This is a genomic window from Pseudomonas psychrophila (genome assembly GCF_001043005.1).
Classification (GTDB): domain Bacteria; phylum Pseudomonadota; class Gammaproteobacteria; order Pseudomonadales; family Pseudomonadaceae; genus Aquipseudomonas; species Aquipseudomonas psychrophila.
Window position 1 is genome coordinate 57,305 of the sequence record NZ_JYKZ01000006.1, and the last position, 57,671, is coordinate 114,975.

The window sequence follows — 57,671 nt, forward strand, 5'->3', positions numbered from 1 at the left end:
GCCAATGTCCCGTGTTTATCGCAACCCTTCATTGCCTTCCCGCAGCCGCCTGGCCTTGGCCTTGCAAACCGTGTTACTGGGCGGCGCAATGCTGGCGGCCACGCAACCGTTCTCGCTGGCCAGCGCCGCCCCCATCAGTGCCCAACGCAGTTTCGACGTGCCAGCCAGTGATCTGGAAGCGTCGTTAAACCGCTTTGCCCAGCAGGCCAATATTTCCCTGCCTTATGATCCGAGCCTGGTCAGAAACAAGCAGGCGCCGGCACTCAAGGGGCGTTTCGATGTGGCGCAGGGCTTGCAGAACTTGCTAAAAGGCAGTGGCCTGACGGCCACTGAAGGCGCCAATGGCGTCTGGATACTGTATCCGTTGAGCTCGGACGGTGCGCAATTGCAACTGCAAGCCACTAGTGTCACAGGGCTGGGGTTAGGCGGCACCACAGAGGGCAGCAATTCCTACACAACCGGTGAAACCAGTACGGCGACCAAGCTGCCTCTTTCGCTGCGCGAAACACCGCAATCTGTCACGGTAATTACCCGCCAGCAGATGACCGATCAGGGGTTGGGGAGTATCGCTCAAGTACTGGCGCAAACCCCTGGTATCACCGTGATGCATGACGACAGCGAGCGGTACAACTTCTATTCCCGTGGTTTTACCCTGGACAACTTTCAGTACGACGGCGTACCGACCTCGGATTTCACCACCAACACCAATGGCCTGGGCATGCGTGACATGGCTATTTACGACCGTGTAGAGGTGGTGCGCGGCGCCACCGGTCTGATGAGTGGCGTGGGCAGCCCATCGGGCGCGGTGAATCTGGTGCGCAAACGTCCGACCAAGGAGTTTCAGGGGTATGCATCGGGCAGCGGCGGTTCGTGGGACCGTTATCGCACCGAACTGGACCTGTCCGGGCCGCTCACTGAAAACGGTGCGGTACGTGGTCGTATGGTTGCAGCTCGCGAAGAGGGTCGTTCTTTCATCGATCGCTACTCCTCTGACAAGGACGTGTTTTATGGCATCGCCGAAGCAGATTTGAGCGATGACACCACCGCTTATGCCGGTATCGACTATCAGCGGATTAACTCCAACGGCTCAAGTTTTGGCCAATTACCGCTGTATTACAGCGATGGCAGCCGAACCCATTTCAGCCGCTCGATGAATCCAGCAGCCAAGTGGGCCTATGCCGACAGCGAAAGCACCAAATACTTCGCAGGGGTTGAGCAACGTTTTGACAACGACTGGCTGCTTAAAGTCGAGGCCAGTCACTGGAAGGGCAATACCGAGCAGTTGCAGGGGAATCTGGTGGGGTGGGGACCTTTCCCCGATAAAGCCACGGGTCAAGCTCAATTCATGAGCGGTACCAAAACCTTCGAGATCAAGACCGATACCCTGGATGCCTATGCGACCGGGCCATTCGAGCTTTTGGGTCGGACCCATGAACTGGTGGTGGGGATGAATGTCAGCGATGGTCGTACGGACTATCTGGCAATGAATGCGGATGACCTGACCGTCAATTATGAGAACTGGAACAATGACGCGCCGCGTCCTACGGACTTGAGCCGGGGTCTGAAGCAAAAGTACAAGACCAAAGAGTCGGCGGCTTACGGAGCGTTGCGTTTCAAGCCTACAGATGATCTGTCGGTGATCCTGGGCACCCGAGTGGTGAACTACGATCGCAAGGGAACAATGACGTATAACGCGGCGCAAACTACTCCGACGACCGATAACAGCAAAAAAACCGGAAAAATGATCCCTTATGCAGGGATCGTCTATGACCTGAGCGAAAGCCACTCGGTCTATGCCAGCTATACCGACATCTTTACTCCCCAAAGCTACTTCGATCGCGACAACAAAGTGCTCGCCCCCGTGACCGGGCAAAGCTACGAAACAGGCTTGAAGTCGGAGTATTTTGGCGGTGCCCTGAACACCAGTTTTGCCCTGTTTCTGATCAAGCAGGACAACTACGCCGAATACGACGGTATGCGCGCCGATGGCCAGGATGCCTACAAAGCAGTCAGTGGCACCAAGACCAAAGGCTTTGAGGCTGAAATTTCCGGCGAAGTCATGAGCGGCTGGCAATTGCTGGCGGGTTACACCTACGCCCAGCCACGGGACAAGGAGGGCAAGCGGATCAACAGTAATCACCCCGAGCAATTGTTCAAACTGGCCACCAACTATCAGCTGTCCGGTGATCTTAAGGATCTGAACGTGGGCGGCAACCTGACGTGGCAAGGCTCGACCTACAGCGAGCTCGACTCATCGATCAAAGCTGATGCCAAGGAAGGCAGCTTCGCGGTGGTCGGCTTGATGGCCCGCTATGACATCACTCAAGACTTGAGTGCCTCGGTCAATCTGAACAACGTATTCGATCGTGAATACCTTAGCGGGTATGGCTTGTATTCAACCTATTACTACGGCGACCCGCGCAACCTGATGCTGGGCATGAAGTACCGTTTCTGACGACTGTTTCGTCTTGCAGGGGCGCGGCGTCGACCAGACTCAGCGCCACAAATTTGCGGACAAGGCCCAGCGATTTCATCGCCAGCGTGCCGTGTGTCACTTGTGCCTTTATCACTGGCAAGGGGCCTTAACCGGCGCGGCGAGCGTGACATCATCGCCGTGGACGATCTAACCGATGGCGACAAGTGCCGCAATCTCGCGGACTGCGATATCGCCGATTACGTTGGCAAGAGTGAATTCGTTCAGCGCTTTGCCAGCCATCAACTGGGCGAAGTGCGTGCGGTGTTGCATCAGGGCGCCTGCTCCAGCACGGTGGAAAATGACGGGCGGTTGATGATGGACAACCACTACCGTTACAGCTGCGATGTGCTGAGGACCGACCGCCCCTGAGCGTCGAAACTGCCATGCTGGAGGGTGTCATGCGCTACTGCGAATTCCCGCTGGGGCTCAAGCACAAGTATCAGGTTTACACCTGTGCGGACCTCACACAGTTACGCGAGGCGGGTTATTGCGAACCGATGATGGGATTGGAGGAGGGGGGCAACGGTATTGTGCAGGGCTTCTTGTGGGAGCGAGCCTGCTCGCTCCCACAGTTGAAAGGTTATTTACCTGACAGCAGCGCCTCAAGTTTTTCCTGGTCGCGAGCGAACTGACGAATGCCTTCAGCCAGTTTCTCGGTGGCCATTGCATCTTCGTTCGAGGCCCAGCGGAATTGCGCTTCGTTCAGTATCAGGCGCGGTTCGCCTGCGTGGCCAGGGACAAGTTTGCGTTCCAGCTGGCCGTCGTCCAGTGCCAGTTTTTCCAGCAGGTCGGGGCTGATGGTCAGGCGGTCGCAGCCGGCCAGTTGCTCGATCTGGTTGAGGTTGCGGAAGCTGGCGCCCATCACCACGGTGTTGTAGGCATTGGCTTTGTAGTAGTTGTAGATACGGGTTACGGACTGCACGCCCGGATCATCGGAGCCGGTGTAGTCAACGCCGGTGGACTTCTTGTACCAGTCGTAAATCCGACCTACGAACGGCGAGATCAGGAATACCCCGGCATCGGCACAGGCAGCGGCCTGGGCGAACGAGAACAACAGGGTCAGGTTGGTTTGAATGCCGTCCTTTTCCAGTTTCTCTGCCGCGCGGATGCCTTCCCAGGTCGAGGCGAGCTTGATCAGCACGCGGTCGCGGCCTACACCGGCCTTGTCGTAAAGCTCGATCAACTGGTGGGCTTTTTTCAGCAGGGCGGGTTCGTCAAACGACAGGCGGGCGTCGACTTCAGTCGAAATACGGCCCGGTATCACTTTCAAGATACCGCTACCTACCGATACCGCGAAATGATCGCAAGCCAGGCCCACATCACCTTTGGCGTGGCTGATGGCGTTTTTCAGCAGTTCGGCATAGCCGGGCATTGCTGCAGCCTTGAGCAGCAGCGACGGGTTGGTGGTTGCATCCACAGGTTTGAGACGGGTAATCGCGTCGAGGTCGCCGGTGTCTGCGACCACGGTGGTGAACTGCTTGAGTTGTTCCAGCTTGGAAGTCATGAGCGTCTCTGTCGAAAAGGTATTAATGGCGTACAGATTGATTGCGTCGGCGATCATTAGTTCGTTGAACGGTGAGTGGCAGAATGCCGCTGAACACCTTCTCAGTGCAACCAATCGTGCAGATTTAATCTGTCGCAGTGCCATTACCTTAACGTCAAATCTCCATCTTGCTCCACCCTGGCTTGCACGGCTCTGGCTCGCAGATCTGCACCGCATTGACGGTTTTGCCGGTGGCGAGTTCAACCCTGCGTGCCACCTCCGGGTCGTCGGCAAACGGGATCAGGCTGGCTTCGTCGATGTCTTTCTCGGTTTTGTGCTTCAAGCACCAGCTGACGGCGCAGTAAATACTGATCACAGCGCAGCTGTTGAGGGCTATTTCGAGCATGTGCAACGCTCCTTGCTGGAGGGCAAGCGCAAGCCTTGTGGCCTGCGCTGCAAAGGGATCAAGCAATCCGGGCGGCCAGTTCGGCCTGTTTGAGGTTGGCCACTCGCACCGTGCGCCATACGTTCCAGGCCATGAGCAACATGCCGCACAGGAAGAACAGCCCGCCCACCAGGCGTACGACAAAGCCCGGGTGACTGGCCTGTAAAGACTCGACAAACGAGTAGGTCAGGGTGCCGTCATCGTTGATCGCCCGCCACATCAGGCCCTGGGTGATGCCGTTGACCCACATCGAGGCGATGTAGAGCACGGTACCGATGGTAGCCAGCCAGAAGTGCAGGTTGATCAGCGCGATGCTGTGCATCTGCTCGCGGCCGAAGATTTTCGGGATCATGTGGTACAGCGCCCCGAAGGTAATCATCGCCACCCAGCCCAAAGCCCCGGCGTGTACGTGGCCGATGGTCCAGTCGGTGTAATGGGAGAGGGCGTTGACGGTCTTGATCGCCATCATCGGGCCCTCGAAGGTCGACATGCCGTAGAAGGCCAGCGACAGCACCAGAAAGCGCAGGATCGGGTCGGTACGCAACTTATGCCAGGCCCCCGACAGGGTCATCATGCCGTTGATCATGCCGCCCCAGCTCGGTGCCAGCAGGATGATCGACATTGCCATGCCCAGCGATTGCGCCCAGTCCGGCAAGGCGGTGTAGTGCAAGTGGTGAGGGCCTGCCCAGATATAGAGCGTGATCAGTGCCCAGAAATGGACGATGGACAGGCGATAAGAGTAAATCGGCTTGCCGACTTGCTTGGGTACGAAGTAGTACATCATTCCGAGAAAGCCGGTTGTCAGGAAGAAACCTACGGCGTTGTGCCCATACCACCACTGCACCATGGCATCGGTGGCGCCGGAGTAGACCGGATATGACTTGAACCAGTCCACAGGAATGGCCAGGTGATTGACCACATGGAGCATGGCAATCACCAGAATAAACGCGCCGAAAAACCAGTTGCCAACATAGATGTGCTTTGTTTTTCGTCGAACCACTGTGGTGAAGAAGACGATGGCGTAGGCCACCCAGACCACGGTCATCCAGACGGCGCCGGTGAACTCGATTTCGGCGTATTCCTTGGTCGTGGTGTAGCCCAGGGGCAGGGTGACCAGCATGATCACGATCACTGACTGCCAGCCCCAAAAAGTGAAGGCAGCGAGCTTGTCGGAGAACAGCCGCACGCCGCAGGTGCGCTGTACGGCGTAATAGCTGGCGGCAAATTGGGCGCTGCCGGCAAAACCGAAAATTACCAGGCTGGTGTGCAATGGACGCAGGCGGCCGAAGGTGGTCCAGGGCAGGTCGAGGTTCATTTGCGGCCAGGCCAGTTGTGAGGCGATCCATACGCCCATGGCCATGCCGACTACCCCCCACACCACAGTCATGATGGCGAATTGGCGGACGACCTTATAGTTATAGGCCTGCCCGTTTTGTGCTGTGCTCATGCTCAAGTCTTCCACGGTTCAAAGTCCTGCCAGGCCTCGTGGTCTGGCGCAGGGTGAACTTTAGGAAGCTTGAGTAAAACAAGACAGATTCAGAAAATCAGAATTTATGCGGATCAGATTATTTGTTTTGTTTAATGGGTTTTTTTCAAAACTGATCTGGTTTTTAAGGTTTTTTTGATATTGATTTTTAACTGAACTGTAGGGTGCAGCTCTCTGTTTAATGTTTGCTCCAGCACATTCATCGACGGATACAACCTGGTTCTGCGGCGATTCTCCAAGGCTTGGCTATACCTATATGGGCGCGTTCCTACGGTCGCCCCCCCACAGGAGTTACAGAATGAAGCTTGGTTTAATGATCGGTACGTTGTGCGTCGCCTCGATCGCGATGGTCGGTTGTGCGAGCAAGGTCCAGCAGCCGGACGAATACTCCGGTTTTCTAAAGGATTACAGCCACCTTAAAGAGGCCAAGTCGCCCTCTGGTGCTGAAGTGATGCGTTGGGTAGACCCAAACCTGAAGGTGAACGAGTACACAAGCGTGTACATCGAGCCGACTCAGCTGTACCCGGCACCCAAGCCGACGGAGAAAATCCCGCAAAGTACGTTGAACGGAATCACCAACTACTACGATCAGGCCCTTAAACGTGAACTGAGCAAATCATTGCCATTGGCCAGTGCCCCTGGTCCGGGTGTGATTGTGGTGCGGGCAGCCATCACCGCAGTCAGCAGCGAGACCGCGAGCCTGGCGCCTTATGAATATATTCCGGTAGCGCTGGTGGCAGCGGCGGTGAGCACGGCGTCGGGCATCCGCGATCAGGATACCGAACTGGCTACCGAAGCCGTCTTTATCGACGGGCAAAGCCAGGATGTGGTGGCCCAGGTCGTGCGCAAAGGCACTGGCAAGCCGTTGGCGAACAGCAGCCAGGCCATGAAGGCCGATGATGTGAAGAATGTCATCGATACCTGGGCTGCGGACTTGCACCAGTCGTATCTGAAACTGAAAAAGTAATTGCACCCGGTGGTGCCTCAGTGGGGGCGAGCACGCTCGCTACCACTGGCGTGTTCGTCAGTTTTGGCAGAAGTGCATGAAGGGTTGTGGGAATATTCTTTTTGTAATGAGAGGCGTGAGATTTTATGCTCAGGCCGTAGGTCGTCCGCCTGATTCATGTTTAACTTCGGCCTCTTCAAAAACTGTTAAGAAGGACATCGTTCATGGCTCAAGTGACGCTTAAAGGCAACCCTGTTCAAGTCAACGGCGAACTGCCTGCAGTAGGTTCCAAGGCGCCAGCGTTTTCGCTGGTTGCAGGTAATTTGTCCGACGTAACACTGGCGAGCTTTGCTGGTAAGCGTAAAGTGCTGAACATCTTCCCAAGCGTTGACACCCCGACGTGTGCGACCTCCGTGCGTACGTTCAACGCTCAGGCCAACGAACTGGCCAATACCGTGGTGCTGTGCATCTCGGCTGACCTGCCATTCGCTCAGGCCCGCTTCTGCGGCGCCGAAGGCCTTGAAAACGTGCAAAACCTGTCGACCCTGCGCGGTCGCGAGTTCATCGAGAACTACGGCGTTGCAATCGCTGATGGCCCGCTGGCTGGCCTGACTGCGCGCGCGGTCGTGGTTCTGGACGAAAACGACAACGTGCTGCACAGCGAACTGGTAAAAGAAATCGCTGAAGAGCCGAACTACGAAGCAGCCCTGGCTGTTTTGAAGTAAGTCGTACCGCTAGACCCAAAACGGCCTGGCACCGAGAGGTGCCAGGCCGTTTTTTTACGTTCAATTTTGCAATGACGGCCAAGCCGTGGGAGCGAGCCTGCTCGCGATGCAGGCGCTGAGGTGCATCTGCACAGACGCAGTGATGCCATCGCAAGCAATCCAGCCCCCACAATGACTGTCATCTTTTGCTCATGACCCCTCTATAACGTAAATAGCCGGTAAAGAGCCTTTTCATAACGGCTCGCACTGCTTATCGTTCGACTTCCTGAAAATTATCGCTCGCGCTAATGGTTGATCACTCCATGCAATCCTCTGTTTCCCACAAATCCCGTTTCTGGCTGTTTGGCCTGCTGGTCTTGCTGATAGTCCTTGGCCTGTGCTGGTGGCTCTGGCCTTCTGCCCCGAAAAAGGCCACGAGCGATCAGCCCGCAGGGCACACCAGCCGCTCAGGGATGATGCGTCCCGGGTTTGGCGGGTCGACTCAGGCCGTGCCAGTCAGGGTGTCGGAAGTCACGCAGGGTAATTTTCCGGTGTACTTCAAGGCGCTGGGCACAGTCACTGCACTCAACACGATCAACGTACGCAGTCGCGTGGCGGGAGAGCTGGTCAAGATCTATTTCAAGGAAGGGCAGATGGTCAAGGCTGGCGAGCTGCTGGCTGAAATCGACCCGCGAAGCTATCAGAACGCCTTGCTGCAAGCCGAAGGCACCCTGCTGCAGAACCAGGCCCAATTGAAAAACGCCCAGGTTGATGTACAGCGCTATCGCGGCCTGTATGCCGAAGACAGTATCGCCAAGCAGACTCTCGATACAGCCGAAGCACTGGTCAGCCAATATCAGGGCACGGTCAAGACCAATCAGGCAGCCGTCAATGATGCCAAGCTGAATCTGGACTTCACCAAGATCCGTGCGCCGATCAGTGGCCGTGTGGGCTTGCGTCAACTGGATGTCGGCAATCTGGTTGCAGCCAACGACACTACGGCCCTGGTTGTGATCACCCAGACCGAGCCGATCGTGGTCGCCTTTACCTTGCCCGAGACCAATCTGTCACTGGTGCTTGAGCGTTATCGCAGCGGCGCGAAAATGCCGGTTCAGGCCTGGAACCGGGGTGACACCAAAGAGCTGGCAGTGGGTGTGTTGAGCAGCATCGACAACCAGATTGATATCACCACCGGTACCCTGAAGTTCAAGGCGCTGTTCGAGAACCGCGATCAGGTGCTGTTCCCCAACCAGTTTGTCAATGTCCGCCTGCTGGCCGACACCCTGGTAAACGTGGTGCTTGCGCCGACAGCGGCGATTCAGTACGGCACCAACGGCTCGTTCGTGTATGCAATGGACGGCGACAACAAGGTCAAGATCCGCACCATTAAAGTGGGCGCCACTGACGGCGATGTGACAGTGATCGAAGACGGCCTGGTGCCGGGTGATCGAGTGGTGCTCGAAGGTACGGACCGTCTGCGCGACGGTGGTGCAGTCGAAGTGGTCAATGACAGTGTTGAAGTGCCAACAACGGCCGCAGGGCAACTGCTGGAGGGCGGCCCTGACACCGATACAGCCCCGGCCCCTGACAAAGCCAAGACCAAGGCCCACGAATGAATCTGTCGCGGCTGTTTATCCTTCGCCCGGTCGCAACCACGCTGTGCATGCTGGCCATTGTGTTGTCCGGGATTATTGCCTATCGCTTGCTGCCGGTGTCGGCCTTGCCTCAGGTCGACTACCCGACAATCCGTGTGATGACGTTGTATCCCGGGGCCAGCCCGGATGTCATGACCAGTGCCGTGACGGCGCCGCTTGAGCGTCAGTTCGGGCAAATGCCGGGCCTGACGCAAATGGCCTCGACCAGTTCCGGTGGCGCATCGGTGCTGACGTTGCGCTTCAATCTCGATATCAACATGGATGTTGCCGAGCAACAGGTGCAGGCCGCGATCAACGCCGCCAGCAACTTGTTGCCCAACGATTTACCGGCGCCGCCGGTGTACAACAAGGTTAACCCTGCAGATACCCCGGTGCTGACCCTGGCGATCAGCTCCAAAACCATGCCGTTGCCCAAACTCAATGATCTGGTCGATACGCGCATGGCGCAAAAAATCGCCCAGATCAGTGGCGTTGGCATGGTCAGTATTGCCGGTGGTCAACGCCAGGCCGTGCGGATCAAGGTCAACCCTGAAGCGCTGGCCGCCAATGGCTTGAACCTGTCGGATGTGCGGGCCCTGATCGGGGCATCCAACGTCAACCAGCCCAAGGGTAACTTTGATGGCCCGACCCGGGTCTCGATGCTGGACGCTAATGACCAGTTGAAAACCCCGCAGGAATACGCCGAGCTGATCCTGGCGTACAACAACGGCGCGCCGCTGCGACTCAAGGACGTAGCCGAAATTGTCGATGGCGCCGAAAACGAGCGTCTTGCCGCCTGGGCCAACGAAAATCAGGCCGTGTTGCTCAATATCCAGCGCCAGCCCGGTGCCAACGTGATTGAGGTGGTGGACCGGATCAAGGCGCTGCTGCCGAGCATCACCGATAACCTGCCGGCGGGTATTGATGTCACGGTGCTGACCGATCGTACCCAAACCATCCGCGCCTCGGTACGTGATGTGCAGTACGAATTGCTGATCGCCATCGCGCTGGTTGTGATGGTGACGTTCCTGTTTTTACGTCGCGCCAGCGCCACCCTTATTCCATCGATTGCCGTGCCGCTGTCGCTGGTCGGCACCTTTGGGGTGATGTATCTGGCGGGGTTCTCGATCAACAACCTGACGCTGATGGCTCTGACTATCGCCACCGGTTTTGTGGTGGATGACGCCATCGTCATGCTCGAGAACATTTCGCGCTATATCGAAGAGGGCGACAGCCCTATGCAAGCGGCGCTCAAGGGCGCCAAACAGATCGGCTTCACCCTGATCTCGCTGACTCTGTCGCTGATTGCGGTGCTGATCCCGCTGCTGTTCATGGCCGACGTGGTGGGGCGCTTGTTCCGGGAGTTTGCGATAACCCTGGCGGTGGCGATCCTGATCTCGCTGGTGGTCTCGCTGACCCTGACGCCGATGATGTGCGCCCGCTTGCTCAAGGCAGAACCCAAACCGCAAGAGCAGGGGCGTTTCTACCGTGCCAGCGGCGCGGTGATTGACTGGATGATTGCCGAGTACGGGCGCATGTTGCAGTGGGTGCTCAAGCACCAGCCGCTGACCCTGCTGGTGGCTATCGGTACTCTGGCATTGACCGTGTTTCTGTACATGGTGGTGCCCAAGGGGTTCTTCCCGGTGCAGGACACCGGGGTGATCCAGGGAATTTCCGAGGCGCCGCAGTCGATTTCGTTCAGCGCCATGAGTCAGCGTCAGCAAGAGTTGGGCAAGATCATCCTGCAAGACCCGGATGTTGAAAGCCTGTCGTCGTATATCGGGGTGGACGGTGATAACCCGACGCTGAACAGCGGACGCATGCTCATCAACCTCAAGCCTCACAGCGAGCGCAGCGACAGTGCTACCGAAGTGATTGCGCGCCTGCAACCGCAACTCGACAAGCTGGCAGGGATTCGCCTGTTTATGCAGCCGGTGCAGGACTTGACCATCGAAGACCGTGTGAGCCGCACCCAGTATCAGTTCAGCCTGTCTTCGCCGGATGCCGAGTTGCTCAGCACCTGGAGCGAAAAACTGGTAACGGCACTGAACAATCAACCTGAACTGGCCGATGTGGCCAGCGATCTGCAAGACAAAGGCTTGCAGGTGTACTTGGTGATTGACCGTGATGCGGCCTCGCGCCTTGGGGTGTCGGTCGCCAATATCACTGACGCGCTGTACGACGCTTTTGGCCAGCGCCAGATCTCGACCATCTACACCCAGGCCAGCCAGTACCGCGTTGTGCTGCAGGCCAAGGACGGCGAGAAGATCGGTCCCCAAGCCCTGGATCAGATCCATGTGAAAACCACCGACGGCGGCCAGGTGCGGCTGTCGAGTCTGGCCAAGGTCGAAGAGCGTCAGGCGCAACTGGCAATCTCACACATCGGCCAGTTCCCTTCGGTCATGGTCTCGTTCAACCTTGCCCCAGGCGTTGCTTTGGGCCAGGCAGTCGAGCTGATCGATCAAGTGCAAAAGGACATCGGCATGCCGCTGGGGGTCAAGACTGAGTTCCAGGGTGCAGCGCAGGCGTTCCAGGCTTCGTTGTCGAGCACCTTGCTGCTGATTCTGGCTGCGGTGGTGACCATGTATATCGTGCTCGGTGTGCTCTATGAGAGCTACATCCACCCGATCACCATCCTCTCGACCCTGCCGTCGGCGGCGGTCGGTGCCTTGCTGGCGCTGATTCTCAGCGGCAATGACCTGGGGATGATTGCGATTATCGGCATCATCCTGCTGATCGGTATCGTGAAGAAGAACGCGATCATGATGATCGACTTCGCCCTCGATGCCGAACGTAATCAGGGCATGGCCCCCGAGCAGGCCATCTATCAAGCCGCGTTGCTGCGCTTCCGGCCGATTCTGATGACCACCCTGGCGGCGCTGTTCGGTGCTGTACCGTTGATGCTGGCCACCGGTTCGGGGGCTGAACTGCGTCAGCCGCTGGGCCTGGTCATGGTGGGCGGTTTGCTGGTGAGCCAGGTGCTGACCCTGTTCACTACCCCGGTGATTTACCTGTATTTCGATCGATTGGGTCGTCGCTGGCGCGGTGATGATGCCCAGGCTGAGCAGGCGTCTGTATGAACCTGTCCGGCCCGTTCATCAAGCGCCCGGTAGCCACCATGCTCCTGAGCCTGGCAATCATGTTGCTGGGGGGGGTGAGCTTCGGTTTGCTGCCGGTGTCGCCGCTGCCTCAAATGGATTTCCCGGTGATTGTGGTGTCGGCCAACCTGCCGGGAGCCAGCCCCGAGGTCATGGCTTCAACCGTGGCCACGCCGCTGGAGCGATCCTTTGGCGCTATTGCCGGGATCAACACCATGAGCAGCAATTCTAGCCAGGGCTCGACCCGGGTGATTTTGCAGTTCGATCAGGACCGGGATATCAACGGTGCTGCGCGAGAAGTGCAAGCAGCGATCAACGCTTCGCGCAACCTGTTGCCCAGCGGCATGAAAAGCATGCCGACCTACAAAAAGATCAACCCGTCACAAGCGCCGATCATGGTGCTGTCGCTGACCTCCGAGGTGCTTTCCAAAGGGCAGCTCTACGACCTGGCTTCCACCATTCTTTCCCAAAGCCTGTCCCAGGTGCCGGGTGTGGGCGAAGTGCAGATTGGCGGCAGCTCTTTGCCCGCGGTGCGTATCGAGCTGGAGCCGCAGCTGCTCAACCAGTACGGTGTCTCGCTGGATGACGTGCGCAGCACCATCGCCAATGCCAACGTGCGTCGACCCAAGGGCGCGGTGTCCGACGGTGATCGTAACTGGCAGATCCAGGCCAACGATCAGTTGGAAAAAGCCAAGGATTACGAGCCCCTGATCATTCGCTACCAGGACGGCGCAGCGCTGCGTCTGAGCCATGTGGCCAAGGTCAAGGACAGTGTCGAAGACCGTTACAACAGCGGTTTTTTCAATAACGATGCGGCAGTCTTGCTGGTGGTCAACCGCCAGGCCGGTGCCAACATCATCGAGACCGTGAACGCGATCAAGGCCCAATTGCCGGCCCTGCAAGCGGTGCTGCCGGCCAGTGTCCAGCTGAACCTGGCGATGGACCGTTCGCCGGTGATCAAGGCCACGTTGCATGAAGCCGAAATGACCCTGCTGATCGCCGTGGCGCTAGTGATTCTGGTGGTGTTCCTGTTTCTGGGTAATTTCCGTGCATCGCTGATTCCGACGCTGGCAGTGCCGGTCTCATTGGTTGGCACTTTTGCGATCATGTACCTGTACGGCTTCTCGCTGAACAACCTGTCATTGATGGCCTTGATTCTGGCGACCGGGCTGGTGGTGGATGACGCCATCGTGGTGCTGGAGAACATCTCGAGACACATTGATGCCGGTATTGCACCGATGAAAGCGGCGTACCTCGGGGCCCAGGAAGTCGGTTTTACCTTGCTCTCGATGAACGTGTCGCTGGTGGCGGTGTTCTTGTCGATTCTGTTCATGGGCGGGATTGTCGAAAGCCTGTTCCGCGAGTTTTCCATCACCCTCGCGGCTTCGATTGTAGTGTCGCTGGTGGTGTCTTTGACCCTGACGCCGATGCTTTGCGCTCGCTGGCTTAAACCCCATGTGCCGGGCACTGAAAACGCCATGCAACGCTGGAGCATACGGCTCAACGAGCGCATGGTCAGTGGTTATGCCCGTAGCCTGGACTGGGTGCTGCGGCACAAGCGCCTGACCCTGTTCAGCCTATTGGTGACCATTGGCGTCAACGTTGCGCTGTATGTCGTGGTGCCCAAGACCTTTATGCCGCAACAGGACACCGGGCAACTGATCGGCTTTGTTCGCGGCGACGATGGCCTGTCGTTCAGCGTGATGCAGCCGAAGATGGAAATCTTCCGTAAGGCTGTGTTGGCCGACCCGGCGGTCGAGAGTGTCGCAGGCTTTATTGGCGGCAACGGTGGCACCAACAATGCGTTCATGATCGTGCGCCTCAAGCCGATTTCAGAGCGCAATGTGTCCGCGCAAAAGGTCATCGAACGCTTGCGCGAAAACATGCCCAAGGTACCCGGTGGCCGCCTGATGCTGATGGCCGACCAGGACCTGCAGTTTGGCGGCGGGCGTGATCAGACCAGCTCGCAATATTCCTACATTCTGCAAAGTGGCGACCTAGGCCAGTTGCGCACCTGGTATCCGAAGGTGGTGGCTGCCCTCAAGGAGCTGCCGGAGCTGACAGCCATCGATGCCCGCGAAGGGCGTGGCGCACAGCAGGTGACGCTGGTGGTCGATCGTGATCAGGCCAAGCGCCTGGGCGTGGATATGGACATGGTCACTGCCGTGCTCAACAACGCCTACAGCCAGCGGCAGATTTCAACCATCTACGACAGCCTGAACCAGTATCAGGTGGTGATGGAGGTCAATCCCAAATACGCCCAGGACCCCGAAACCCTGAATCAGGTGCAGGTGATTACCGCCGATGGTCAGCGGATTCCGTTATCGACCATTGCCCATTACGAAAACAGCCTGCAGAACGACCGTGTATCCCACGAAGGCCAGTTCGCCTCGGAGACCATTGCGTTTGATCTGGCTCCTGGCGTGACGCTTGAGCAAGGTACAGCGGCCATTGAAAGGGCTATCGCAAAACTCGGCTTGCCCGAAGAAGTGATCGTGAAAATGGCCGGTACGGGCGATGCGTTTGCGGCCACACAAAAAAGCCAGCCGTTCATGATTTTGGGTGCGTTGGTGGCGGTGTATCTGGTGTTGGGGATTCTCTATGAGAGTTACATCCACCCACTGACCATTCTGTCGACTTTGCCATCGGCCGGGGTGGGTGCGCTGCTGAGTATCTACCTCACGGGCGGTGAGTTCAGCTTGATCTCACTGCTCGGTTTGTTCTTGCTGATCGGTGTGGTGAAGAAAAACGCGATCCTGATGATCGATCTTGCGCTGCAACTGGAGCGACACTCCGGCCTTGGCCCGCAAGAGTCGATCCGCAGCGCGTGCCTGCAACGTTTAAGGCCGATTTTGATGACGACCCTGGCGGCTATTCTCGGCGCCTTGCCGCTGATGCTGAGCACCGCCGAAGGTGCAGAAATGCGCCAGCCCCTGGGCCTGACCATTATCGGCGGGCTGATTTTCAGCCAGATCCTGACCCTCTACACCACCCCTGTGGTTTACCTCTATCTCGACCGTTTACGCCATCGTTTCAACAAATGGCGTGGCGTGCGCACTGATGCTGCTCTGGAAACTCCGCTATGACCTCTCGTTTGCTTACTCTTGCACCGGCTCTGTCGTCCCGACGTTGGCCGCTGGCCCGTGGCTCGCGCCTGCTGGGCCTGGCGCTGTCCGCCGTATTGCTCAGTGCCTGTGCGATTGGCCCGGACTACCAGCGGCCGCAAACGTCAGCGCCGCTTGAGTACAAGGAGGCTGCTGGCTGGACTCAGGCCAACCCCAGCGACTCATTAGCCCGTGGTGCCTGGTGGGAGTTGTACGGTGATCAGCAGCTCAACGGGCTGGTTGAAACCCTAAACAGTTCCAACCAGACCATTGCGCAGTCCGAAGCCCAGTTTCGTCAGGCCCAGGCATTGGTGCGCAGCGCGCGCGGGGCCTTTTTGCCGAGTGCCGACCTGAGCGTGGGCAAAACCCGCTCCAGTCAGGGGACCGGTAGCTCCAACTCGAGCCTGACTAGCTCCAGCAGCGGTATTCGTGACACTTTGAATGCTCAGGTCGGGGTGAGCTGGGAGGCTGATGTGTGGGGCAAGTTGCGTCGTGGCCTGGAAGCCAATGAGGCCAGTGCCCAAGCCAGCCTGGCCGATGTGGCCGCAATGCGTCTGAGCCAGCAGTCGGAACTGGTGCAGAACTACCTGCAGCTGCGGGTGATCGATGAGCAAAAGCGTTTGCTGGAGGCTACGGTCGAGGCGTATCAGCGCTCGTTGAAAATGAGTGAAAACCAGTACCGGGCAGGGATTTCCGGCAAGGACGCGGTGGCTCAGGCACAAACCCAGTTGCGCAACACCCAGGCCAGTCTTATCGATCTGATCTGGCAGCGTGCGCAGTTTGAAAACGCGATTGCAGTGCTCACAGGGCAAGCACCCTCGGGCTTCAATCTGGCTGAAATCAAAGATGTGCCCACGTTGCCGCAGATCCCGGTCAGCCTGCCTTCACAATTGCTCGAAAGGCGCCCTGATATCGCTTCGGCGGAGCGTTCGGTTATCGCCGCCAATGCCAATATCGGTGTGGCTAAAGCTGCTTATTATCCGGATTTCAGCCTGAGCCTGTCGGGCGGTTACAGCAGCAGCCAGTATCAGGACTGGATCAGCGTGCCGAACCGTTTCTGGTCGGTGGGGCCGAAAATTGCCTTGCCGCTGTTTGATGGTGGCCAGCGTTCGGCAGAGGTGGATCGTAACGAAGCCGTGTATGACCAGACCGTGGCCAAGTACCGTCAGACCGTGCTTGACGGCTTGCGGGAAGTGGAAAACTACATGGTGCAATTGAAGGTGCTGGGAGATGAGTCGGTTGTGCAGGAGCAGGCACTGGAATCGGCCCGCGAATCGCTGCGTTTGACCAACAACCAGTACAAGGCCGGTCTGATTGCTTACCTGGACGTGGTCTCGGTACAAACCACCGCTCTGAGTACCGAGCGCAGCGTGCTCAACTTGCTGCAAAGCCGACTGATTGCCAGCGTGCAGTTGATTGCGGCGCTGGGGGGCGGCTGGGATGGCAACATCGACCTGAGTGCCCGGGAACAATAAATCCTGTCCTGATGGTGCTTGCCCAGCCGCCCTTGTGGGAGCGAGCCCGCTCGCGAAGGCATCATCGCGATTTTACGGATGCACCGCGGCGCCAGAATCGCGAGCAGGCTCGCTCCCACGGTGAATCGGCCTGCTGTTCTTACCCAGCCGCCCTTGTGGGAGCGAGCCCGCTCGCGAAGGCATCATCGCGATTTTACGGATGCACCGCGGCGCCAGAATCGCGAGCAGGCTCGCTCCCACAGGTTCTACTGATAAAAACTGAACCGGTCCTTACCGCTGTTTTTGGATGCGTACAACGCCTTGTCGGCATTGGCAAGGGCCTGGTTCAGGGTGTCGTTATCTCCCACCCGGGCCAGGCCGATGCTGACGGTCACCGGATGTGCGTGCGGGTCCTCACGCACGTGCAGGCACAAGGTGTCCATCAGCGTCTCGGCGTCGCTGCGACGTACACCTGACAGGTACACGGCAAACTCCTCTCCGCCCAGTCGCGCGTACTCATGGTCAGCCATCACCTCCTTGATGATGTCGGCAGTACGCTTGAGCACCTCATCGCCAATATCATGGCCGTACTGGTCGTTTACCTTCTTGAAATTATCGATATCGATCATCGCCAGATAGTGATCACGCTCACGGGGCTGTGCCTGCAACTCATGACTTGCCTGAAGCATGAAGGAACGCCGGTTGGGAATCTCGGTCAGGGCATCGATATAGGCCTGGGCCACCAACAGTTTGGACATGGTGTAGTTGTGCAGTTTGACCCGACGCAATTTGAAGAAACTGTAAGTCGTCAGGCTGCACAGAAAGGCGAAATAGCACAGGATCAGGAGGCCACGCAGATCCATGATCGACGCTTGGGTCATCAGGAAAGGGTTGAGCACGATGCAGTCAATGACCGCGACACTCAGGAAGGCCCAACGGCTCAGGGGTAGAATCGATGCGCTGTAGAGGATGCTGGAGCTGGCAAGTGCCAGCCAGATGGGTTGTGTATCCGCGGGCAAGCCAAAGATGATCAGGCGCAAGCCCAGGGTAATGACCAGGACGAAAACCAGGTTGAGTACGTCGAAGTGCCGGTACTTGTGAATAAAGCCGAGCATGATGGTCAGCACCACCATGGTGCTGATAAACAGCAAGGACAGGACGGTCAAACCCTGGCCGCCCTTGATGCTGACAATAAGGTTGAACAGCAGCCAGATGGCAATGCTCGCGGTGTAGGTCAGCCGGCAAAAATTGCGCAGGTTATCAAAATCATATTGGGCAAATTCGGCTTGCAAGGCAGGCGGGGCGGCTTGTTTTGAGATCTCTGATTCAATGGTTTTGAGCATTGCGCCCCTTGATCACTGTCAGATGAATGAATCCGGGTGATCACGTGTTCAGTAACGCCTACCCGGGCTACCCAGATAACCCTAGCAGGAGTTTGCGGCTTATCGAAACGGGGTATCAGCCATCGTGGGCGAAGACTTCGCCGATGCTGCGACGGCGCGCATGTTGTTCGCTTGCCCGAATCAGTTCTTCTAGATCCTCAGGGGTCACGTCTATAAATGCGTCCATTTGCTGCAGTGCATTTTGCAAGTCTTGAGCGGTAATACCCGGATCACCAGGGACCTGATCCGCTATCACCAGGGGGTTGGCCTCGGTCGATTTTTTGGGGTAACGCACCCGGGTCAGATTGTTGTAGGCCAGCGCCGCAAGCAGCATGCTGATCGCGCTGAGCATCACCGGGGCAAGCACGCCCCAACCCAGGCTGGCGCTGTCCGGATCGGCCAGTACCACCAGTAACGCCAGCGCTCCGGCAGGGGGGTGCAGGCAGCGCAGCAGGCACATGCACAGCAGGGCTATGCCGACGGCGAGGCAGGCGGTGTCCAGGTCACGCCCGAAAAAGTACACCACTGCCAGTGACACCACCGTTGCGCACAAATAGCCGCCGACAATCGACCAAGGTTGTGCCAGCGCTCCTGACGACACGGCAAACAGCAAAATGGCAGAAGCCCCCAGCGGGCCAATTAAATGCATGGCCACGGGCAGACCGAAGAACAGGCTGCACACCCAGACGCTGAACAGTGTGCCAAGGGACACGCCAATGGCTGCGCGGCTCCACTCGGCGGGACGGGTGTTCGTAGCCGCAGGCAATAGGCGGCTGATCCAGCGGTTTTGCATGGTCAGGAAAATCCGGTTTTGAGGAGCTGGCAGGTAAAAAAAGGGCCTGACGGGTTTTCCGGCAAGCCCTTGAAAATGTCCCTTCATTTGGGGGAGGAACGGGTGCAGTCTGCCCCGAAATGAAGCAGTCCGCAAATGCATAATAATGCTAATTAAGTGCATTAAAATTGATGTTATGCGCTGTTATCCCCGATTATCAGGGGTGAGTTTGCCCAGTACCCGTTCATATACCTCGTTGTTCAAGAGCCGCTGCTCGATAAAGGTGCGTGCGTTGGGGCTCTTGGCCAGCGGGCCCTTCAAAACAATCAGAGCATCTCTCAGCTTCAGCAGTTTGCAGAGTGTGAACAGGCAAGCGTCGTCAGCGCATCCTTGCGCCTGGATACACAGGTTCTGCTGGGAGGAGGGGATAGCATTGGCAGCCAAGGATTTATTCATCGCGTTGTGCTCCGTAGTTGAGGGCATGGATGGATGCATAGAGGGCTTGTCACCAATGCCCGGTATCAGGATACAAGCAGTGACATATCGCTCATTTACTCGGAGCGCGATCTAGGATTTGCGGCAGTGATTGTAAAGTGTCAAAACAGCGAGGTGGTGTCAGTCAATGCGCAGCGAGAGATAAGATTTACGGAGAAAATCGTAGGATTGTTCAATGTAGGTGGTGAGGTATTTGGGGGCGTAAATTCACGCAAATATAGGGATGCAGGCGCACTTTTGCCGATGTGGTTTCTTACTGAAACTTACATCAGTGTTGAAAGTAGAAATACATTTTGCGCGTGGTGTAATGACCGATTCAAGCTGGGCCTTCAGGCAATTTTGAGCTCAGGCAATACGAGGGTTCTAATCGGCTTTACCTAGAAGCCATCCTTCAAATGCGCTCTGGGCCGGGTCTTCCAGGCAGGGTGCGTAGTAGCTCAGATGCAAGTGCCTGTCGGCGTCAACCGTCAAGGTGGTGTGCTCAAACGAGATGTTTCCAAATGAGGGGATATCAAGGTGCCTGATGCCTTGGCAGGGCCCCTGGATATCTTGCCTGTTCCACCAGTGCTTGAATTCGGTACTGACTTTTTCGAGGCTGCGCACCAGTTCAGTAACGTCGCTTTGTGTCGACGCGTGAGCAAAGTCCCTGCGAAAACTGGAGAGCATGTGTATCGCTTGTTGCTCCCAGGCGCACAGTAGCGAACGCATTTTTTCATCGGTAAAGAGCATCCACAGCAGGTTGCGCTGTTCTGCAGGTTTGTCCGCAAAGTTGAATATTTTGTCGGCGGCCGAGTTCCAGGCCAGCACATCCCAGCGCAGATTGAGTACATAGGCAGGGCGCAGAGGCATGTCTGCCATTAAGCGATGGATGACTTTTGGTACCACGCACCATGTTTGCGCCTGTTCAGCCGGTGCTCGTTGGTAGGTGAGCAGGTAAAGGTGCCTGCGCTCTGTGGCATCAAGTCTCAAGACACGGCAAAGACTGTCGAGGAACCCTGGCGAAACTCCGATCTCGCGGCCTTGCTCAAGCCACGTGTACCAGGTCAGACCGACGCCGGCCAACGCGGCGACTTCCTCGCGCCGCAGCCCCGGGGTTCTTCTTCGTCCGCTCGCGGGTAACCCTGCCTGTTCGGGTGAAATTCGCTCCCGACGACTACGCAAAAATGCCGCCAGTTCGTCCCGGGTACGCGCCAGTGTCCGAGTCATTACCCAGTTGCTCCTAGTAATAGTATAAGTGGTAGATATTGTAACAATTATTAGCATGCTAAAGAATTCGCCGAATGAGGGCGCGCGCAGAGCAGGTGCCGCCCCACATTCATTAAGGAAGATTCTTATGCAAAGGAAAACCCCCGCATCGGTCTACTGGATTGCCCTCGGCGCTTTTGCGCTGGGTATGGCGTCCTTTGTCACGGCTGGCCTGGTGCCCATGATTGAGCGGGCCTTTAGCGTATCGGTAGGCGCAGCAGCGCAATTGGTGACAGTGTTTGCTTTGGCGTATGGCATCGGGTCGCCTGTATGCGTTGCACTCTTGCCTGCGCAGCGGCAGAGGTTCGGGCTGTTATCCGCCCTGGGGATTTTTGTGTTGGCTAATGTGGCCAGCACGATCGTTGATGACTTTGCGGCGCTGCTGGTGTGTCGTGCATTTGCCGGGCTTGGGGCCGGTGTTTATCTGGCCGCCGGAATTAGCGCTTGTGCGGCGGTCTCTGAACCTCACAGACGCGGTCGAGGGATTGCCATCATCATGGCTGGAATGGCCAGCGGGACTGTTTTGGGGGTTCCTTTAAGCCTGCTGCTGGCTGAACAGTCAGGGTGGCAGGCCGCACTGTGGTTCATTGCCTTGCTAGGGGCTGGCTCATGGCTGGGATTACTGATCAAACTGCCCGAGCTGCCTGCCGCACCGCAAATGCCCCTTCGGAACAAACTCCTGTTGCTGGAAAACCCGAAGGTAGTGAACATCCTGATGGTTTCGCTGTTAGCCGCAGTGTCCAGCCTGGGGATGTATACCTTCATCGTCCCGTTCATAACTGACCCTGGCTATGCAAGCGTCGACAGCGTGACACCTTACCTGTGGGTCTGGGGGCTGGGTGGCGTTGCGGGAAGCTTCATGATTGCGCCGCTGGTTGAGCGCATTGAGGGGCCTGTGTTGATACTGATCATCATGCTGGTGTTGACCGTTTCGCTATTGGCACTGCCGGTGGCCGCCGCAGTGTCGCCCTGGTTGGCCATGATTCCCATCGCGATCTGGGGTGGCGTGGGATGGGCCTTGCAGGTTCCCCAGAACAACGAATTGATCTCGGCGCGGGAACGACATGGCGATGGTAATTTAGCCGTGGCTTTGAATGAGTCTGCCCTCTACCTGGGAAGCGCAGCAGGTGCCGGTGCAGGAGGTTTTCTATTGATGTTGAACATGCCCGGTTGGGCGCTGGCGATCTGTGCCGGAGCAGTGGCGTTTCTAGGCACCGTTTTACAGTTCATTAACGTGCGCGGACATAAAACCCCATTTGCAGGAAGCATCCAAAATGCCAAAAACCGCTCGATCGATTGAAACGTACATTTTTGCAAAGGATGCAAACCGGCCTGATCTTCTGCGCCAATCCTTCACTGCGGATGCAACCCTTGAAATGGTTGTGCACACAGGCGCCATCTCTTTTCCTCCGCACGTCAGCGGTCGAGCAGGGATCGCGCAGGTGCTGGTGCGCAGCTTTGGCCAGAGTTATGAAAACGTCTATACGTTCTGCCTGGGGGAGCCACCCAAGGCAGATGCAATCACCCATGCCTGCAAATGGCTGGTAGGCATGTCCGTCAAAGAGACGGGCGAACTGCGCATCGGCTGCGGCGATTATCACTGGCGTTTCGAGCCGCAATCGGGACTTGCGCAGCATTTGTGCATTACGATTGAACACATGCAGGTGTGTCTGCCTGAGGACCTGGAGCCGGTCATGAACTGGCTGCAAAGCCTCGAATATCCGTGGTGCCTGCCCAACGAGGTGATTGAGGGCGCACCGCAGATCAGCAACATTGCCCCGGTCATTGAGTACCTTCAAACCTGAGCCCTGCACATTTCAGCAGCAGGACCGCTCTACGCACACACCACGTCTTGGCACGTGGTGTGTGCATTTTCAGCCCGGAGATTGAATTTCTTGCTATAAACGCACTCCATTAGCCCCTGTTAAACACTTTTTTCGTCACTTTCCAGGTTTTGCTGGACAAATAGGTGCGTTTTCAGTTGCTGAGTCGATAAGTCGGCCTTAGACTGCCGCCCCTCGTAAATTGAGTGCCGGGTGGCGCTTGAAATAGATGGCACCTAACGGGTTGGGATGTAGATCGGTCAGAACGCTCCCTAATTAGCCTTAATGCACGTATTTTTTATAGAGAAATCAATGACAAAGGATAAGTTGCTGGCCATGCCGGCGGATGACTACATGAATGCCGAGCAACATGCTTTTTTCAGCGAGCTGTTGCAAAACATGAAGGTCGAAACCCACGAGCGTATCGAGCAGAACCGCATCGCTATCGAGAGCCTGGACACTCCAGCCGACCCTGCAGACGCCGCTTCGGTTGAAGAAGAGCGCACCTGGCTGGTGAACGCAATCGACCGTGACCAGCGCATGCTGCCTCAGCTTGAGCAGGCACTGGAACGTATCAAGGACGACAGCTTCGGCTGGTGTGATGACAGTGGCGATGCAATCGGCCTCAAGCGCCTGCTGATCAGCCCTACCACCAAGTACTGCATCGAAGCTCAAGAGCGTCACGAGCAAATCGACAAGCATCAGCGTCAGGCCTAAGCGCCTGTCCTTGCCGGAACCGCGCCATGCGGTTTCGGTAGCTTGGGCTCTGCAATCGTTTGTATTGCAACCATCATCCCGCAATCCCCCCCGCTAAAATTTAAATTAACGTTTAGCTAAGTGTCCTGATGAAGTCCCTTTATATTTGGCACGGCGTTTTTTGCGCAAAGCTGAATTAATCGAGGGCAGGTCATGAGTCACTCAGGCAATACGGGATACGTATTGCGTGTCGGTATCTTTTTCGACGGTACGGCCAACAACCAGTTCAACAGCCTTCTGGGGCAAGAGCGTCAGGCCCAGGGGCTGAAGGTCGATCCGGGCAGCAGTTATGCCGGCGTTGCGACTAATATCGCCCGGCTGCACCAACGCTACCCTGTGGAAGCAGGCTTTAACGATGGACGCGCGCACACGTCGATTTACGTCAGCGGTATCGGCACCACCACAGGCGCCCCGGATTCTGCATTTCCGGGCCTGAGTTATGGTCGTGGTCGCACTGGCGTGCTGGGCAAGGCCGATGAGGCTCAGGCGCTGCTGAACCAATGCCTGGAGCAGTACACACGGCTTTTGCCACCTGGCGCCTTGAGTCATGTGCAACTGGACCTGTTTGGATTCAGTCGAGGGGCGGCAGCGGCCCGGCACTTTGCCAATCAAGTGCGCACTCTCCCTTTTGAAAAGCAGATGGCGCTGGCGCCCGACTTCAAATGTTCGATTGAGTTTATCGGCTTGTTCGATACCGTCGCGGCCATGGGCGGGCTTGAGGACTGGGGAGATGTTGGCGACGAGATCAACCCTGGGCTCAATCTGTACCTGGGGCCCGACTGTGCGCAACAAGTGGTGCAGCTGTGTGCGCGTGATGAAAACCGGCGCAACTTTCCCCTGACCCGAATTGCACCCCAATGGCCCCTGGATATTTTTCTGCCGGGTGCTCATGCCGATCTGGGCGGCGGGTATCCGGTGGATATGCTGGAGTACGTGCAGTTGACGCGTTGGCAGAGCAATCTGGTCGCCCCGTCGACGCCTGTCAGGCTGACCCGGGCCTGGACATTGACGCAGGCGCAACTCCCGGGCTGGCAACAAAAGAGCTTGATTGACCCGCACTCGCCAGACGATTTTTTGCAGATCCGCACCGACGAGCGTAAGGCCGGTACCCGTGAGGATCCGATGAAACGGGTGCAGGCAGCCGTTTTCATGCAGCGTCGAATGCGCGGTCATCTCTCGCGGGTGTACTTGCATATCATGCACGCCGTGGCCGGTGAGCACGGTGTACCCTTTGGCGCCCTGACCGATGCACTGGAGGTTGTGCCGGATGAGCTATTACCCATTGCCGCGAAGCTCAAGGAGCAATTGAGGACACATACGATCACCCTGACTGGCCCCCAGGAGCGCTTGCTGCGCCAGCGTTACGTGCATCATTCGGCCAACTGGGATGCTGATGTGGGCGAAGGGCTCGGGGTGCTGGAAAAGGCTTTTTTCAACATTCCGCAAGAGGGCGGACGCTCGGTGTTCGCTCAGAGCGCACCGGCCTAGGCGTGCTTTACAGGGATATTGTTACAGCTGATGCAATGGAGCTGTACAGGGCACGGCTTTTTCCAGCGCGCGTTACTCTTTAAGATGGCCCATATCGTTAGGTGACTAACTAAATAGGTAGAGTAACCATCATGTCTAACCGGGTTGATGTCGCCGTGATGATTGGCAGCGGTGTACCCAAAGGCTTGCGGGCCGCGGGTCAGAAGGCTTGCTGGGTTGTGCTGGTCAATGGTGAGCAGCGGGGTACGGCTTTCTCCAGCCGCCTGGAAGCGGAGGAGTGTCGTACAGCCTGGATGGCGCAGTTGAGCGCCACCCAATGCGCAATGCATGTACGGGCTCAGCGCGCCTGATTCGGGCCTGGATGATTCAAGACCGGTTGACTGGGGTCTAAGCGTTGAGGGCGCCTGCGTCCACTGCCTGTTTTAATTCCAGTGCCGAGCTCTTGGCTGCAACTTCTGCCTGTTCGGCAGTCTTGAACCAACGGTCTTTCTCGACCTGATGGTAAGTCACCGTTTTCAGTGGTGGCTTGGCCCGCATCACAATCACTGCCTGAAACTCACCGTCGACTTCTTTGGACTCGCCGCGGATAAAAAATTCGCCAATATCAAATTCCGTCACGTGTCACTTTCCCTTCGAGGTAATGAAGCCCAGACAACCCGGCGGCATGGGCCAGGTCGATTTTTGCGCAAGTATGGCAGTTGTTGACACCCAGCGGCGCAGTTAACGTGTCCGGGCGACGAAAGCGCTGTTGAAGGGCTATCAAACGAAGTAAAAATCAGGATTTGCCCGATTGAGAAGCGGATGTGTATACCCAATCTCGGGCATGAGCCGTTAGAATGGCGTTCCGGTTGTATTTTTTAGCCTGTTTTCGCTGATGCAGGCCCGGGTTGATGCCCATCACCCTGCGGTAATCGTCGGTCTTTGTTACATGCCACTCCCGACTCCAGCAGTCTGGAGTTTTTTGTTGTATTCGGTTTTTAAATTAAGTGGGCCGAGGCCTTTTTTTCTGCTGCCTGTCATTTGTTCTGGCAGCTCCACTTCAAGTTTTCGAGGGTTTTTCGTTGGCAGTCAGCAATCTGGAGATGCATGCGTTGTTTGTTCTTGGTGATTTGCGGGCGCGGTTGGTCAAACTGTTCCAGTCCCGCTTTGTGTACATCACCGAGCAAAACGCAGAAGGTATTTACATCGCTGAAATCGATACGCAAGCAGCGTTGGTGGTAGATGACAAGCCAGGTCTGGGACTCAAGGTTGGCGATCACTTTCGCGCTGCAGTCTTGCCCAGCCGTGAAGGTGGCAAGTTCGAAATAAAATTTCGCGACATCAAGATGACGGTCTATGGCATCGGCGACTACGCCTATGTCAGCTCACCGTTGGGCGAAGGCATCATATTCAAGGAAGGTCAGACCGTGATGCTGATCTTCGCCGCCCAGGAGCAGCTCAAGGAAGGCCTGAGCAAAACCCTGAAGGCTGTCACCGCCAAGGCCGCCAAGTGGCCCAAGGGTGAGTTGACGTTCAAGGCCAGCAAAGAGTGACAGTTGGCCTCTGTATCCCTGTAGCAGTTACCGTGGGAACGAGGCTACGTCCGGCGGCGAAGCCGTCGTAAACCCTGTGAACCGAATTTAACTGGCACACCGCAGTGCCTGTTTTGGGGCTGCTGCGCAGCCCAACGCAGCCTCGTTCCGACGGCAGTTGCCACAGGGGGCATTCCCCCCGTCCCTCAAACAGCCTAACCCTTATGGACGATGTTCAAGGGGCAGGGGCGTTTGATTATCGCGATCACCTAAACGAGTGTGCGAGGGACCGCGAGCATGGGCATGCAGCGCTTTGTAAACAACTGCGCCGATCTGTTAATGGCCCGGCGCAAAGTATTGCTCGGCTTTTTTCTGCTCGTCACCCTGGCGCTGGGCTACAGCGCCACCCAGGTACGGCTCGACCCCGGATTTAACAAACAAATTCCGGTGCGTCATGCCTACATGCTCAACTTTCTGGACTTCAGCCGAATATTCACCGGCGCCAATCGCCTGCTGGTCAGCGTCCACTGGAAAGGCCAGGGCGACCTCTACAACCCTGAGTTCCTCCAGACCCTGCAACAGGTCACCGATGATGTTTTTTTCATCTCCGGAGTCAGTCGACCCAGTGTGACCTCGCTGTTTACACCCAATGTGCGCTACATCGAAATCACTGAGGACGGCTATGTCGGTGATCTGGTGGTGCCACCGCAATACGCCGCCACCCCCGAAGACTTGCAGCAGGTGCGCAGTAATGCCGCTCGTTCAGGACAGGTCGGCCGCCTGCTGGCCAACGACTTGAAATCAGCCATGGTGCGTGCCGACTTGCAGGACGTTGACCCCAAAACCGGGCAGCCTGTGAGCTATGTGCAGATCGCCCAGCGCCTGGAAGACATCCGCGCGAAATACAGCAGCGCCGATATCGAAATCAATATCGTCGGCTTTGCCAAGTTGGTCGGCGATGTGGTCGAAGGTTTGAATACGGTGATGGGTTTTTTCGCCATCGCATTTCTGATTACCGGTGCGCTCTTGTGGGTCTATTCGCGCTCGTTGCGCCTGACTCTTGTGGCACTGTTTGTCGCCTTGCTGCCAGTGATCTGGCTGCTCGGCCTGTTGCCATTACTGGGCCTGGGGATCGATCCGATGTCGATTCTGGTGCCCTTTCTGATTTTCTCCATCGGCGTGTCCCATGCCGTGCAAATGACCAACGCCTGGAAGCAGGAAGTGCTGGCCGGCAGTGATTCGGTCACTGCGGCCAAGGCGGCGTTCAGCAAGATATTTATCCCCGGCGCCCTGGCGTTGCTGATGAACGCACTGGGTTTCGGGGTGATCATGCTGATCGATATTCCCATCGTTCATGAGCTGGGTGTTACAGCTTGCATCGGCGTGATGCTGATGATCATCACCAACAAAATCATGCTGCCGCTGATCATCGCTCACCTGCGACTTGAGCCGCGCTTGATGACGGCACAGGCCACGTTGTCGGGCCAGCGCCATCCGCTGTGGTGGCGTCTGTCCGCATTGGCCACGCCCGGCCCGGCCCTTTGGGTGTTCGCCCTGAGTCTGGTGCTCTTGGCGGTGGGGGCGATCAAGGCCCGAGACCTCGCGATCGGTGATATTGGCTCCGGTGCGCCGGAGCTGCGAGCTGACTCGCGCTACAACCAGGATAACCAGAAGATCATCAGCAATTACTCCATCGGACTTGATGTGTTGTCGGTGTTCCTGACCATTCGCGACCGCAGTGAAGCCTGTCTGGACCCGGCAGTCATGCGGGCAGTGGAAACCTTCGACTTCAAGATGCGAGAAGTGCCGGGTGTGCAATCGGTGCAAAGCGTGGCGGGCATGAGCAAGCAGGTGATTGCCGGCAACAACGAAGGCAATCCGCGCTGGGCGGCGATTCCGGGATCGGCCCAGGGCTTGCAGCAGGGCGCCTATGCCTATTCGCCGGACTCGGGGCTGGTGACTGATGGCTGCCAACAGATGCAGATCCTGGTGTTTTTGACCGACCACGAAGGCGCCACCGTGGCCCATGTACTGGAGGAGGCCAAGCGCATCATCGCCGGGATTGAGGTGCCGGGTGTGGCGTTCAAACTGGCGGGGGGCAATATCGGGGTCATGGCCGCGTCCAACGAAGCGGTCAAGCATGCCGAGGTGGTCATGCTCGCGGCGTTGTTCTTCTCGGTGGCGTTGTTTTGCCTGCTGACCTTTCGCTCGGTGCGTGCGGTGTTGTGCATCCTGGTGCCGCTGGCGATCGTTGCAGTGCTGTGCAATGCACTGATGGCGATGCTGGGCATTGGCCTTAAGGTTGCCACGCTGCCGGTGATGGCACTGGGCGTGGGGGTAGGGGTGGATTACGGGATCTATTTGTACGAGCGCATCGAACATGAAATGGCCGAAGGCCAGGACTTGCGCGAAGCCTTCTATCGCGCCATGTGCCAGCGTGGCACAGCGGCGGTTTTTACCGCACTCACCATGTCGCTGGGGGTATGTACTTGGGTATTTGCACCCCTCAAGTTTCAGGCCGATATGGGCCTGCTGCTGGCCTTCATGTTTATGGTCAACGTGTTGGGCGCCATCTTCCTGCTTCCGGCGCTGGCCGCGTGGTTCAACTTGGGCAAACCGCTGGTGGCTGACAGATCCCCTGTAACAGCGGCCGAAGACTGCATACGGCCGCGGAGCGGTCGTAAATCCCTTGATGCAACTGTTCAGACAGATTGAGTGGCCCCTATCAAGACCGCTTCGTGCTCCAACACAGCCTTCGGCAGCGGCTACGAGGTTTGCATTCATACAATAAGAAGGAGAATACCCCTCATGCGACGTATCACACAGGTGGGCGGCTGGCTGTCAGTCGCACTGGTTTTACACGGTTATAGCGGGCTGACGTTGGCCCAGGCTCCGGCCGATCAGATCGCCCGGCTGGGCAAGGATCTGACCTGCGTCGGCGCAGAGCGGGAGGGCAATGCCGAAGGCACCATCCCGGCGTTTGGTGGCCAATGGCTGGGCGCGGCGCCCGGGATGAAATTCGAGGGCACGGGCAAGCATCCTGTCGATCCGTATCCCAGCGAAAAGCCGCTCTTTGTGATAACTGCGCAAAACATGAGTCAGTACGATGCGCATCTGTCGCAAGGGCAGAAAGCGCTGTTCAAGCTCTATCCGCAGAGCTTTCGCATGCCAATTTACCCCTCGCACCGCGACTTTCGTTTTTCTGACACGGTGTGCAAAGCCACCCTTGAAAATGCATCGGTCGCCAAGCTGGTCGATGACGGCGAAGGCGTGGTCGCCCGCACCGGTGGTGTCGCGTTCCCCATCCCGCAAAACGGCATTGAACTGCTGAAAAATGCTTCGCTGTTTACCGTGCGGGCATGGACCGAGGAATACACCTCGGACAACGCCTATGTGCTCAAGGACGGCAACATCAACTGGGGCCGCGTGCATTCGCGCAACATGGCACCGGGCCTGGAGCCCGGCAAAATTGGAGATACCACCGGCAACTCGTCGTTCTACCTCAACGAGACCTTGCTGCCCCAGCGAGACAAGGGCGAAATCAACACCGGGACCGAGTACTGGAACGACAAGACCGAGCCGCGCCAGAGCTGGCGCTACGACCCCGGCACGCGTCGCGTTCGTCAGTCCCCGGGTTACGGTTTTGACATGGCGTTCCCGGGTTCCGGTGGCTCTATCACGGTTGACGAAGTTCGCATCTTCAACGGCTCTGCCCAACGTTACAACTGGAACATCGTTGGCAAAAAAGAGCTGTATATCCCGTACAACACGGCACGTTTGCACGACAGCAACCTCAAGTACGCCGACCTGTTGACCCCGGGTCATATCAACCCCGACACCATGCGGTATGAGCTGCACCGCGTCTGGGTCCTCGAAGGCGTACTCAAACCAGGCAACCGCCACCTGTATGGCAAGCGCACGATGTATATCGACGAGGACAGCTGGTTCCCGATCATGGGCGACAACTACGACAACCGTGGCGAGCTGTGGCGCACCTCGATGGTCAACTATTTCTACGCCCCGGAAACCCAGACCTGGCAGGCGGGCGTTGGCCTGTATCACGACTTGAACGCGGGTAGCTACCTGGCCTTCAACCTGATCAACGAACAACGCAACGGCTATGTGCTGAACAAAGGCGGTTTTGCTCCGGGCGATTTCGGCCCTGAAGCGGCACGCCGGGCCGGCAAGTAAACCTGTAACGCCCTGACTCCATCCAGCTGTCTGCCACAGGCCTTGCCTGTGCGCAGGCGGCTGGGCGGGGCAAAAAAACAATAAGAAGGAGCAAGGCATGTTTAAGCAATACACGCGTTTTGTAGGGACCGGTTTATTGTCAGGGTTAAGTGGCCTGGCGCTGGCTGCGCCTACCATTGAGCTGGGCGAAAACACTACGCTCGACTCGTCGCTGACCGTGAACTACACGGCATCGATGCGTACTGAAAAGCCGGATCACGAATACCTCAACAACATCAACTACGACGATGCCACGCGTAACTTCAAGCGCGGTTCATTGATCAACAACCGGGTGAGCGTGTTTGGCGAGTTGATGCTCAAGCATGAGAATCTCGGCGCCGTGGTACGTGGCAGTCACTTTTATGACGAGGTCTACCATCAGCGCAACGACAACGATTCGCCGGACACGGTAAACAAGACCGGGCGCTACAACGACTTCAGCCGGGACACGCGCAAACTCAGCGGCAGCAAGGCGCGACTGCTGGACGCCTACGTGTACGGTGACTTCACGGTCAATGACGACCAGTATTTATCCCTCAAGGCCGGACGGCACCTGGTGGCCTGGGGTGAAAGCCTGTTCTGGCCCAACATCAGCCAAGGGCAAGCGCCAGTGGACTCGACCAAGTTCAACGTGCCGGGCACAGAAGCCAAGGACGCCTACTTGCCGGTCGGACAAGTCTCGGGTTCGTGGTCGGTGAACGAGGATCTGGCCTTGCTCGGCTTTTATCAATACAAGTGGGAAGAAACCCAGCTTAATCCAGTGGGCGACTACTTTGGCAGCGACACCTTTGGTCCAGGGGCCGAGTTCTTTCGTTTGGCCCCGGGTGTCGTCAACAACTTGCCCGACGCGACAGCGGTGGGTTATGGCGGCTCCGTCAAACCGGGCAACAGCGGCGAGTGGGGTTTGGGTACCCGATATCGATTGACGCAAAACACCGAAATCGGACTGTTTCATTACCGCTATCACGACCGTGTTCCAGCGCTGTTTTTCGACTTTACCGGGCAGACGCACTACTCCTCGCTGGGCAAGGCAGGTGGCAACGGCAATGGCCCGAGTTACCAGCTGGGATACTTTGACAACATCAAACTCACGGGCATGAGCTTCACCACAAAAGCCGGGGACTCGGTGCAATTTGCCGGAGACCTGAGCTATCGCGATGGTGCCGCGGTGTACTTGAGCAATGGAGCCCCGGCCCGCGGTCAGGTGTGGCAAGGCAACCTGAACGCGGTGTACATGATTGGCCCGACGTTCATGGCGCAACAGACCACGTTGATGACCGAGGTGGTGCACCAGAGGATTCAGGGTGTGGATGACCTGACCATTACCGGTGGCGGGGCGGGTACAGATGGCACCTTCAACAAATTCGTTTACGACGGTCAGACCCGTGGCTCAAGCCTGCTGGGGATCGGTGCGTATTTCGATCATCCCAACGTGTTTAACGGCTGGGACTTGACGACCAAGGCCACTTGGACCCAGAACATTGACGGCAGCGCTTACTCAGGATTGGGGCGTGCCGAAAAGCGCCTGACAGTGGGCGGTGACTTTAAATACCTGGGTAACTTCCAGCTGGGGCTGACTTATGTGGCGTACCTGAGTTCTGCCGATATTGCCCAGGGGCGGACCATGGCTGACAGGGACTACTTGTCGTTCAACGGCAAGTACACGTTCTGATAGGTGGGAGCGGGCTTGCTCGCGATGGCGTCAATGGCATCGCGAGCAAGCCCGGACCTCAGGATTTACCGCGGTTCTCTTGGCATCCCCAAGGCTCGTTCGGCAATGATGTTGCGCTGGATTTCGTTACTGCCACCGTAGAGGGTGTCTGCGCGAGTAAACAGGAACAGCGCCTGTAAACGGGTCAGTTCGTAAGGGGCTCCTGCCAGCAACTCTGCTTCCGGCCCCAACACATCCATCGCCAATTTACCCAGTTCCACATGCCAGGTAGACCAGGCCAGTTTGTAGATCGTTGCTTCAGGTCGCAGGCTGCCATCCTGTACTCCGGACAGCATGCGTAACGAGTTGTAGCGCAACACCCGCAAGCCGCTCCAGGCCTGGGCGATGCGTTGACGCATGACCGGGTCCTGGGCCGCGCCATTGGTTTTGGCGATACGCACCACTTCGTCCAGTTCATTTTGAAACTGCATCTGTTGACCCAGGGTCGATACCCCCCGCTCAAATCCAAGCAGCGCCATGGCTATTTTCCAGCCATCTCCAGGCTGTCCGATCATGTTGTGTGCAGAAGTGCGGGCCTGATCAAAAAAGACTTCGTTGAACTCGCAGGTGCCGGTCAGTTGCTGAATCGGCTGAACCCGAATGCCAGGCTGATCCATCTTGACCAGCAAAAAAGACAGCCCACGATGGCCCACGCTGCCAGGTTCCGTGCGTGCCAGTACAAAGCACCAATCCGACTCGTGGGCCAGTGAAGTCCAGACCTTTTGCCCGCTGATCAACCATTGCTCGCCAGCTTCGTCGAAGTTGGCGCGGGTCTTGATATTGGCCAGGTCGGAACCTGCGCCGGGCTCGGAATAGCCCTGACACCAGAAATCCTGGCCGGACAGTATCGGCGGCAAAAAGCGCTGTTGCTGTTCGGGGGTGCCGAAGGCTGCAATCGTCGGCCCGACCAAACCCTCGCCTATATGGCCCATGCGCCCCGGACCGCCTGCACGTGCATACTCTTCAAAAAAAATGACCTGCTGGTTGATGCTCAGTCCACGGCCACCCTGTTCGATGGCCCAGCCGGCCCCCACCCATTTGCCTTGCGCCAGTACCTGCTCCCAGCGTTTACGCAACTCGGGGGCAAAGTCTTCATCCCCCGGGCCACCTCGAAAACGCAGAACGGCAAACTCGCCAGTCAGGTGCTTTTGCATCCATTGGGCCACCTGTTGCCGGAACTGCTCATCTGCTGCGCTAAAGCCGATATTCATGTGCGCTCTCCGAAGATCTGTTTAGCCAATTGCTCACGATGAAATGCCGGGGTGCCTAGCATCTGCTCACTGGCCCGCGCTCGCTTGAAGTACAAGTGCGGGTCGTATTCCCAAGTGAATCCCACACCGCCATGCAATTGGATGGATTCGGCTGCGCACTGGAAAAAGCCTTCACTGGCGAAAATTTTGGCAGTGGCGGCGGCCTCTCCCAATTGTTGTCGGGTACTGGGATCGCCATCAATGTTCAGGCATTGATCGGCAATGCAGGCGGCGTAATAACTGGCGGAGCGTGAGCACTCGATGGCGAGCATCAGGTCTGCGCAGCGATGCTTGATGGCCTGGAAGCTGGCAATACGTCGACCAAACTGTTCGCGCTCGCCTATGTACTTCAACGTGATGTCCAGTGACTGTTGAGCACCGCCGGTCTGTTCGCCTGCCAGCCCGATACAGGCGATGTGCAGCACATCGCGCAGCATCGGCCAGCCTTGCCCCGGCTCGCTGAGCAAGTGCTCGTCGTTAACGGCAACGTTATTCAGGGTGATGGTGGCCAGACGACGGGTCTGATCCAGTGTCGCCTGCGGCTGGCGAAGAAGGCCGGGTGTATCAGCAGGCAAGGCGAACAAGCGGATGCCAGCTTCGCCGATGCTGCCCGGAGTGCGAGCGGCAATGATCAACAGATCACAGTCGGCGCCGTCGATGACATAGCGATACTCGCCGTTGAGTCGATAGCCACCTTCATGGCTTTGTGCATACACCTGCACGCCGCTGTCGTCCCAGCGTGGTGCGCTGGTATAAGCGACGCTGGCGCTAATCTCTCCAGCGGCGATCAATGGCAACCAGCGTTCCTTGAGCGACTCATTGCTGCTGAGTAACAGGGCGGGGGTGGCCAGGCAGCATGTGGCAAAGAAAGGGGTTGGCAGCAGGCAGCGTCCCAATTGTTCCTGTAACAGGCAGACTTCGACAAAGCCCAGCCCGAGCCCGCCATAGGCTTCGGGGATCGCCAGTGCGGGCCAATACAGCTCCTTGGCTATCTGCCTCCATGTTTGGGTGTCATATCCGCGCTCACTGCTCATTGCCGTGCGCACGGCGCTGGAGCTGGCAACCTGGGTCAAAAAGCGCTCGGCGGACGCTTGAATCATTCGCTGCTCGTCGGTCAGGGCAAGCTCCATGTGGGCCTCGTCTAAGTCATACGGATCAAGGCGCCAGCATGAAAGCGCGCAACGCGGGTGCAATCCCTGAGCCGGACTAGTCCATATGGGTGCCCCGCGTGGGCCTTATCATATAAGTGGAGTGGAGCGCGTCAGACGTCGGAGTCCCAAACTACGGTGATATCGCCTGAGTACTTGCCTTGCTCAGACAGCATTTCACTGACGTATTGCTTTTGGATTTCGAAGTGCAGCATGGAGGGCTTTTGATCCACATAATGGGTGGACTGAAATACCTGTTCTGTCGCAGTACTCAACTTCTCACGGGAAACTGCAGAGCCATCGTCATTGCCGATACCGTTTGGCATGCTGACCCTCACATCCACCGGTACTGCATGGTCGTTGCTGTTATTGCTGATCGCACAGGCGTCACCTATCACCCGCTCACAGGCCAATTGCATCTTGAAGCGTGAACTGGCGGATATCAGGAAGGTTTGGTCTTGGTACAGCTTCTCGGGTGTGCGGCCCTTTTGCAGCCAGTGTTGCCAGCCGCCTGTTGGCAGTAATTCAACTTTTCCCCCGCCGGGAGGAATGTCAACTTTCAGGGTGTGTTGAACATTCAAGGTGAAATTCAACGACAGGGTTGGGTCAGCCGGAATCATCACGTCACCCATGTCAAAGTCCTGGCCCGGACCCACTGTATAAATAAAGTTGCCCACATAATCACCGGATGACATGCCCAGCGGGTTGGGTGTTTCTATTTCGTAAGCGAAGTCCAGATAGCTGTATTTCATCCAGGGGATATTGAACCTGGCCTGTTTCTGGCAAGGAGCCTGTACGGGGGTTTTCCAGAAGAAATTATAAAAGTTATAACCATAATAGCCGACACCGCTGTATGAACAGTTAGCCGGTGCATACACCCAACCCGTGCCCCATAGCAGGTAATGGGCTGCGATATCTGTGACACCACCACCGACAAGGTCGATAACCGAGGGAGTAACGTACGTTGAACCAAATCCCTTGATTCTAATGCGTACGGTTTCCTGCTCAAGGGTCTGGCTATGGCTGACTGTGAAGTCTCGCCATTGTGTGGGCAAGCTGAATGATGCGCCTTGGCGCGGATCAGCATGATTGGCTGTGATGGGTGCAATTGAGTTAAATACGATTGGCGCACGCAAACTGAACATAGCACTGGATTTGCATTCGTTAGGGTAATCCTTGCAGTAACCACTGTTAGGCGTCTTGTTTTCAAACTTGTTGAAAAAGGGCTTTGAAGAGTCGGGTTTAAATTCTGCCCGTACGCCCATCTCGAAACCCTGCGCCGTGTTGAGGTGAGCGAGTGTCATGAACAAGGCAGTGGTCATCCGGATGCGGGCCTTGGATGACCATGACTGAATGCAGGTGTTGGAAGGGATCAATTTGCTGTTCATATAAATGCCATCGTTCGCGTGTGTTTACGACGTACGTGCACAAAATGCCCGGACATGACCTGGCCAATCAGAACGGCGGGCGTTGTTCCTGTTGGTTATCAATGCATTGGAAAAGACGCATCGAAAACAAGTTGCACGCTGCCGAAATATTCTCCCGCGCTGAATCCTGCATCAGGCGTAATGGCCTCGATCAGCAAGGGAACTCTGGAACCGATATTGGCTTCGGTATCGGGTACGACTACGGTATTTGTCAGCAAGAGCGGTTGGTTGTTGAAGATCACGTTTAGTGCGATCAGGTCCCGGCCGTTTGATAACACGGGCTCATGACCCAGACGCGCTGAAACGGCACCGCTGGTGCTGCGCACATCGAATAATGTGCGCAAGGGCTCTAGAGTGCCGTTGACAAGATTCCAGTCCATTTGTTGTTCACGCTCAACAAACCCTGGATCTACGGGCAGTACATAGAAGTCATGGGTCGGAATGCTAACGCTGACCTCGAACGTGTGTTCTTCACGCGCTGCATACCCTGTCTGCACCCAGAGTGCCAAACTTGCCGCCACAGCCAGATGTGAAATGTTGCAGCCAGGGAAGTGCATCAGCCTTTAACCTCGATGGTTTTTTGTTTATCGGCTTCGATCAGCACAAAGCGGTAATGGCGACCCGCTTCTTTGGTGAAGCGGAACGTGCGGCCCGGCAAGATGTGGTTTTTGGTGATGGGTCTACAGTCCATTGAGTCCCGGGATGAGCAATCCTTGAATTCGTCGACTACCACGACGGTGTTGCCTTTGTTGCTCACTGAGTACTGGTCCTTGGTGTCGTCGATACGGGTATCGATGCGTGATACCTGGGGTCGCACAAAAAATACGGTGCCATAGCCCGCCAGCACATTGACCCCGGCGGACAACGTCTTTTTGTACTCATCGCTTTGATCCTGGTTCAAAGCAAACTCGTCTTCTTTTTCGGGTACTACCGGAATAAAACGGACGCGAAAATAGCGTTCGTTGTCCCGGTTGCCCATGAACAGCAAACGCGAGCCTTGGGTACCTTTTGCCGGCACAATCAAGCGCGCCGGACTGGCCATTAAGCCGTCGCGTACACTGGAATCCTTGGTTTTGAGCGGTACTTCCTCGGAGGTACCATCCGCCTTGTAAATAATCTCGGTGATTTTGATTCGTACAAATGCGGTACTGCTGCCACCATTGAATACACGCTTCAAATAGGTGCTTTTATCAGCCTCCATGTAGTCATAGACAGTGCCGACATTAATATTGGGGCCTGCAATAACTCCGAATGAAACCAGGCAGCAACCAATGAGTGAAAAAAGGCGTTTCATTGTTAAATCTCTCTATTGAATATAAAAGTCATACATCTGTGCTGTGGCATTGTTAGCCGGCTGTTTGTGGGGTGTTCTTTGACTCTGCCAAGGTATCGGGATGGCAACGCAAATCACCAATCTGCAAAACGTCTTGCTCTCTTTTTGTATGCTTGGTGTCAATCCGGAACTGGCACAGCAACTGTTCACCCTTGCGCACTTCAAGCGTCGGAGTGCGAGCATTCATCTCCATCGAGAAGAATCCATCGACTTCCGTGATACCCCGACTGGCGTGGTTGATGATGTGATGGCCCTTGAGCGGTCTGCCCTGGGAGTCAATCAAGCGGCCAAGTACGGTCACGGTTTGCACCACATTGATGGTGCGATAGTCCACGCCGCCCTTGTTCAGGTGGTAACTGCTGCGAGCTGGCTGAATGGTTGCGGCCGGGACGTCGGTCCCTTCGAAATCGAAACTGACTGAGCTGTTTTTGTAAGCCGTGAGCGGGATGAAGTTGCGCCCCGGGCGCAGTATTGTGCTGCTCCCGCTTAAGTCATCGGCACGCAGGCTGATGCCTTCGATATCCGATTGCACATCCACAATCATGCCCGCGCCCCGACCGCTGTACTCACTGGCCATGACTGACTTGCCGCCACCGATTGCGAGGGTGTTGTCCAGGTTCAGGCCTCCGGTGAATTTGCCGTTATACGAGGAGCGCTGTACAAAACCGTCGGCATTGAGCGTGCTGGTCTGGATGTTCCCTCGCGCCGACATCCCTACACCGTAAGTGTCCGCGGTCACTGTTGCTGCAACGCTTTGCAGCAGGTGGTTTTGCAGGGTTTTGCTGTAGGTCAGCGAGGCGTTGTTGTCCCGGTCGCCATCTCGGGAGGTGCGCGATCCAAGGCTGGCAGACCATTTTTCGCCCGGGCCTCCAAGAGCGAGGCTGACGCTCAGGTCGACACCGCGATTGCGCTTGGCCCCGCTGCTTAGGCTGCCGGGCCGATCAAATACCGACAAGCGCCAGTTGCCGTCACTGCCGAACAAATGAGTCGATTGGGCCCAGCCCAGGTCTATCCCGTAGCCCTTGGTGTAGCCGTCAGCATAGGAGAGACGGGCGCTGAGGCTATTTTTGGGGCTGAAGCGATGATTCATCGAGATCGACGAGTTACTGGTCTGTCCAACATAGACCTGGCGTTTGCGCAGGCGCGTTCCGTCAGCCAGCGTGTCGTAGGTGTTACGGGTGTCCAGCCAGCTTCGGGTATGGTTGAACACCAGGCTGCCGCTACCGTAGCTGTAGAGTGCATTCAGGTCGGCGCCGGTGCCATGGTTTTGGGTTTGAGAGACGTTGGCGTAAAGGCTGGCATTGCTGGCAAAGGTCCAGTCGATGGACGTTCCCAACTGCATGTTGCCTTTGACCTGACGCCCGGACAAACCGAGGATCACACGCGGGTGCAACAAGTAGTTAAGCGAGGCTCCGCCGGTCATGTCACCACTGGACTGGTCTTCCCAGTTGCTTAATAGTTTGGCTTCTCGGCCGGCAAACACGTTGTAGCGCCAGCGCTGATCGTGGTTGCGCCAGTTGTTGGGTTTGTAGACCAACTCCGAAGTGGTACTGGTTGTCTGGCCATCTTCAATAAGGCGCACTTGCACTTCGTAAATACCGCCCGGCAAGGTGCGGGTATCGATGCTCTGCAAGCCAGCCTGTACGGGTTGCGTGTTAACGAGCAGGCCGTTGCGGTAAACCTCTACGGAGCCCTGGCGGTTGGCTGTGACGTAGATAGGATAGATGCTGGGTTTAGGCAGCTCGACGGCGAGGCTGTCGGAGCTGCCATACATAAACCCCAGAGTGGTGTCGGGGCTGGCGCCGAAAGTGCGGACCTGACGGCTCAGGCCTTCGGAACTGGGGGTGAAATAGCCGAGGCGAAAAAAACTGCCTTCTAACTCACGTTGCGTATAGGCCTCATGCAGCGCGTGATACAGCGTGTTGTTGTCCGGACCGCCTATACGGGACAGTTGCAGATTCAGCCCCTGCGTCCAATTGCCCAGGCTGCTGCTCGCTTCCAGGCCGAATCGTCCGCTTGGGGTTTCTTCTTGGCCACCATTAATATTGAGTTGATTGCGAACAATCAGGCCGCGGCTGCCATTTGCGGGCAGTTCGTAGTACTGGCTTTGTTGATGGTCACGTTCTGCGTTTTCGGTCAGCAGTGAAACCAGTGAGTTTTCGAGGTTGTAGTGTATGGCCAGGAGTTGATTGGGGCACTGACTCGAACAACTGCCCAGGCTAACCCCCTGTTTGAGGTAGTCAGACCATGTATCGCGCTCTGCAACTGTAAGGTTGCTGGCGTCGTAATTGGTAAATTCAATCAGGGTCAGTCGATCGTCACGGGAAAGCACGATCATTGCTTCGCCCACCAACTGTCCGTCGCGCTCAACCTGCACCGCCAGAGGAACATCGAAAAAGTGCTCTTCAAAGTCTGCTGGCAGGCCCTTGGCCTGGGCCAATAAACTGCGGGGCGTTGTGCCGTTGGTTACAGGCGCTGCCAAGGCCGTTGTACTAACCAGCAGGGCAAGTGCCGTCGCGATGGGGGTCATCGGGAACATAGTCGAAATACTCGATAGCAGCCAGTAAAAGCACAAGGAACGTGCGGTCATCTGGGGTCGACCGAACGTTCCTTGTCGGGTTGAATCAATTACGGGTCTGGATCAAAGAGTTTTGGGCACGTTGTCGAATATAACGGTGACAGACGCGGTGTAATCACCCGATGCGCCAGAGGGGGCTGCACCTGCACTGATCACCAAGTCGGCCTGGGTTCCTGCAGTGGTAGCGGTGCCATCGGCGACTACTAATAGTGCGTTGGCAGTCAGGGTTACGCCGTTGAAGGTGGTTACGAGTGGAATGTTTTGAAGGGTATTACCATTGAACAGATTGGGTGGGCCGCCATCGACGTAGGCGTGGATCGAGCCCGTGGTGTTTTTGACGTTGAACGTCTGGCGCAGGGAGCTCAAGCTGCCTTTTACCGGGTCGTAGCTCATGGTTTCGTCTTTACCGAACTCAGGGTTGACCGGCATGGCGTGGAATTCCTGGGTTGGAATCGACGCCTTGATCTTGATAACACTGCTGGCATCGTTTGCTGCCCATGCACTTGAAGAACCGATGGCCAATGCGATGAGTGAGGTTGCGATAGTTTGTTTAAACATGTTTATTACCTGTTTTGAAGTTTTAGGGCGGTGAAGGCCAACCCTTAAGTTCGCGCTGAAACTTTGCAGTTGCATTCGGTGGTCCATTGAGGCTCGGCCGCCAACAAGTTTTTACTTGTTTAGATTGAGGTGTCGAGTTTTCAATGCGGGGGGATTGTTGCTCAAGAGTGAGATCTTTAATGTAGTAAGTTGCGTTTCGTTCTGTAGTTTTCGGCTTCCAGATTTGAAGGTTTTTTCTTACGCTTTGGCGCTTTTGGTGTTTTTTCACTAAGATAGCTGTCAGTTATCGAAATATTTTTTTGTAGTTAAAACAACTAATTAGGCCGCTAGGGTGCCTACTGCCTCATTCGTCGCCAAGCACAGCAGAAAATCCGCTTTTGCCTGACGTGTAGGCTGTATCTCTATGTTTCGTGTGAGTGATATCTTTGTTCGGTAAGTCAAGTATGAGTTGGCGGGGGCGGGGGTTGTATCTGTATTGAATTTGTGGGTTGTGTTTTGGGGTGGGTTTGAAGTTGTATCTTTTTGAAGTTGCAGGCGCGCCTATTCTAATCAATGCGTTAAGTAGCTTGAGTTGAAAATTAAGTTATGGTTTAAGTTCTATTTTTCGCTTATGGAAGTCAGAAAAATGAATGAGCATTATGTGCAAACAGTAGAAGTGGAGTCGCGTGCGGGGCTGGCGAGGTATTCGGCGCGTGAACGTGCCGTGCGTAATCCACGCATATTTGCATCGGGTGATTTGAAGTTGTTGTTATTGGAGTTGATTGGCCAGCAACCCTGTCACGGATATGACTTGATTCAACAGATCGAGGGACTGTTCGACGGTGCCTATAGCCCCAGCCCGGGGGTGATTTATCCGGCATTGGCCTTTCTGGAGTCCGGAGAGCTGGTAGGCGTGGCAAGCCAGGGTGATAAAAAAAACTACAGCATTACCGAGTCGGGGCGCACCTATCTGATCCAGCAACAGGTTGCCCTCAATGGTGTGCACATACGCATTGATGTCAGTCGGCGCTCGTTGCGTGGCCACGACCGGCCACCGGAGATCCATGAGGCGATGCACAACGTGCGCCATGCCCTGCAACTGCATCAGGGGCACTGGAGCCCCGCAGAGGTTCAGCGCGTACACGACTTGCTCAACAACACCGCCAAGGCAATTGTTGACGGGTAACCCTCGATTGCCTGCCCTGCGCAAGAGCAGCCTTGGGCGGTTCCTGCGCAGGGCAGGTGGGCCTGCAACTGTTTAGTCTCAACGGACGATGATCCACCCCCGACGCGTTCCCATACTGCTCCCATGCCTTTGCCAACCCGGGAGCACACGTGAACAGCGCAACTCATACCGCATTTCACACCAGTATCGACGCAGGCGTCGCTGAACTGGTGATCGACAGGCCGCCCGTCAATGCCCTCAACAGCCATGAGTGGCTGGATCTGGCACACACTCTCGAAGCGCTTGGCCAGGACCCTGAGGTCCGTGTGATCGTGATTCGTGCCGAAGGCCGCGGTTTTTGCGCAGGGGTCGATATCAAGGAGCTGGATGCTCACCCGGAACTGATCGTCAAGGTCAACGCGGGCAACTACGCCACCTTCAAGGCCGTGCATCGCAATCCGGTGCCGGTGATTGTCGCGGTTCACGGCTTTGTACTGGGTGGCGGGATTGGTATTACCGGCGCCGCCGACATCGTCGTGGCCTCTGATTGCGCCACCTTTGCGCTGCCGGAAGTCGACCGCGGTGCCATGGGCGGTGGTGCGCATTTGCAGCGTTTATTCCCGGTACAAAAAGTGCGCTACCTGTTTTTTACCGGCGACAAGATCGGCGCTGTAGAAGCCCAGCAATACGGTTTTATCGAGCGCGTGGTACCCCGTGAGCAACTGCGCGAAACCGCGCTGAACATTGCCCACAAAATCGCGGGTAAAAGCCCGGCTATGATCCGCATCGCCAAAGAAGCGTTGAACGGCATCGAAGACGGCAACCTGGAAGACAAATATCGCTGGGAGCAGGGTTTTACGCTTCAGGCCTACACCAGTGCGGACTCCGCCGAAACTCGCCGAGCGTTCGTTGAAAAACGCGACGCCAAGTTCTGAGGAACCGACCATGGAACTGACTTATTCGCCCAAACAAAAGGCTTTCCGTCAGGAGGTCAGGCAATGGCTGGCGGCTAATCTGCCCGCTGAACCGTTGGCCAGTTACGACACTCGCGAAGGTTTTGAACAGCACCGCCAGTGGGAAGCCAAGCTGTTCGACAGCCGCCTGTCGATGGTGATGTGGCCCACCGAGCTGGGCGGGCGCGGTTGCGATCTGATCGAGTGGCTGATTTTCGAAGAAGAATATTACGGTGCGGGCGCACCCATGAGAGTCAATCAGAACGGCCAGTTACTGCTTGGCCCCACCCTGATGGAGTTCGGCACCGAAGCCCAGAAGAAACGCTTTCTGCCACGCATGGCCGCCAGTGCCGATATGTGGGCCCAGGGCTGGTCCGAGCCGAATGCCGGTTCGGACATGGCCGCGATCACCAGCAAAGCGACCCGCGATGGCGACGGCTATGTGCTTAACGGTCAGAAGACCTGGTCGACTCGGGCCATTTTTGCCGATTGGCTGTTCGGTCTGTTTCGCAGTGACCCCGCGTCCAGCCGTCATCACGGGCTGTCGTTCGTGATGGTGCCGCTCAACGCACCGGGTGTGACCGTGCGCCCGATCAAGGCCCTCAACGGCAAGGATGCGTTTGCCGAAGTGTTTTTCGACGACGTGCGCATCCCCCTGGAAAACCGCATCGGTGATGAAGGGCAGGGCTGGCACGTGGCGATGGCCACCGCCGGTTTTGAGCGTGGCTTGCTGCTGCGTTCCCCGGCGCGCTTTCAGTACACCGCACGCAAATTGGTCGAGCTGTATCAGGCCAACCGCGCCAGCGCCGACCGCGACCCGAGCCTGGGTGAGGCCGTGTGCAAAGCCTGGATGGATGCGCAAGCGTACGCCTTGTCCGCCTACCACACGGTGGGCCGGCTGAGCCGCGGGGCGCAGATTGGCGCCGAGTCGAGCACCAACAAAATCATCTGGTCCGAACTTGATCTGCGCATGCACGAAACCGCCATGCGCATCCTGGGTGCCAGTGGCGAACTGACCGGTAAATCGGCAGACGGCCATGACTGGCTGGAGGGCTTTCTGTTTGCTCAGGCAGGTCCCATCTACGCCGGCACCAACGAGATTCAGCGCAACATCATTGCCGAGCGCATGCTCGGTCTGCCGAAGTGAGGCCGGGGATGGACTTTACCTTTACCGATGACCAGCAAACCTTCCGCGAAGCCATCAGCCGTTTTTTGATGACCGAAGCCGCGCCGGAAATGCTCCGTGAAATCTGGGAAACCGATGTCGGTCGCTCCCCGGATCTACGCAACAAAATTGCCGAACAAGGTCTCACGGCACTTTCCATTCCCGAGGCCTTTGGTGGCCTGGGCATGGATGACGTGGCCTGGGCCTTGATGACTCAGGAATTGGGTTACTACGCCATTCCTGACTCGCTGGCCGACACCGCTTACGTGGCCAGCGCCCTTATCGCAGGCTTGTCCGACAGCGTCGCCCAGCGCGGCGAGTGGCTGCAGGGGATTGCCGATGGCAGCTTGCGGGTTGCCCTTGGGCACCCGGTCAACCCGCTGGTGGCCGATGCCGCACATGCTGACTTGCTGCTCCTCGCCCATGGCGATGAGGTTCACGCGGTGCCTCGCAGCCAGGTGGATGTTCATGGCCACAGCAGCCTTGATGCCTCTCGGCGTCTGGCGCAAGTCAGTTGGCAACCCTCTGTTGCGACGCGGGTGGCGCAGGCCGAACAGGGCCGCGCACTCTGGACGCAAACCCTGAACCGTGGAGCGCTGTCAGTGGCCGGGCAGTTGCTTGGGCTGGCGCAGCGCATGCTGGACCTGTCGGTGGATTACGCCGCGCAGCGCAAACAGTTCGGCAAGCCGATCGGCAGTTTTCAGGCGGTCAAACATCACCTGGCCGACGTTGCCACGCAGCTCGAATTTGCCAAGCCGGTGCTGTATCGCGCCGCCTACGCCCTGGCTCACAACGAGCCGAATGCCGCCGTGTGGGTATCGCAGGCGCGCCTGGCCAGCTGTGATGCCAGCTGGCTGGCAGCTCGTCATGGCATACAGGTACACGGCGCCATGGGTTACACCTGGGAAGTTGACCTGCAAATGTTCATGAAACGCGCTTGGGCACTGGATAACGCCTGGGGCGACCGTGCGCTGCACAAGACCCGTGTGGCCGAGTATGTATTGAGTGGCGCGGCGCCTTTGGGCCCCGGCCACACGTTCGAGGATTGACCGATGCCCCAAGCTTACATTGTTGACGCGTTGCGCAGCCCGACCGGCAAGCGCAAGGGCGGTCTGGCCCATGTCCATGCCATCGATCTGGGCGCCCATGTGCTCAAGGCGCTGGTCGAGCGTAATAAGATCCCGGCGGATGAATATGACGACGTGATTTTTGGCTGTGTCGACACCATCGGCTCCCAGGCCGGTGATATCGCCCGCACCAGTTGGCTGGCCGCCGGTTTGCCGCTGAACGTACCCGGCACCACGATTGATCGCCAGTGCGGCTCTTCGCAGCAGGCGCTGCACTTTGCCGCGCAAGCAGTGATGAGCGGCACCCAGGATGTGATCGCCGTAGGCGGTGTACAAACCATGACCCAGATCCCGATTTCGTCGGCGATGCTGGCGGGGCAGCCGCTGGGTTTCAGCGACCCGTTCTCCGGCAGCAAGGGCTGGAAAGCCCGCTTTGGCGATCAGCCGGTCAACCAGTTCTACGCAGCCCAGCGTATCGCGGACCACTGGAATATCAGTCGCCAGCAAATGGAAGCCTACGCGCTGGAAAGCCATCGCCGGGCCCTGGATGCCATTGCCGGGCACCGTTTTGTGAATGAGATCGTGCCTTGTGAAGGGGTATGGGACGACGAAACGCCACGCCACACCAGCCTGGCGAAAATGGCCGAGTTGGAGCCGGTGTCTGTTGAATTCCCGTCCATCACCGCGGCCGTGTCCAGCCAGACCTGCGACGCCTCGGCTGCCTTGCTGGTGGTTTCAGAGGCGGCACTCAAGCGCTACAACCTGACGCCCCGGGCGCGGATCCATCACCTCTCGGTGCTGGGCGACGACCCGATCTGGCACCTGACAGCGCCGATTGCGGCGACCCGTGCCGCGCTGAAAAAAGCCGGCATGAGCATCGGTGACATTGATCTGGTCGAGATCAACGAAGCGTTCGCCTCGGTGGTCATGGCCTGGGCCAAGGAGCTTGATTTCGACCCGGCCAAAACCAATGCCAACGGCGGGGCGATTGCCCTTGGTCATCCACTGGGTGCCAGCGGAGCACGGTTGATGACCAGCCTGCTTAACCAGCTGGAGCAAAGCGGTGGGCGTTATGGCTTGCAGACCATGTGCGAAGGCGGCGGGCAAGCCAACGTGACGATTATTGAGCGCCTTTAGGAGCATTGACATGGCAATTTGTGCAGGACGTACCGTCATCATTACGGGCGCGGGCGGTGGATTGGGGCGGGCCTATGCGCTGGCGTTCGCCGAGCAGGGTGCCAACGTGGTGGTCAACGACATTCGTCGCGAAGCCGCTGAAGAAGTGGTCGCGCAGATTCGCGAGGCAGGTGGCCAGGCCATCGCCAACGCAGATGACATCACCACCCTCGCGACGGCACACAACATCGTGGATGCCGCCCTGGCTGCATTTGGCGAAGTGCACGTGGTGGTCAATAACGCGGGTATTTTGCGCGACCGAATGTTCATCAGCCTCAGTGAGGAGGACTGGGATGCGGTGATGCGCGTGCACCTCAAGGGGCATTTCTGTCTGGCCAATATCCTTGGCAAACGCTGGCGTGACCTGGCCAAGGCCGGTCAGCCGGTGGCTGCGAGAATCATCAACACCACGTCGGGTGCGGGCTTGCAGGGCTCTGTCGGGCAATCCAACTACAGCGCTGCCAAAGGCGCAATTGCAGCGTTGACCCTGGTGCAGGCGGCAGAGCTGGCGCGTTACGGCGTCACGGCTAACGCCCTGGCCCCGGCGGCGCGTACGTCGATGACCGAGAGCGCGATGCCGGACCTGGTTAAAAAGCCTGAAGACGGTGCGTTCGATGCTTGGGCTCCGGAAAACGTCGCGCCGCTGGTGGTGTGGTTGGGCAGCGACCTGTCGGGTGATGTGAGCGGACAGATCATTGAAAGCCAGGGCGGTCGATTGTCCGTGGGGGATGGTTGGCGCACCGGCGTGACCCGCGACAAGGGCGCGCAATTGCAGCCTGAGGAAGTGGGCGTAGCCCTGAGCCAGATCCTGGCCGAAGCCCCTGCGCCGCAAAGGGTGTGGGGTAGCTGACGAGTGATGCCCTGTGGGAGCGGGCATGCTCGCGATGGTCGTTAACGATGACGCGTATTGACTGAGTAAATGCGGCGCTCTGAAGACCATCGCGAGCAAGCTCGCTCCCACACTTGAGCAGCGTTGCTCTTAATTACGCTCCCACAGCGGGGCTATCGTTTAAACCAGAGACTTCAACCATGAGACAAGCGCCTCCTTACGTCCCCGGCCACCAGTTGCTGGCAGGCAAGTCGATCTTGATCACCGCCGCAGCCGGCGCAGGTATCGGTTATGCCGCCGCCAAACGCTGCGCCGAAGAAGGCTGTCGCGCCTTGATGATTTCCGATATTCACCCCCGCCGCCTCGAGGAAGCGGTCGAGCGCCTCAAGGCTGAAACCGGGCTGCAGGCGGTGTACGGGCAGCTTTGCAATGTCACCGTCGAAGCCGATGTACAAGCGTTGGTCGCCGCAGCTGAACAAGCCTTGGGCGGGGTCGATGTGTTGATCAATAACGCAGGCCTTGGCGGCCAGGTACGCCTCACCGAAATGACCGATCAACAGTGGTCCTCCGTGCTGGATATCACCCTGACCGGCACCATGCGTATGACCCGCGCCATGCTTCCACACATGGAGCGCCGTGGCGGCGGGGCAATCGTCAACAATGCCTCGGTGCTGGGTTGGCGGGCGCAGAAAGAACAGGCCCATTACGCCGCCGCCAAGGCCGGGGTTATGGCCCTGACCCGTTGCAGTGCTCTGGAAGCAGCCGAGAGCGGGGTGCGGATCAACGCGGTGGCGCCATCCATTGCCTTGCATGACTTTCTGAAAAAAGCCTCCAGCAGCGAACTGCTGGAGCAACTGACCAGCCGCGAAGCTTTTGGGCGTGCGGCTGAAGTGTGGGAAGTGGCCAACGTGATGGTGTTCCTGGCCAGCGATTACGCCTCGTACATGGTCGGCGAAGTGCTGCCCGTCAGCTCGCAACAGGCATGAGTACGCTATTTAGCAGTGCCGGGCAGATGCTCGCGGCACAAGGCCAAGACCTGGGCCGCACTGATTGGCTGTTGCTGACTCAGGAACGGATCAACCTCTTTGCCGAGGCCACGGGCGATCACCAATGGATTCATGTCGATCCTGAGCGTGCCGCCAAGGGGCCGTTCGGCGCCTGCATTGCCCACGGCTACCTGACCCTGTCACTGGCCAACCTCTTCATGCCGCAACTGATGCAGTTTGAAAACCTGGCCCTGGGCGTCAATTACGGCAGTGACCGGTTGCGCTTTCCGGCTGCGGTCAAGGTCGGTTCGCGGGTGCGCGGACATGGTCAGATCATGCAGGTCGAATCGCTGGGCCAGGCATTGCAGGTGGTGGTTCGCATCAGCGTCGAGATCGAGGGCAGCGAGCGCCCGGGCTGCGTGGTGGACACCATCAGCCGTTACACCTTCAACCCTCTTGAGAAGTGAGCCCTGAACATGAATCTGAATGACGTTGTGATCGTATCCACGGCCCGAACCGCCTTGACCAAATCCTTCCGGGGTTCGTTCAACGATACCGAAGCGCCGTTGCTGGGCGGGCATGTGGTGCGTGCGGTGGTTGAGCGCGCAGGCATTGAGCCGGGTTCAGTGGAAGACGTGATCATGGGCGCCGCCGCCCAGCAAGGCACCCAGGGCTACAACATCGGGCGCTTGTGTGCCAACACCGGCGGCCTGCCCAATACCGTGCCAGGCATGGCGATCGACCGCATGTGCGCCTCGGGCCTGATGAGTATCGGCGTGGCTGCAAAAGGCATCATGACCGGCGAAATGTCGATCGCCGTGGCCGGTGGCGTGGAGTCATTGTCCCTGACCCAGAACAAGTACAAAAACACCTACCGTGCACAGTCCGAGGCAGTGCTGGAATGCATGCCTACGGCCTATATTCCGATGCTTGAAACCGCTGAGATCGTGGCCCGGCGCTACAACATCAGCCGCGAGGTGCAGGACCAATATTCCTTGCAAAGCCAGCAGCGCACTGCCGCCGCCCAGGCTGGCGGTCTGTTCAGCGACGAGATAGTCCCGCTGGCTGCGCGCAAGCTGTGCTTTGACAAGGAAGGCAAGCCCAGCGGCCATCAGGACGTGATCGCGGATCGCGACGAATGCAATCGCCCGTCCACCACCCTCGAGGATTTGGCGGCACTCAAGCCGGTCTGGAAGGACGGCAAATGGGTTCAGCAGGGGGAGTTCATTACTGCGGGCAACGCCTCGCAGTTTTCCGATGGCGCCTCGGCGGTATTGTTGATGAGCCGTGCCGAAGCCAAGCAGCGAGGGATCGAAGCGTTGGGCGTGTATCGCGGAATTGCGGTGAGTGGTTGTGCACCGGAAGAAATGGGCATTGGCCCGGTGTTTGCGATTCCCAAGCTGCTCAAGCGGTTTGGCCTGACCGTATCGGACATTGACCTGTGGGAAATCAACGAAGCGTTCGCGTGCCAAGTGGTGTACTGCCGCGACTTCCTGCAGATCCCCAACGACCGCCTCAACGTCAACGGCGGGGCAATTTCCATCGGACATCCGTTCGGGATGTCGGGTGCCCGGATGGTAGGACACAGCCTGCTCGAAGGCCGCCGCCGTGGCGCCCGGTTTGTCGTGGTTGCCATGTGCATCGGCGGCGGCATGGGAGCTGCCGGGTTGTTTGAGCTCAATTAAAGCGATCGGGAACGGGTAGGGTTACTGGGTAATTACCAGGCGTGATTGCGGAATCGGATTGCGCATCAGCGTGCCCACCACCAGGGCGCCCAGTAGCCCCAGCACACCCGCAACCCACAAGACCAGACTAAACCCCGCCACAAAGGCGCCGGTCGCCAACGGCTGGATCTGTGCTTGCACTTGCAGCGGCAGTTGACTGAGCGCCCCCGGCATATCACCGGCCACTACCCGCGAAGCAATGAAGTGACTTTGCCCCAGCCATTGCCCGGCGTCCTGCTTGAGGCTGGCCTGCAAGTTTTGCTCGGTATGGCTGCCCAACAACGCGCCAAAAACGCCGATGGCCAACACAATTGCGCTAAAGCGCATGGTCGTGCTCATGCCCGACGCCATGCCTACACGGTCACGGGGCACGCAGGCCATGATGTTTTTCTGCGTGTCGCCATTGAGCAAGCCCGCCCCGGCACCCGTCACCGCGGTGGTCAGCGCAAAACTCAGATAGCCGCCATGGTCCACCGCCCAGGCACTGAGCAGGTTGCCGCAGCCCACCAGGGCCAAGCCGGCGGCCATCATGCTGGCGGGGCTGTAACGTGACGCCAGGCGAGCGCCGATACGTGGGCAAATCAGCATGGTCAAGGCAAATGGCAACATGCCAAGGCCCGATGCGACAGCGCTGAAACCCAGGCCGTTTTGCAGATAAAACGGCAGCAAGGTCATCATCACCTGTGCGCAACCTGCATAGGCAAACATGCCCAGCAGAGCACCGATAAAGCGCGGATGGCGGAACAGTTGCAGGTCAATCATGGGGCGGCGTTGCAGTGATTCGATCAGTACGAACAGAACCAGCAACAGCACCCCGGCACTGATCCGGGCATAAGTCAGCGGGGCGTTCCAGCCAATGCGATTGGCTTCGATCAGGCCCCAGATCAGGCACAGCAAACTGGCGCTGAAGGCCAGGCTGCCCCAAGGGTCGAGTCGCGCCGATTGCGGGTCCCGTGACTCACCGATGGCATGTTTGACCAGCAACATCAGCAGCAGGCCGACCGGCAGATTGAGGTAGAAGATCCAGCGCCAGCCCAGGTATTCGGTGATCAGCCCGCCAATGGTCGGTGCCGCCGTCATGGCCACGCCCATGCAGGCACCCCAGAAGGCCCAGGCTTTGGCCCGTTCAGCCTCATCGTGAAAGGCATGCCCGATCGAAGCCAGCGCCGAGGTCAGCAGCAGGGCCGCGCCCACGCCTTTTACGGCACGGGCGATTTCCAGCAAGAGGCTGTTGGGAGCGGCGCCGCAGCCGAGGGACGCGAGGATGAAAATGCTCAACCCCCACAGCAGAGTCTTTTTACGGCCGAAGCGGTCGGCAATGCTTCCGGCTGGCAACAACAGGGCGGCAAACGCCAGCATGTAAGCGCTGACGACCCATTCGATATCGACAAAGTTGGCCCCCAGATCCCGGGCGATGCTGGGCAGGGTGACTGCGACGATGTTGGTGTCGAGCACGATGAGTGAGCACACCCCGCTGGCAGTGAGCAGAGTCAGGCGTGGGCTGGCAGCATTCATCGCAACAGCTCCTGGACAAGTTCAAGCATTACTTTGCAGGCAATTAATTTTACGGGCATGCTCGGAGCTCTTCTGTGTGGCGATGGCCCCAGTGTAGGGCTGAGTATTGCGGGATTTGTTAGCCGATAACCCGAACTTCATTACCTTTGAGCTAATGCTGCTATGGATATACGTCATTTCCGTTATTTCCTGGCCGTTGCCCGGCAGCGCAATTTCACCCGTGCCGCAGAAGTACTGGGGATTGCGCCGCCGACCTTGACGCGGCAAATCCAGGACCTTGAAGCCGCCTTGGGCGTGCGTCTATTTGTGCGCCAGCAGCGCCAGGTCAGCCTGACTGAAGCGGGACAGGCGCTGTTACCGGAGGCTGAGGCCACTGTGCGCCAGTTTGAATTTGCCCAGCGCAATGCCCAGCGGGCGGGGCGTGGCGAGACTGGCCATATCGAACTGGGTTATGTGGCCTCGGCAGTATATTCGGGGGTTTTGCAGCATCAGGTGCAGGCGTTTTCGAATGAGTGGGCCGAGGTCAGTTTGAATGTGCGCGAGGCGCCTATGGCCAGTTTGCCGACGATGGTCGCCGAAGGCCGATTCGATCTGGGTTATGTGCGTTCACCCATGACCTTGCCCGAGGGGCTGGATGCAATTCGTCTCAAGGCCGAGGGTTTTGTGCTTGCGCTGACCGCAGATAGCTGGCTGGCGCGCCTTAAAAGCATCAGTGCGCAGCATCTGAAAAACGAGACGTTTATCTTGCCGGAGCAAATCAGCGGTACGTTGCACGTGGCGGCTCAAGGCGGCTATGCGCCTGCGCTGGGCCCGCAACCTGGAGGGTTGGTGGCGGTGATTGCCCTGGTTTCGCTGCGCCAGGGCGTGGCGGTGGTGCCCGAATCAGTGGTCGGTCACATCAGCCTGCCCAATGTGATCTACCGGCCGATCGAGGGGTGTGAAGCACAGTCGTGGCTGTCATTGATCTACCGTCGATTTGAAAAGTCGGCGGTAGTGATGCGTTATATCGACCAGGTAAAGCGCGCCGGGCCGGGCGAAAGATAGTCAAGCCGTCCAGCAGGATTTAGTCGCATAGATAGATGCGTTAGCACCTGGAAGCAGTACAATCGCGCCCCTTTACCGAGCATGGATGCTGTTCGGCACACGCTCACGAGAAGGTCCATGGTTTCTGCAACGTACTCACCCTCGCTGGTTTTCATTTCTCTGTGTGTTGCCATCCTGGCGTCGTACACCGCCCTTGATTTGAGTGGCCGTATCGCCACCGCTCGTGGTCGTGCCGTGTACTTGTGGATCGGGGGCGGCGCCTTGGCCATGGGTTTTGGCGTGTGGTCGATGCACTTTATCGGGATGCTCGCGCTGGAGTTGCCACTGACCCTGGGGTACGACCTGGGGCTGACCCTGTGGTCTTTGCTGGTGGCAATTTTGTCGTCAGGTTTTGCCTTGTGGCTGGTCAGTCAGCCACGCCTGCCGGCGCTGCAACTGCTGTTTGGCGCCTTGATCATGGGGGCGGGTATCAGTGCCATGCACTACAGCGGCATGGCGGCGTTACGTATGCAGCCGGGGATCGATTACGACCCGACGCTGTTTGGCCTGTCGTTGCTGATTGCGGTCGGGGCGTCGGCTGCCGCACTGTCGATCGCGTTTCATCTGCGCAAGCAAACACCTTATGTGCGCCTGATCCGTGGGGCGGCTGCGGTCATCATGGGGCTCGCCATTGTCGGTATGCATTACACCGGCATGGCGGCGGCGAACTTCCCGGTAGGCAGTTTTTGCGGCGCTGCCGTGGATGGCTTGAGTGGCAAGGGGCTGGACAACCTGGTGCTGGTATCCAGCCTGGCCGTACTGGTCATTGCTCTGTTGACCTCGGTTTTTGATGCCCGCCTCGATGCCCGCACCGCCGCTCTTGCGGACTCTTTGACCCTGGCTAATGAAGAACTGACGCAACTGGCGCTGCACGACACCCTGACCGGGCTGCCTAATCGCATCCTGCTGGCTGATCGCATCGGTCAGGCGATGAACAAAGTGGCGGAGCAGGGCGGATGCTTCTCGCTGATGTTTATCGACCTCGATGGTTTTAAACCGGTGAACGATGCGTTCGGCCATCACCTGGGCGACCGCTTGTTGCGTGAGGTGGCCTTGCGCTTGCGCGAGCAGTTGCGCAGCCAGGACACCCTGGCGCGAATTGGTGGCGATGAATTTGTGCTGCTGGTGCGTTTGCTTGAGCCGGACGATGCCCCGCAAGTGGCGGCGCGTCAGGTCAGCCTGTTGTCCAAGGCGTTCCGCGTGGACGAGCATGATTTGCTGATTTCTGCGAGTGTCGGTATTGCGCTTTATCCCGGTAACGGCTTGAGCGCCGAAGAGTTGTTGATGAACGCCGATGCGGCGATGTATCACGCCAAGGGCACGGGCAAAAACGGCTACAGCTTTTTCGATGCATCGATGAACATCAACGCCCGCAAGCAATTGCAACTGCTGCAAGACTTGCGTCAGGCCCTGGTACTGAAACAGTTTCGTTTGCATTATCAGCCCAAGTTCGACGCGGGCACCGGCCAGCCCGTGGGTGCCGAGGCCTTGTTGCGCTGGGAGCATCCGCAGCAGGGTTTGCTGTTGCCGGACAGCTTTATCGACCTGGCGGAAAAAACCGGGCTGATCATTCCCATTGGTGACTGGGTGCTTAACGAAGCCTGCCGGCAGATGCGAGTATGGTTTGATCAGGGCTATAGCAGCTGGCGCATTGCGGTCAATCTGTCGGCATTGCAGTTTTGCTACACGGGGCTGGTCGACAGTGTTGTCGAGGCGCTGGAGCGGCACCGGTTACCGGCCAATAGCCTGACCCTGGAAATCACCGAAACCACTGCCATGAGTGACGCCGATGCAAGCATGGTGGTGCTGCAACGGCTGTCACAGATGGGCGTTGACCTGTCCATTGATGACTTTGGTACCGGTTATTCCAGCCTCATGTACCTCAAGCGCTTGCCCGCCAATGAATTGAAAATCGACCGTGGCTTTGTTCGGGACCTGGAGCATGACAGCGACGATGCGGCGATTGTTTCGGCCATTGTTGCACTGGGTCAGGCACTGGGGCTGCGGATTGTGGCCGAGGGTGTGGAAACCGATACCCAGCAAAGTTTTTTGACCTCACTGGGCTGCGATTCACTGCAGGGTTTTCTGCTGGGCCAGCCACTGCCTGCGGTGCAGTTCATGGAGGAAATCCATCGCGCCGAGCCCGCCACGGACAGAAATCAGACACCGACCTGACAAAGCAAAGCCTTCACGGTTATTCTGGCACCCAGACTTGGATCGTTGCAAAGGGAGCACGTATTTATGGACAAAGTCATCGTGATCACCGGCGGCAGCCGCGGAATAGGTGCGGCCACTGCGGTGTTGGCGGCGCGACAGGGTTATCGGATTTGCATCAATTACCTGGCTGACGATGCCGCTGCCCATGAGGTGCTGGCGCAGGTTCGTGCCCTGGGCGCAAAAGCTATCGCGGTACGTGCCGATGTAAGTGACGAAGAGGAAATCATTCGCCTGTTCCTCGAGGTTGACGAGCAGTTGGGGCCAGTCACGGCGCTGGTTAACAACGCTGGCACCGTGGGGCTCAAGTCGCGGGTCGATGAGCTCTCCGAGCTGCGCATCATGCACACTCTGAAAACCAACGTTTTGGGCCCGATCCTGTGTGCCAAGCACGCGGTGCTGCGCATGTCACCACGCTACGGCGGGCAGGGCGGCAATATCGTCAATGTGTCCTCGGTGGCTTCGCGTCTGGGTTCCCCGGGTGAGTATGTCGACTATGCGGCCTCCAAGGGCGCGCTGGACACGTTCACTCTGGGCTTGTCCAAGGAGCTGGCGGGTGAAGGGATCCGGGTCAATGCGGTGCGACCCGGTTATATCTTCACCGACTTTCATGCCTTGAGCGGCGATCCGGGGCGGGTCAGCAAGCTTGAACCGATCATCCCGATGGGCCGTGGCGGGCGCCCCGAAGAAGTGGCCGAAGCGATTGTGTGGCTGCTCTCGGACAAGGCTTCCTACACCACAGGTACCTTTCTGGATCTGGGCGGCGGGCGGTAAGCCCCCACTATCTCCCTTAGACACTCTGGCCGTGGGAGCGAGCCTGCTCGCGAATGATCTTCGCGAGCAGGCTCGCTCCCACATTGCTTGCTTTTACGCTTGATCCGACGATAATGCGACTTATTGCTATTTAAGTCTGGTTATCTATCGTGTCTAGCCCTGTGGATCCCAAAAGCCTGTTGGCAAGTCTGTATCACGACAATCATGCGTGGCTGCGCGGCTGGCTGTCGCGACAGGTGCGTTGCCCACAGGATGCAGCTGATCTGACCCAGGACACTTTTCTGCGCGCCTATGATGCCCAGCAGTTGGAGCGCATCCAGGAGCCCAGAGCGTATCTGAGCACCGTTGCCCGCAGGTTGCTGTGCTCGTTGTGGCGCCGCCGCAAGCTTGAGCAATCCTATCTGGATCAGTTGGCCGATTTGCCTCTGGCCTATGCACCCTCTGCCGAAGACATTGCGCTGGTTCGCGAGGCGATTGAAGCGATTGATCGCGTGCTTGAAGGGCTGCCGTCGCGGGTCAAACGGGCCTTTTTGCTCAATCGCCTTGAAGGTATGCCCCAGCAAGCCATTGCGGATCAGTTGGGGGTATCGCTGGCCACTGTCGAACGTGATTTGCGTCGCGCCTTTGTTCATTGTCTCGAGCAAACGGAGCCAGCCTTATGAGTACAACCAGGGTCGATCCGATCACCCGTGCAGCCATTGACTGGATGCTTCGCCTTGAGTCCGGGCAAGCCTGTCCTTCGGAGCGTCAGGTGTTCAAGGCATGGCTGGCTGAAACCCCCGAAAACATGGCCGCATGGCAACGGGTGGCCGGGGTACTGAAAGCCCCGGTGGCCGACTTGCAATCGGTTGAACGGCGCAGCCCCGGGCAATTGCAGGCCGCACGCCGGGCATTAATGGCCAGCACTTCGCTGACACGTAAAAAGGCGCTGCGAGGCGGCCTGTTAGTGTTGCTGCTCGGTCTGGGTGCTGCAGGCTTGGTAGATCGTGTGACGCCATTGGCGGGCTTGATGGCCGACCAGCAGACGGCAACCGGTGAGCGCAAAACCATTGAACTGGTGGATGGCAGCCTGCTGACACTCAACGCCCGCAGCGCAGTCGATATCGAGTTCAGCGCTGGCCAGCGCCGCGTGCGACTGCGTGAAGGCGAGTTGCAGGTGGACGTGGCCGCCGATGCCAAGCGTCCGTTCGTGGTGGTGACGGATCAAGGCCAGGTACAGGCACTGGGTACGCGCTTTATGGTGCGTCAGGGGACGGGCGAAAGTCTGGCCAGCGTGCAACAACACAGTGTGCAGCTGAACACCCTGGGCGGTCAGCAGCGGCGTGTAGACACCGGCCAGGCCGTGTCTTTCACGTCCAGCCAGATTGACCCACAAACCCCTACTTCCCGTAGCCAGACCGATTGGGTCCACGGCCGGGTAGAGCTGCATGACGAACCGTTGTCGGCCCTGGTCGACGCGCTTGCGCCCTACCAGACGGGGGTGCTGCGCATCAGTCCCGAGGCTGCACGGGTGCGGGTGTTCGGGGTGTTCCCTCTGGACAACACAGCCCAAACCCTGAGCGCGCTGGCGCAAACCTTGCCGATCAAGGTCACGCGCTACGGACCGTGGTTGACCCTGATTGATGTGAATCGGTAAAACAGCCGAATGGGAATTAATTGCAAATAGTGTGAGGGGAAATCCTTGCTCGTTGGTCAAGGTTACAACTGCCTACCTTGCAACGAGAAAGGACGCCCCATGCCGTATGCCCCGCTAAGACCTTGCCTGCTGGCACTGACGATCACCCTGAGCATTGCTGGCTTGCCGAACGCGGTGGCTGAGGCGTTGCACAGTGAACAGAGTGCCGTTCGTTTTTTTGATCTGCCTTCAGCGCCTCTGGGCGTGACCTTGAGTCGGATTGCTCGTGACAGCAACCTGACGCTGTCCGTTGCCCCTGCCTTGTTGCAAGGCAAGAACTCTGCGCCGGTGAACGGCATGTTTACCCCGCAACAGGCTGCCGAACGCGCTCTGGCGGGCAGTGGCCTGGGCCTGAGTGTGACCGACAGCGGCGCCTTGAGTGTTTACCCGCAGGCTGAGGCGGGTGCGTTGAATCTGGGTGCGACCAACGTGTCGGCACGTGTGGGCGAAGATGGTCGTGGCCACGTTGACGGCTTTGTCGCCACCCGTTCGGCCACCGCGACCAAAACCGACACGCCGATTCTGGAGATCCCCCAGACCATCAACGTGGTCACTGCTGATCAGGCAGAAGTGCAGGGCGCACGCGACCTGACACAAGCGTTGCGTTACACCCCGGGGGTGAGCACCAATGGCTACACCGATCGCAACACCATCGCTGACGAGATCACCAGCCGGGGTTTTGCCCCTACGCTGCTCTATCTCGATGGCGCCTACCTGCCGTCAGCCGGCAGCCTGGGTGGCACCCCGCAGATCGATCCGTACACCCTGGAACGTATCGAAGTGCTCAAAGGCCCGTCCTCTGTGCTGTATGGGCAAAACCAGCCGGGGG

The 57,671-nt window shown here is 57.8% G+C and carries 47 protein-coding genes and 1 pseudogene (1 of these 48 cut by a window edge); 32 read left to right on the forward strand and 16 right to left on the reverse strand.

The genetic code is table 11. The annotated features are described in order from the left end of the window. Positions 1-4: 4 nt before the first annotated feature. Both TU76_RS15050 and TU76_RS25635 read left to right on the forward strand, forming a co-directional pair. A complete protein-coding gene (locus TU76_RS15050; protein ID WP_048351977.1) occupies positions 5-2,455 on the forward strand; it encodes a TonB-dependent siderophore receptor in 2,451 nt (816 codons plus the stop codon). Positions 2,456-2,527: 72 nt separating this feature from the next. Continuing rightward, positions 2,528-2,827, forward strand: a pseudogene (locus tag TU76_RS25635) (hypothetical protein); the annotation flags it as partial. Between the two features lie 229 nt (positions 2,828-3,056). Here TU76_RS25635 and tal read toward each other — a convergent pair. From tal to ccoN, 3 genes are all read right to left on the reverse strand, one after another. Next, on the reverse strand, positions 3,057-3,980 hold the full coding sequence (gene tal, locus TU76_RS15060; protein WP_019828946.1) for a transaldolase: 924 nt from the start codon (positions 3,978-3,980) through the stop codon (positions 3,057-3,059). Between the two features lie 154 nt (positions 3,981-4,134). After that, the gene (locus tag TU76_RS15065) at positions 4,135-4,365 is read right to left on the reverse strand and encodes a hypothetical protein (protein ID WP_048351979.1); all 231 of its coding nucleotides are present in this window, start codon (positions 4,363-4,365) and stop codon (positions 4,135-4,137) included. 58 nt (positions 4,366-4,423) lie between these two features. Beyond that, the gene (gene ccoN, locus TU76_RS15070; protein ID WP_019828948.1) at positions 4,424-5,851 is read right to left on the reverse strand and encodes a cytochrome-c oxidase, cbb3-type subunit I; all 1,428 of its coding nucleotides are present in this window, start codon (positions 5,849-5,851) and stop codon (positions 4,424-4,426) included. 337 nt (positions 5,852-6,188) lie between these two features. Between ccoN and TU76_RS15075 the strand changes: the two genes are divergently transcribed. The 6 genes from TU76_RS15075 to TU76_RS15100 all read left to right on the forward strand — a co-directional run bounded on the left by TU76_RS15075 (position 6,189) and on the right by TU76_RS15100 (position 16,851). Next, a complete protein-coding gene (locus tag TU76_RS15075) occupies positions 6,189-6,857 on the forward strand; it encodes a DUF3313 domain-containing protein (RefSeq protein WP_048351980.1) in 669 nt (222 codons plus the stop codon). A 203-nt stretch (positions 6,858-7,060) separates the two neighbouring features. Then, positions 7,061-7,561 (forward strand): thiol peroxidase, encoded by a 501-nt coding sequence (gene tpx, locus TU76_RS15080; protein WP_019828950.1) that lies wholly within the window; start codon positions 7,061-7,063, stop codon positions 7,559-7,561. Positions 7,562-7,848: 287 nt separating this feature from the next. Beyond that, positions 7,849-9,156, forward strand: a complete 1,308-nt coding sequence (locus tag TU76_RS15085) for an MdtA/MuxA family multidrug efflux RND transporter periplasmic adaptor subunit (RefSeq protein WP_048351981.1) — start codon at positions 7,849-7,851, stop codon at positions 9,154-9,156. Next, positions 9,153-12,254, forward strand: coding sequence for an MdtB/MuxB family multidrug efflux RND transporter permease subunit (locus TU76_RS15090; protein ID WP_019828952.1), 3,102 nt, complete (start codon positions 9,153-9,155; stop codon positions 12,252-12,254). Before TU76_RS15085 ends, TU76_RS15090 begins: the two co-directional genes overlap by 4 nt. Further along, positions 12,251-15,358 (forward strand): efflux RND transporter permease subunit, encoded by a 3,108-nt coding sequence (locus tag TU76_RS15095; RefSeq protein WP_019828953.1) that lies wholly within the window; start codon positions 12,251-12,253, stop codon positions 15,356-15,358. Before TU76_RS15090 ends, TU76_RS15095 begins: the two co-directional genes overlap by 4 nt. After that, on the forward strand, positions 15,355-16,851 hold the full coding sequence (locus tag TU76_RS15100) for an efflux transporter outer membrane subunit (RefSeq protein ID WP_019828954.1): 1,497 nt from the start codon (positions 15,355-15,357) through the stop codon (positions 16,849-16,851). Before TU76_RS15095 ends, TU76_RS15100 begins: the two co-directional genes overlap by 4 nt. A 245-nt stretch (positions 16,852-17,096) precedes the next feature. On the opposite strand, the gene TU76_RS15105 is transcribed toward TU76_RS15100, so the two are convergent. The 4 genes from TU76_RS15105 to TU76_RS15125 form a co-directional block, all read right to left on the reverse strand. Beyond that, on the reverse strand, positions 17,097-18,173 hold the full coding sequence (locus TU76_RS15105; RefSeq protein WP_046809542.1) for a GGDEF domain-containing protein: 1,077 nt from the start codon (positions 18,171-18,173) through the stop codon (positions 17,097-17,099). Between the two features lie 115 nt (positions 18,174-18,288). Further along, positions 18,289-19,005 carry an HPP family protein gene (locus TU76_RS15110; RefSeq protein WP_048351982.1) on the reverse strand — a complete coding sequence of 239 codons (717 nt, stop codon included), beginning with the start codon at positions 19,003-19,005 and terminating at the stop codon, positions 18,289-18,291. A gap of 183 nt (positions 19,006-19,188) precedes the next feature. Beyond that, positions 19,189-19,440, reverse strand: a complete 252-nt coding sequence (locus tag TU76_RS15115; protein ID WP_019828957.1) for a type VI secretion system contractile sheath small subunit — start codon at positions 19,438-19,440, stop codon at positions 19,189-19,191. 402 nt (positions 19,441-19,842) lie between these two features. Then, a complete protein-coding gene (locus TU76_RS15125) occupies positions 19,843-20,685 on the reverse strand; it encodes a helix-turn-helix transcriptional regulator (protein WP_037032785.1) in 843 nt (280 codons plus the stop codon). Positions 20,686-20,812: 127 nt separating this feature from the next. Here TU76_RS15125 and TU76_RS15130 point away from each other — a divergent pair, with 127 nt between their 5' ends. From TU76_RS15130 to TU76_RS15150, 5 genes are all read left to right on the forward strand, one after another. Next, positions 20,813-22,024 (forward strand): MFS transporter, encoded by a 1,212-nt coding sequence (locus TU76_RS15130; RefSeq protein ID WP_072022800.1) that lies wholly within the window; start codon positions 20,813-20,815, stop codon positions 22,022-22,024. After that, the gene (locus TU76_RS15135; RefSeq protein ID WP_048351984.1) at positions 21,999-22,529 is read left to right on the forward strand and encodes a hypothetical protein; all 531 of its coding nucleotides are present in this window, start codon (positions 21,999-22,001) and stop codon (positions 22,527-22,529) included. Before TU76_RS15130 ends, TU76_RS15135 begins: the two co-directional genes overlap by 26 nt. Before the next feature lie 330 nt (positions 22,530-22,859). After that, positions 22,860-23,264 (forward strand): TraR/DksA family transcriptional regulator, encoded by a 405-nt coding sequence (locus TU76_RS15140; protein WP_016780464.1) that lies wholly within the window; start codon positions 22,860-22,862, stop codon positions 23,262-23,264. Between the two features lie 192 nt (positions 23,265-23,456). After that, positions 23,457-24,791: a T6SS phospholipase effector Tle1-like catalytic domain-containing protein gene (locus TU76_RS15145; protein ID WP_048351985.1), complete on the forward strand. Its 1,335-nt coding sequence runs from the start codon at positions 23,457-23,459 to the stop codon at positions 24,789-24,791. A gap of 131 nt (positions 24,792-24,922) precedes the next feature. Next, on the forward strand, positions 24,923-25,141 hold the full coding sequence (locus TU76_RS15150) for a hypothetical protein (protein ID WP_019828962.1): 219 nt from the start codon (positions 24,923-24,925) through the stop codon (positions 25,139-25,141). A gap of 37 nt (positions 25,142-25,178) precedes the next feature. Here the strand turns inward: TU76_RS15150 and TU76_RS15155 are convergent, their stop codons facing one another. After that, positions 25,179-25,409 (reverse strand): hypothetical protein, encoded by a 231-nt coding sequence (locus tag TU76_RS15155; protein WP_046809536.1) that lies wholly within the window; start codon positions 25,407-25,409, stop codon positions 25,179-25,181. Positions 25,410-25,852: 443 nt separating this feature from the next. Between TU76_RS15155 and TU76_RS15160 the strand changes: the two genes are divergently transcribed. The 4 genes from TU76_RS15160 (at position 25,853) to TU76_RS15175 (ending at position 32,204) form a co-directional block, all read left to right on the forward strand. Beyond that, on the forward strand, positions 25,853-26,323 hold the full coding sequence (locus TU76_RS15160; RefSeq protein WP_048352076.1) for a hypothetical protein: 471 nt from the start codon (positions 25,853-25,855) through the stop codon (positions 26,321-26,323). A gap of 282 nt (positions 26,324-26,605) precedes the next feature. Then, on the forward strand, positions 26,606-29,017 hold the full coding sequence (locus TU76_RS15165; protein WP_048352077.1) for an efflux RND transporter permease subunit: 2,412 nt from the start codon (positions 26,606-26,608) through the stop codon (positions 29,015-29,017). 93 nt (positions 29,018-29,110) lie between these two features. Next, complete coding sequence (locus TU76_RS15170) at positions 29,111-30,493, forward strand: DUF1329 domain-containing protein (protein ID WP_048351986.1); 1,383 nt, start codon at positions 29,111-29,113, stop codon at positions 30,491-30,493. 97 nt (positions 30,494-30,590) lie between these two features. After that, complete coding sequence (locus tag TU76_RS15175; RefSeq protein ID WP_019828968.1) at positions 30,591-32,204, forward strand: DUF1302 domain-containing protein; 1,614 nt, start codon at positions 30,591-30,593, stop codon at positions 32,202-32,204. A 65-nt stretch (positions 32,205-32,269) separates the two neighbouring features. Here TU76_RS15175 and TU76_RS15180 read toward each other — a convergent pair whose 3' ends face one another. The 7 genes from TU76_RS15180 to TU76_RS15210 form a co-directional block, all read right to left on the reverse strand. Further along, positions 32,270-33,454, reverse strand: coding sequence for an acyl-CoA dehydrogenase family protein (locus TU76_RS15180; RefSeq protein WP_019828970.1), 1,185 nt, complete (start codon positions 33,452-33,454; stop codon positions 32,270-32,272). Beyond that, positions 33,451-34,623, reverse strand: coding sequence for an acyl-CoA dehydrogenase family protein (locus tag TU76_RS15185; RefSeq protein ID WP_048351987.1), 1,173 nt, complete (start codon positions 34,621-34,623; stop codon positions 33,451-33,453). Before TU76_RS15185 ends, TU76_RS15180 begins: the two co-directional genes overlap by 4 nt. Before the next feature lie 131 nt (positions 34,624-34,754). Then, positions 34,755-36,029 carry a hypothetical protein gene (locus TU76_RS15190; protein ID WP_082136544.1) on the reverse strand — a complete coding sequence of 425 codons (1,275 nt, stop codon included), beginning with the start codon at positions 36,027-36,029 and terminating at the stop codon, positions 34,755-34,757. Between the two features lie 98 nt (positions 36,030-36,127). Then, positions 36,128-36,625, reverse strand: a complete 498-nt coding sequence (locus TU76_RS15195) for a CS1 type fimbrial major subunit (protein WP_048351988.1) — start codon at positions 36,623-36,625, stop codon at positions 36,128-36,130. Then, on the reverse strand, positions 36,625-37,362 hold the full coding sequence (locus TU76_RS15200; RefSeq protein ID WP_019828977.1) for a hypothetical protein: 738 nt from the start codon (positions 37,360-37,362) through the stop codon (positions 36,625-36,627). The genes TU76_RS15195 and TU76_RS15200 overlap by 1 nt, the downstream gene beginning before the upstream one ends. Before the next feature lie 52 nt (positions 37,363-37,414). Continuing rightward, positions 37,415-39,940 carry a TcfC E-set like domain-containing protein gene (locus TU76_RS15205; RefSeq protein WP_048352079.1) on the reverse strand — a complete coding sequence of 842 codons (2,526 nt, stop codon included), beginning with the start codon at positions 39,938-39,940 and terminating at the stop codon, positions 37,415-37,417. Between the two features lie 102 nt (positions 39,941-40,042). After that, positions 40,043-40,537 (reverse strand): CS1 type fimbrial major subunit, encoded by a 495-nt coding sequence (locus TU76_RS15210; RefSeq protein WP_048351989.1) that lies wholly within the window; start codon positions 40,535-40,537, stop codon positions 40,043-40,045. Positions 40,538-41,162: 625 nt separating this feature from the next. Here TU76_RS15210 and TU76_RS15215 point away from each other — a divergent pair. The 9 genes from TU76_RS15215 to TU76_RS15255 all read left to right on the forward strand — a co-directional run bounded on the left by TU76_RS15215 (position 41,163) and on the right by TU76_RS15255 (position 49,542). Continuing rightward, positions 41,163-41,702 (forward strand): PadR family transcriptional regulator, encoded by a 540-nt coding sequence (locus TU76_RS15215; RefSeq protein WP_088500111.1) that lies wholly within the window; start codon positions 41,163-41,165, stop codon positions 41,700-41,702. A 149-nt stretch (positions 41,703-41,851) separates the two neighbouring features. Then, entirely contained in the window at positions 41,852-42,616 is a 765-nt protein-coding gene (locus TU76_RS15220; protein ID WP_019828982.1) for an enoyl-CoA hydratase family protein, read from the forward strand. 10 nt (positions 42,617-42,626) lie between these two features. Beyond that, the gene (locus tag TU76_RS15225) at positions 42,627-43,781 is read left to right on the forward strand and encodes an acyl-CoA dehydrogenase family protein (RefSeq protein WP_019828984.1); all 1,155 of its coding nucleotides are present in this window, start codon (positions 42,627-42,629) and stop codon (positions 43,779-43,781) included. An 8-nt stretch (positions 43,782-43,789) separates the two neighbouring features. Next, positions 43,790-44,848, forward strand: coding sequence for an acyl-CoA dehydrogenase family protein (locus tag TU76_RS15230; protein WP_048351990.1), 1,059 nt, complete (start codon positions 43,790-43,792; stop codon positions 44,846-44,848). Positions 44,849-44,851: 3 nt separating this feature from the next. Continuing rightward, the gene (locus TU76_RS15235) at positions 44,852-46,003 is read left to right on the forward strand and encodes an acetyl-CoA C-acetyltransferase (protein ID WP_048351991.1); all 1,152 of its coding nucleotides are present in this window, start codon (positions 44,852-44,854) and stop codon (positions 46,001-46,003) included. Positions 46,004-46,013: 10 nt separating this feature from the next. Beyond that, the gene (locus TU76_RS15240; protein ID WP_048351992.1) at positions 46,014-46,892 is read left to right on the forward strand and encodes an SDR family oxidoreductase; all 879 of its coding nucleotides are present in this window, start codon (positions 46,014-46,016) and stop codon (positions 46,890-46,892) included. Positions 46,893-47,071: 179 nt separating this feature from the next. Next, a complete protein-coding gene (locus tag TU76_RS15245; protein ID WP_048351993.1) occupies positions 47,072-47,857 on the forward strand; it encodes an SDR family oxidoreductase in 786 nt (261 codons plus the stop codon). Continuing rightward, the gene (locus tag TU76_RS15250; RefSeq protein WP_048351994.1) at positions 47,854-48,324 is read left to right on the forward strand and encodes a MaoC family dehydratase; all 471 of its coding nucleotides are present in this window, start codon (positions 47,854-47,856) and stop codon (positions 48,322-48,324) included. The genes TU76_RS15245 and TU76_RS15250 overlap by 4 nt, the downstream gene beginning before the upstream one ends. Positions 48,325-48,333: 9 nt before the next feature. Further along, complete coding sequence (locus tag TU76_RS15255) at positions 48,334-49,542, forward strand: acetyl-CoA C-acyltransferase (protein ID WP_048351995.1); 1,209 nt, start codon at positions 48,334-48,336, stop codon at positions 49,540-49,542. A 21-nt stretch (positions 49,543-49,563) separates the two neighbouring features. On the opposite strand, the gene TU76_RS15260 is transcribed toward TU76_RS15255, so the two are convergent. Next, complete coding sequence (locus TU76_RS15260; protein ID WP_019828997.1) at positions 49,564-51,096, reverse strand: MFS transporter; 1,533 nt, start codon at positions 51,094-51,096, stop codon at positions 49,564-49,566. Between the two features lie 162 nt (positions 51,097-51,258). On the opposite strand from TU76_RS15260, the gene TU76_RS15265 reads away from it, so the two are divergent. From TU76_RS15265 to TU76_RS15290, 6 genes are all read left to right on the forward strand, one after another. Further along, positions 51,259-52,140 carry a LysR family transcriptional regulator gene (locus TU76_RS15265; protein WP_048351996.1) on the forward strand — a complete coding sequence of 294 codons (882 nt, stop codon included), beginning with the start codon at positions 51,259-51,261 and terminating at the stop codon, positions 52,138-52,140. Between the two features lie 117 nt (positions 52,141-52,257). After that, positions 52,258-54,354 (forward strand): putative bifunctional diguanylate cyclase/phosphodiesterase, encoded by a 2,097-nt coding sequence (locus tag TU76_RS15270; RefSeq protein ID WP_046809526.1) that lies wholly within the window; start codon positions 52,258-52,260, stop codon positions 54,352-54,354. A 66-nt stretch (positions 54,355-54,420) separates the two neighbouring features. Further along, positions 54,421-55,167: an SDR family oxidoreductase gene (locus TU76_RS15275; protein ID WP_019829000.1), complete on the forward strand. Its 747-nt coding sequence runs from the start codon at positions 54,421-54,423 to the stop codon at positions 55,165-55,167. Between the two features lie 161 nt (positions 55,168-55,328). Further along, positions 55,329-55,829, forward strand: coding sequence for a sigma-70 family RNA polymerase sigma factor (locus TU76_RS15280; protein ID WP_019829002.1), 501 nt, complete (start codon positions 55,329-55,331; stop codon positions 55,827-55,829). Then, positions 55,826-56,803 carry a FecR domain-containing protein gene (locus TU76_RS15285; protein ID WP_048351997.1) on the forward strand — a complete coding sequence of 326 codons (978 nt, stop codon included), beginning with the start codon at positions 55,826-55,828 and terminating at the stop codon, positions 56,801-56,803. The genes TU76_RS15280 and TU76_RS15285 overlap by 4 nt, the downstream gene beginning before the upstream one ends. Positions 56,804-56,902: 99 nt before the next feature. Beyond that, positions 56,903-57,671 carry the 5' portion of a TonB-dependent siderophore receptor gene (locus TU76_RS15290; RefSeq protein WP_048351998.1) on the forward strand. 1,664 nt of this gene lie beyond the right edge of the window, so only the first 769 of its 2,433 coding nucleotides appear in the window; it begins with the start codon at positions 56,903-56,905; its stop codon lies beyond the right edge, outside the window.

Bases quoted from the DNA above. Each gene is read 5' to 3' on its own strand.
- TU76_RS15050 (WP_048351977.1), top strand. From the start codon at position 5: ATGTCCCGTGTTTATCGCAACCCTTCATTGCCTTCCCGCAGCCGCCTG.
- tal (WP_019828946.1), bottom strand. From the start codon at position 3,980: ATGACTTCCAAGCTGGAACAACTCAAGCAGTTCACCACCGTGGTCGCA.
- TU76_RS15065 (WP_048351979.1), bottom strand. From the start codon at position 4,365: ATGCTCGAAATAGCCCTCAACAGCTGCGCTGTGATCAGTATTTACTGC.
- ccoN (WP_019828948.1), bottom strand. From the start codon at position 5,851: ATGAGCACAGCACAAAACGGGCAGGCCTATAACTATAAGGTCGTCCGC.
- TU76_RS15075 (WP_048351980.1), top strand. From the start codon at position 6,189: ATGAAGCTTGGTTTAATGATCGGTACGTTGTGCGTCGCCTCGATCGCG.
- tpx (WP_019828950.1), top strand. From the start codon at position 7,061: ATGGCTCAAGTGACGCTTAAAGGCAACCCTGTTCAAGTCAACGGCGAA.
- TU76_RS15085 (WP_048351981.1), top strand. From the start codon at position 7,849: ATGGTTGATCACTCCATGCAATCCTCTGTTTCCCACAAATCCCGTTTC.
- TU76_RS15090 (WP_019828952.1), top strand. From the start codon at position 9,153: ATGAATCTGTCGCGGCTGTTTATCCTTCGCCCGGTCGCAACCACGCTG.
- TU76_RS15095 (WP_019828953.1), top strand. From the start codon at position 12,251: ATGAACCTGTCCGGCCCGTTCATCAAGCGCCCGGTAGCCACCATGCTC.
- TU76_RS15100 (WP_019828954.1), top strand. From the start codon at position 15,355: ATGACCTCTCGTTTGCTTACTCTTGCACCGGCTCTGTCGTCCCGACGT.
- TU76_RS15105 (WP_046809542.1), bottom strand. From the start codon at position 18,173: ATGCTCAAAACCATTGAATCAGAGATCTCAAAACAAGCCGCCCCGCCT.
- TU76_RS15110 (WP_048351982.1), bottom strand. From the start codon at position 19,005: ATGCAAAACCGCTGGATCAGCCGCCTATTGCCTGCGGCTACGAACACC.
- TU76_RS15115 (WP_019828957.1), bottom strand. From the start codon at position 19,440: ATGAATAAATCCTTGGCTGCCAATGCTATCCCCTCCTCCCAGCAGAAC.
- TU76_RS15125 (WP_037032785.1), bottom strand. From the start codon at position 20,685: ATGACTCGGACACTGGCGCGTACCCGGGACGAACTGGCGGCATTTTTG.
- TU76_RS15130 (WP_072022800.1), top strand. From the start codon at position 20,813: ATGCAAAGGAAAACCCCCGCATCGGTCTACTGGATTGCCCTCGGCGCT.
- TU76_RS15135 (WP_048351984.1), top strand. From the start codon at position 21,999: ATGCCAAAAACCGCTCGATCGATTGAAACGTACATTTTTGCAAAGGAT.
- TU76_RS15140 (WP_016780464.1), top strand. From the start codon at position 22,860: ATGACAAAGGATAAGTTGCTGGCCATGCCGGCGGATGACTACATGAAT.
- TU76_RS15145 (WP_048351985.1), top strand. From the start codon at position 23,457: ATGAGTCACTCAGGCAATACGGGATACGTATTGCGTGTCGGTATCTTT.
- TU76_RS15150 (WP_019828962.1), top strand. From the start codon at position 24,923: ATGTCTAACCGGGTTGATGTCGCCGTGATGATTGGCAGCGGTGTACCC.
- TU76_RS15165 (WP_048352077.1), top strand. From the start codon at position 26,606: ATGCAGCGCTTTGTAAACAACTGCGCCGATCTGTTAATGGCCCGGCGC.
- TU76_RS15170 (WP_048351986.1), top strand. From the start codon at position 29,111: ATGCGACGTATCACACAGGTGGGCGGCTGGCTGTCAGTCGCACTGGTT.
- TU76_RS15175 (WP_019828968.1), top strand. From the start codon at position 30,591: ATGTTTAAGCAATACACGCGTTTTGTAGGGACCGGTTTATTGTCAGGG.
- TU76_RS15180 (WP_019828970.1), bottom strand. From the start codon at position 33,454: ATGAATATCGGCTTTAGCGCAGCAGATGAGCAGTTCCGGCAACAGGTG.
- TU76_RS15185 (WP_048351987.1), bottom strand. From the start codon at position 34,623: ATGGAGCTTGCCCTGACCGACGAGCAGCGAATGATTCAAGCGTCCGCC.
- TU76_RS15190 (WP_082136544.1), bottom strand. From the start codon at position 36,029: ATGAACAGCAAATTGATCCCTTCCAACACCTGCATTCAGTCATGGTCA.
- TU76_RS15195 (WP_048351988.1), bottom strand. From the start codon at position 36,625: ATGCACTTCCCTGGCTGCAACATTTCACATCTGGCTGTGGCGGCAAGT.
- TU76_RS15200 (WP_019828977.1), bottom strand. From the start codon at position 37,362: ATGAAACGCCTTTTTTCACTCATTGGTTGCTGCCTGGTTTCATTCGGA.
- TU76_RS15205 (WP_048352079.1), bottom strand. From the start codon at position 39,940: ATGTTCCCGATGACCCCCATCGCGACGGCACTTGCCCTGCTGGTTAGT.
- TU76_RS15210 (WP_048351989.1), bottom strand. From the start codon at position 40,537: ATGTTTAAACAAACTATCGCAACCTCACTCATCGCATTGGCCATCGGT.
- TU76_RS15215 (WP_088500111.1), top strand. From the start codon at position 41,163: ATGAATGAGCATTATGTGCAAACAGTAGAAGTGGAGTCGCGTGCGGGG.
- TU76_RS15225 (WP_019828984.1), top strand. From the start codon at position 42,627: ATGGAACTGACTTATTCGCCCAAACAAAAGGCTTTCCGTCAGGAGGTC.
- TU76_RS15230 (WP_048351990.1), top strand. From the start codon at position 43,790: ATGGACTTTACCTTTACCGATGACCAGCAAACCTTCCGCGAAGCCATC.
- TU76_RS15235 (WP_048351991.1), top strand. From the start codon at position 44,852: ATGCCCCAAGCTTACATTGTTGACGCGTTGCGCAGCCCGACCGGCAAG.
- TU76_RS15240 (WP_048351992.1), top strand. From the start codon at position 46,014: ATGGCAATTTGTGCAGGACGTACCGTCATCATTACGGGCGCGGGCGGT.
- TU76_RS15245 (WP_048351993.1), top strand. From the start codon at position 47,072: ATGAGACAAGCGCCTCCTTACGTCCCCGGCCACCAGTTGCTGGCAGGC.
- TU76_RS15250 (WP_048351994.1), top strand. From the start codon at position 47,854: ATGAGTACGCTATTTAGCAGTGCCGGGCAGATGCTCGCGGCACAAGGC.
- TU76_RS15255 (WP_048351995.1), top strand. From the start codon at position 48,334: ATGAATCTGAATGACGTTGTGATCGTATCCACGGCCCGAACCGCCTTG.
- TU76_RS15260 (WP_019828997.1), bottom strand. From the start codon at position 51,096: ATGAATGCTGCCAGCCCACGCCTGACTCTGCTCACTGCCAGCGGGGTG.
- TU76_RS15265 (WP_048351996.1), top strand. From the start codon at position 51,259: ATGGATATACGTCATTTCCGTTATTTCCTGGCCGTTGCCCGGCAGCGC.
- TU76_RS15270 (WP_046809526.1), top strand. From the start codon at position 52,258: ATGGTTTCTGCAACGTACTCACCCTCGCTGGTTTTCATTTCTCTGTGT.
- TU76_RS15275 (WP_019829000.1), top strand. From the start codon at position 54,421: ATGGACAAAGTCATCGTGATCACCGGCGGCAGCCGCGGAATAGGTGCG.
- TU76_RS15285 (WP_048351997.1), top strand. From the start codon at position 55,826: ATGAGTACAACCAGGGTCGATCCGATCACCCGTGCAGCCATTGACTGG.